The sequence below is a fragment of the Pseudomonas sp. PA-1-3F genome (assembly GCF_021609665.1).
GTDB classification, from domain to species: domain Bacteria; phylum Pseudomonadota; class Gammaproteobacteria; order Pseudomonadales; family Pseudomonadaceae; genus Aquipseudomonas; species Aquipseudomonas paracarnis.
Genome location: NZ_WJZD01000009.1, coordinates 1 through 57265, shown reverse-complemented (window position 1 = coordinate 57265; position 57265 = coordinate 1). Strand labels below are relative to the sequence as shown.

The following is a 57265-nucleotide window of genomic DNA, read 5'->3' as shown; positions in this document are numbered from 1 at the left end:
CAGCGAGATCGACGTAGGCTGGGCCACGCCAATGGCGTAGGAAACCTGGATTTCGCAGCGCTCGGCCAGGCCGGCAGCCACGATGTTCTTGGCCACATAACGACCGGCGTAAGCCGCAGAGCGGTCAACCTTGGAAGGGTCCTTGCCGGAGAATGCACCACCGCCGTGACGGGCCATGCCGCCGTAGCTGTCGACGATGATCTTGCGGCCGGTCAGGCCGCAGTCGCCCACGGGGCCACCGATGATGAACTGGCCGGTCGGGTTGATGTGGAACTGGGTGTCCTTGGTCAGCAGTTCGGCAGGCAACACATGCTTGACGATCAGCTCCATCACGCCTTCACGCAGGTCGGCGTAGGACACGTCCGGGTTGTGCTGGGTCGACAGTACGACGGCGTCGATGCCCACGACTTTGCCGCCTTCGTAGCGGCAGGTCACCTGGGACTTGGCGTCAGGGCGCAGCCATGGCAGTACGCCGGATTTACGCGCCTCGGCCTGGCGTTGTACCAGCTGGTGCGAGAAGGTGATCGGCGCGGGCATCAGTACGTCGGTTTCGTTGCTGGCGTAGCCGAACATCAGGCCCTGGTCGCCGGCGCCCTGGTCTTCAGGCTTGGCCCGGTCAACGCCCTGGTTGATGTCCGGGGACTGCTTGCCGATGATGTTCATCACACCGCAGGTTGCGCCGTCAAAGCCGACGTCGGAGCTGTTGTAGCCAATGTCGGTGATCACGTCACGCACGATCTGCTCCAGGTCGACCCAGGCAGTGGTGGTAACTTCGCCGGCGATGATCGCCACGCCCGTTTTCACCAGCGTCTCGCACGCCACACGGGCGAACTTGTCTTCAGCGATGATAGCGTCCAGCACCGCGTCAGAAATCTGGTCGGCGATTTTGTCCGGATGCCCTTCAGACACGGACTCGGAGGTGAAAAGGGAGTATTCGCTCATCTCGATGTTTTCCTGATATTTACCGATGGTGAGTGTCGCCAGCCGGTCGCTGAAAATGGCGGACCTGAATCTGGAAACCATTACGTAAACCTACATAGAGGCTTTCCCCGGGAACGAGTCCCGCAGCGGTGGCCCAACGGGCCAGATCGTCCTGTTCAAAACCCAGCCAGAGATCACCGCAGGCCTCCTTGGCCCAATTCTGGTTGTGGCTGCATAAATCCGTAACCAGCAGGCTACCGCCGGGGTGCAGCAACCCGGCCATTTGCTTGAGAGCTTCTGCCGGTGCGGCGAAATGGTGCAAGACCATGTTCAGCACCACGCAATCAGCTCGCAGGCCGGTGTCACTCAGGGCGTCGGCCAACTGTAGGCGCACATTGCCCAAGGCTTCGCGCTCACAGAGTTGGCGCGCCAGTTCAAGCATCGCCGGGCTGTTATCCAGCGCGGTGACCTGCTCGAAGCGACGCGCCAGTTCGGGCAGGAAACCGCCGTCGCCAGGGCCGACTTCCAAGGCCGTGGCCTCTTCACTGAAGCTCAGCTTGTCCAGCAGCGCCAGTACGCTTTCGCGGTACTGGGCCAAGCCGGCGATCAGATCCTGCTGGGCGCGAAACTTATCGGCCACCCGTGAGAAAAAATCCTGGCTGGCGGCGGCGCGTTGCCCGTGCACCTGGCCGATACGCGATTGCACATCGCCGGGCAGGCACAAGTTATCCACTTCTTCGAGCAGGGCAGCGTGCAATTTGCCGCCAAGCAGTTCGGTATGGGGCAGTGCACGCCGGTAGAAAATCGCATTGCCTTCGCGACGGGTGGCCACCAGGTCGGCCTGGGCCAGCACCTTCAAATGGTGGCTCATGCCGGACTGGCCGATGGCGAAGATCTGCGCCAGCTCCAGTACTCCGAAAGAATCGTTGGCCAGTGCGCGCAGTACGTTCAAGCGCAACGGATCGCCAGCGGCCTTGCACAAGGCAGCCAGTTCATCGCCGTCGTCAGGACGCAGGGAGGAGGGCACGGGTAGGTTCATAAGGCCAGCAGTCTAGTGACGGGTGTAGATCCTCGCAAGGCCAATATCAAAAAGTTTTGATATTGAACGATAAGTGGCGGTTATAAGCCGTCGCTATAACCTTTAGACGAACCGGTTAAAGGTTTCTGCAAGGGATTGATGCCCAAAGCACAGGAAAAACGCCCTCAAGTGACTATCTGTCATTGCCCGCAGGCGGTGGCTGAGGGAAAATGCCGGTCCTTTTTTCCGTTTCTTTTCAGCAAACTCCAGGAGATCAGCGATGCCCAGCCGTCGTGAGCGTGCCAACGCCATTCGTGCCCTCAGCATGGATGCCGTGCAAAAAGCCAACAGCGGCCATCCCGGTGCCCCGATGGGCATGGCGGATATCGCCGAGGTACTTTGGCGTGACTACCTGAAACACAACCCGAGCAACCCGTCGTTCGCCGACCGTGACCGCTTCGTGCTGTCCAACGGCCACGGCTCGATGCTGATTTATTCGCTGCTGCACCTGACCGGCTACGATGTCACCATCGACGACCTCAAGAGCTTCCGTCAGCTGCACAGCCGCACCCCGGGCCACCCGGAATTCGGCTACACCCCGGGCGTCGAGACCACCACCGGTCCCCTGGGCCAAGGCCTGGCCAATGCGGTTGGTTTCGCCCTGGCGGAAAAAGTCCTGGGCGCGCAGTTCAACCGCCCTGGCCACGACATCGTTGACCACCACACCTACGTATTCCTGGGTGATGGCTGCATGATGGAAGGCATCTCCCACGAAGTCGCTTCCCTGGCCGGTACCCTGGGCCTGGGCAAGCTGATTGCGTTCTACGATGACAACGGCATCTCCATCGACGGTGAAGTCGAAGGCTGGTTCACCGACGACACGCCAAAGCGTTTCGAAGCCTACAACTGGCAGGTGATCCGCAACGTCGACGGCCACGATCCGGAAGAAATCAAGATCGCCATCGACACCGCTCGCAAGAGCGCGCAGCCAACCCTGATCTGCTGCAAGACCACCATCGGTTTCGGCTCGCCGAACAAGCAAGGTAAAGAAGATTGCCACGGCGCCCCGCTGGGTGACGCGGAAATCGCCCTGACCCGCGAAGCACTGAAGTGGAACCACGGCCCGTTCGAAATCCCGGCAGACATCTACGCCGAATGGGATGCCAAGGAAAAAGGCCTGGCGGCTGAATCCGAGTGGGACCAGCGTTTCGCTGCGTACTCCGCCGAATTCCCTGAATTGGCCAACGAGCTGGTACGCCGCCTGGCCGGTGACCTGCCTGCCGACTTCTCGGAAAAGGCCTCGGCCTACATCGCTGAAGTCGCGGCCAAGGGCGAGACTATCGCCAGCCGTAAAGCCAGCCAGAACACCCTGAACGCTTTTGGCCCGTTGCTGCCTGAGTTCCTCGGCGGTTCTGCTGACCTGGCCGGTTCCAACCTGACCCTGTGGAAGGGGTGCAAAGGTGTCTCGGCCGAAGACGCCAGCGGCAACTACATGTACTACGGCGTGCGCGAGTTCGGCATGAGCGCCATCATGAACGGCGTGTCCCTGCACGGCGGCCTGGTGCCTTACGGCGCGACCTTCCTGATGTTCATGGAATACGCACGTAACGCCGTACGTATGGCGGCGCTGATGAAGAAGCGCGTGATCCACGTCTACACCCACGACTCCATCGGCCTGGGCGAAGACGGCCCGACGCACCAGCCGGTCGAGCAGCTGACCAGCCTGCGCACTACGCCGAACCTGGATTGCTGGCGCCCAGCCGACGCCGTGGAATCCGCCGTGGCCTGGAAGCACGCCATCGAGCGCAAGGATGGCCCTTCGGCGCTGATCTTCTCGCGTCAGAACCTGCAGCACCAGGTGCGTACCGACGCGCAGATCGCCGACATCAGCCGTGGCGGTTATGTGCTCAAGGACTGCATCGGCGAGCCGGAGCTGATCCTGATCTCCACCGGTTCCGAAGTGGGCCTGACCGTTCAGGCGTATGACAAGCTGACCGAGCAAGGCCGCAACGTTCGCGTTGTGTCCATGCCGTGCACCAGCGTGTTCGAAGCCCAGGACGCCGGCTACAAGCAATCGGTGTTGCCGTTGCAGGTCAGTGCGCGTATTGCCATCGAAGCAGCTCACGCCGACTACTGGTACAAGTATGTGGGCCTGGAAGGCCGCGTGATCGGCATGACCACCTACGGTGAGTCGGCGCCGGCGCCAGCGTTGTTCGAAGAGTTCGGTTTCACCCTGGAAAACATCCTGGGTCAGGCTGAAGAGTTGCTGGAAGACTAAAGCGCTAACGCGGTGGCCTACTGGTCACCGCCTCTACTGTAGGAGCGAGCTTGCTCGCGAAGATCGTTAACGATAACGCAGCGTTTCTGGTTTAACGCGGCGCTCTCAGGTTCTTCGCGAGCAAGCTCGCTCCTACAGTGGTTTGTGTCGCCCACAATGCGAGAACCCCATGCCCCAACCGCGTCCCTACAAAGTTGCACTCAACGGCTACGGCCGCATTGGTCGTTGCGTCTTGCGTGCTCTGTTCGAGCGAGGGGCGGCGGCCGGGTTTGAAATTGTCGCGATCAATGATTTGGCCGACATGGCCAGCATCGAATACCTGACACGCTTTGACTCCACCCACGGCCGCTTCCCTGGCGAAGTGCGGGTTGAAGGCGATTGTCTGCATATCAATGGCAACTGCGTGCAAGTGTTGCGCAGTGCCACCCCCGAAGGCATCGACTGGAAAGCACTGGGCGTCGACCTGGTGCTGGAATGCTCCGGTGTCTATCACACCCGTGCCGATGGCCAGCGTTTTCTCGACGCTGGCGCCCCGCGTGTGCTGTTTTCCCAGCCGATGGCCAGCGAGGCGGATGTCGACGCGACCATCGTCTACGGCATCAACCAGGATTGCCTGACCGGCGATGAGCTGCTGGTGTCCAACGCGTCGTGTACCACCAACTGCAGCGTGCCGTTGTTGCGCCTGCTGGACCAGGCGATCGGCCTGGATTACGTGTCGATCACCACGATTCACTCGGCGATGAACGACCAGCCGGTCATCGACGCCTATCACCACGAAGACCTGCGCCGCACGCGTTCGGCGTTTCAGTCAGTGATTCCGGTGTCCACCGGCCTGGCGCGCGGCATCGAGCGACTGCTGCCGGAACTTGCCGGGCGAATCCAGGCCAAAGCCGTACGGGTGCCGACGGTGAATGTGTCTTGCCTGGATATCACCATGCAAACCGTCAGTGACACTGACGCGGCCGAGGTCAACCGGATCCTACGCGACGCCGCCACCAGCGGCCCGCTCAAAGGTCTGTTGGCCTACACCGAGTTGCCCCACGCCAGTTGCGATTTCAACCATGACCCGCATTCGGCGATTGTCGATGCCAGCCAGACCCGCGTTTCCGGCCCCAGGCTGGTGAACATCCTGGCCTGGTTCGACAACGAATGGGGCTTTGCCAACCGCATGCTGGATGTTGCCGAACACTATCTGCACATCGCTTCTAAACAACCTCAACAGTAATTCAGGAACTGCGACCCATGACCGTGTTGAAGATGACCGACCTCGATCTGCAAGGTAAGCGCGTACTGATCCGCGAAGACCTCAACGTCCCCGTCAAGGACGGTGTTGTCACCAGCGATGCGCGAATCCTTGCCTCGCTGCCGACCATCAAGCTGGCCCTGGAAAAAGGCGCGGCCGTGATGGTCTGCTCCCACCTGGGTCGCCCGACCGAAGGTGAGTTCTCCGCCGAAAACAGCCTCAAGCCGGTCGCCGAGTACCTGAGCAAGGCCCTGGGCCGTGACGTGCCATTGGTCGCAGACTACCTGGGCGGCGTGGACGTGAAAGCCGGCGATATCGTGTTGTTCGAAAACGTGCGCTTCAACAAGGGCGAGAAAAAGAACAGCGACGAACTGGCCCAGCAATACGCCGCCCTGTGCGACGTGTTTGTGATGGACGCGTTCGGCACCGCCCACCGCGCCGAAGGTTCGACCCACGGCGTGGCCAAGTTCGCCAAGGTCGCCGCGGCGGGCCCGTTGCTGGCTGCCGAGCTGGATGCGCTGGGCAAGGCCCTGGGCGCTCCGGCCCAACCGATGGCGGCCATTGTTGCCGGCTCCAAGGTATCCACCAAGCTGGACGTGCTCAACAGCCTGAGCCAGATCTGCAACCAACTGATCGTCGGCGGCGGCATTGCCAATACCTTCCTGGCCGCTGCCGGCCACCCGGTGGGCAAGTCCCTGTACGAGCCAGACCTGCTCGACACCGCCCGCGCCATCGCTGCCAAGGTCAGCGTGCCGTTGCCGGTGGACGTGGTGGTTGCCAAGGAATTCGCGGAAAGCGCCGCCGCCACCGTCAAGCTTATCGCTGACGTGGCCGACGACGACATGATCCTGGACATCGGCCCGCAAACGGCAGCCAACTTCGCCGAGCTGCTCAAGGCATCCCAGACTATCCTGTGGAATGGCCCGGTGGGCGTATTCGAGTTCGACCAATTTGGCAACGGCACCAAAGTGCTGGCTAAAGCGATCGCTGAAAGCTCGGCGTTCTCCATCGCTGGCGGTGGCGATACCCTGGCGGCTATCGATAAATACGGTGTGGCTGATCAGATCTCCTACATTTCTACCGGTGGCGGCGCTTTCCTCGAGTTCGTCGAGGGCAAGGTGTTGCCAGCCGTGGAAGTGCTGGAAACCCGAGCCAAAGGTTAAGGCTCGCGTGATCAGGAAAAGGAGCGTTCCCATGATCAAGTCGTTGGCACTGGTGATCGCAGCGGGCCTGTTGGCCGGCTGCGGCAGCACACCCAGCGCGGCGCCGGAAGCGGATAACGCCAAGGCACCGTTGAGAAAAAGCTGTTACCAGGCTGACTGGCAAGCCGAGACCATGCCGGTGATCAACAAGCGCATCGGCAACGAACGGCTGGAGAAATACGACTCCGCGCCCAACGGTCAGGAACAGGGTTGCCCATGACGGGTCTGATCCACTAACCGATAGCAACGGCGACCCCAGGTCGCCCTGCGAGGATTGGCAATGAAAGGCGTTTTCGCCCTGGCAGCCCTGGCCCTGTTGGCCGGCTGCAGCAGCATGAACCTGTTCGACAAGGCAGAGCCAGCCGACAAATGGACCACCTGGACCTGCGACAGCAAGGCCGAGGTCAACTGGCGCTTTGCCAACCAGGCCCGCTCCGAAGTGGATGTACGCCTCGGCGGTTCGGACCAGGTTTACCGTCTCAAGCAAGAGGTAGCCGCTTCGGGCGTGCTGTACAGCGACGGCCAGTTGGCGTTTCACACCAAAGGTGAGGAAGGCCTGGTTTACTGGGTAGCGACGGATGATTTGATTGGGCGCGGCTGCAAAGCCAACTGAACCCAACAGCAATAACGATTCAGCAGCACAAGGCTCAACCCCTTGATCTGCAATAACTTGAATAGCAGCCGCCGCTACGGCAGGCTTGCACGATTAACGACCCTCGACCGGGAGAGACAACACAATGGCACTTATCAGCATGCGTCAAATGCTGGACCACGCAGCCGAGTTCGGCTACGGCGTCCCAGCCTTTAACGTCAACAACCTTGAGCAGATGCGCGCCATCATGGAAGCCGCTGACAAGACCGACTCCCCAGTGATCGTCCAGGCTTCGGCCGGTGCGCGCAAATACGCTGGCGCCCCGTTCCTGCGTCACCTGATCCTCGCCGCCATCGAAGAATTCCCGCACATCCCGGTGTGCATGCACCAGGACCACGGCACCAGCCCTGACGTGTGCCAGCGCTCGATCCAACTGGGCTTCAGCTCGGTGATGATGGACGGCTCTCTCGGCGAAGACGGCAAGACTCCAACCGACTACGAGTACAACGTACGCGTCACCCAACAAACCGTGGCCATGGCGCACGCCTGCGGCGTTTCGGTTGAAGGCGAGCTGGGCTGCCTGGGTTCGCTTGAAACTGGCATGGCCGGCGAAGAAGACGGCATCGGCGCCGAAGGCGTGCTGGACCATAGCCAGATGCTGACCGACCCGGAAGAAGCCGCCGATTTCGTCAAGAAGACCCAGGTCGACGCCCTGGCCATCGCCATCGGCACCAGCCACGGCGCCTACAAGTTCACCAAGCCACCTACTGGCGACGTGCTGGCCATCGACCGCATCAAGGAAATCCACAAGCGCATCCCCAACACCCACCTGGTGATGCACGGTTCTTCCTCGGTACCGCAAGAGTGGCTGGCGATCATCAACCAGTACGGCGGCGACATCAAAGAAACCTACGGCGTACCGGTTGAAGAAATTGTCGAAGGCATCAAGTACGGCGTGCGCAAGGTCAACATCGACACCGACCTGCGCCTGGCATCCACCGGTGCGATGCGTCGCCTGATGGCGACCAACCCGAGCGAGTTCGACCCACGTAAATTCTTCGGCGCCACTGTGACGGCGATGCGTGATGTGTGTATTGCGCGTTATGAAGCCTTTGGTACTGCGGGTAATGCTTCGAAGATCAAGCCGATCTCGTTGGAAGCGATGTACCAGCGGTATTTGAAAGGTGAGTTGAACGCTAAGGTGAACTAAGCCTCAAGTGTTAATAAAAGCCCGCAGCGATGCGGGCTTTTTTATGGACACCATTTAATCAACTTGCAGATGAAGCGCCGAAACCACGGCGTTCTTTGGCTTGTCGCAACGGTGCTGTAGCACCCACACCGGACCTTGAGCCGACGCACGGTCAATGTGGGAGCTGGGCTTGCCCGCGATGGCAGTGTGTCAGGCGCCGAGGATATTGGCTGATACGCCGCCATCGCGGGCAAGCCCGGCTCCCACAGGGTGCAACGGTGTGTTTAAGACGTTGGGTTTATCGGGGAAAAATCCTGTGTCTCACGGGACGATTCACTCGTGATCAATATCCAATTTCGCAAACGTCACCCGCGCACCCTCATTGGTGTCGCCCGTATTGTCCTGCACATACACCCCCGCCTTGAAGTACAGCGGCTTGTCACCCCATGCCGCGCCAATCCGTTCATTCCACTCACTGTCAGCGGCATACACGCTCAGCAGCCCGGCTTTGTTGAGGTTGATCACGTAGGTGAAGCTCTTCTGCAGTGGCACATTGGAGGCGACGATGATCACCTGGCTTTCGGCCTCGTCCGGGCGCATGCGCACTTTGGCGACGATGTTGCCGGTCTGGGTTTTCTCCTTGAATTGGTACTCCAGCTTGATCAGCGGTTTCTGGCTGTCGTAGGCATGGATCTGGCCGATCACGATCTTGCCGGAGGAGGGCACCTGGTTGACGGTGAGGGTGGCGCGCAGGAAGTTGTCGGCCTCGGGGTAGGTCCAGTTACGCAGGCGGCCGTCGGCGTAGGTTTCGCGCAGTTCGCTGCGTGGGTAGATGGCGTTTTCGGTGCGCGAGCCCGTCACAGGTGTCCAGAACTGCACGTCGCTGCCTTCGGCCTGGAAGTATTGATCGTTGAAGCCGCTCAGCAGCCTCGGCGTTTCAATGGTCGTGGGTGGGGAGCCGACCGGAATGCTCAGGTTCCAGGTGGAAAGGTCGATCATGGTGTTGGCCTTTTTACAGAGGGTGTAGGCATTGGCCCAAAGGGCCTTCCAGGTTCTTTATAGGCCGTGCTGGTGAGATTGTTAAACAATTGCTGGCAATTTATTGGCGTCAGCTAAATGTCAAAAAGCCATGTCGCCCGTGAACCGCGGGCTACAGGGCCTTACCGTTAGTCGGCTTCCTGGCCTTTGGCACAATGAGGGCACCCACGTCACTTCTGCTTTTTTGGCCGCGCGGCTAGAGTGAGCCCTCAGTGTTTATCCGGCCTTGGTAGCAAAAGTGACCGGTGCAGCTCCCTAAGGAAGAGACGTAGCATGGATGGCGCTCCACAACACGACGATGCAATTTCGGTTCTGTTGGTGGTCGATGACTACCCGGAAAACCTCGTCAGCATGCGTGCGCTGTTGCAGCGTGACGACTGGCGGGTGATAACCGCCGCGTCTGGCCTGGAAGCCTTGGAGTTACTGCTGGCCCACGAGGTCGACCTGGTGCTGCTGGACGTGCGCATGCCGGGCATGGACGGTTTCGAGGTGGCGCGCCTGATGCGTGGCAGCCAGCGTACGCGCATGACGCCGATTATCTTTCTGACGGCCACCGCCCATTCGCCCGACGCGGTGCTGGAAGGCTACGCCAGTGGGGCGATCGACTACCTGTTCAAGCCCTTTGACCCGCACATCCTCAAGCCCAAGGTGCAGGCGTTGCTCGAGCACCAGCGCAATCGCCGTGCCTTGCAGCGCCTGAGCCATGACCTGGAATTGGCCCGAGCTTTTAATGCCTCGGTGCTGGATAACGCCGCCGAGGGCATTCTGGTGGTGAGCGAAAACAGTGTGATCGAGTACGCCAACCCGGCCATTTCCCGGCTGTTGAATGCAACGATGGCTGAGTTGCAGGGCGAAAGTTTCCTCAGTTTCCTGCAAAAGCCCCATGTGCCAGCCTGGTTGGGCTTTCCCATGTACGAGGCGTATCGCCGGGGCGAGACGTGGCGCCAACACGATGCCATTTTGCGCACCGGTCGGGGCCAGCAAGTGCCGGTAGCGTTGTCCTGCGCGCCTTTGCCTGCGGAGCAGAAGGCAATGGTGGTGACGGTGCTAGACATGTCTGAAGTGCGTCACCTGCATCAGCAACTGGAATTCCAGGCCGTGACCGACCCGCTGACCGGGCTGCTGAACCGGCGCGGTTTCCATCAGGCGATGGAGAATACGTTGCTGCGCAGCGAACGTAGCGAGCAGGCGCTGGTATTGCTGTACCTGGACCTGGATGGCTTCAAGCGGGTCAACGATACGTTGGGCCATGACGCCGGGGATCGCGTGCTGCGGTGGGTTTCGGAGCAGATGCAAGCATGCCTGCGTTCCTACGACATTCTCGGGCGCATGGGTGGGGATGAATTCACCGCGTTGCTGGAGCTGGAGTTTCCCGAGCAGGCCGCGAAGATCGCGGAAAAGCTCATCGAGCGGGTATCGGTGTGCCAGCAGGTCGATGGTCTGGAGGTGATGCTTGGGGTCAGTATTGGCATCGCGACGTTCCCGGATTGCGGCTCGGACTTGAGCGGCCTGCTACGGGCCGCGGACATTGCCATGTACGAAGCCAAGCGCGCCGGCCGTCAGCAGTATCGTTACTACGACCAGGAAATGAACGGCCGCGCCCGCTCGCGGTTGATGCTGGAAGACAGTGTACGTACCGCCATCGCCAACAAGGATTTCACCTTGGTGTACCAGCCTCAGGTCTCTCTGGAAGACGGGCGTTTGCGCGGCGTCGAAGCGCTGTTGCGCTGGCAGCATCCCAGCGTCGGCGATGTGCCGCCGGGCCTGTTCTTGCCACTGCTGGAAGAGGCGCGGTTGATCAACCAGTTGAGTGCCTGGATCTACCAGCAAGTCGCCGCCCAGCGCCAGGCCTGGCAAGCCACCTTCGACCCCGAACTGGTGTTGAGCGTGAGCCTGAGCAGCAGCCAGTTCAACATGCCCAACCTGGCCAACCAACTGCAGCAGATGCTGGAGCGACATGGGTTACAGGCGCGACAACTGGAGGTGGAAATCGGCGAAGACTGCTTGATGAGCAATCTCGCCGAGTCCACCAAGCAACTCCAGTTACTGCGCCGGATAGGGGTGCGGATTGCCCTGGACGATTTTGGCTGCGGCCAGTGCTCCCTGGCCCATTTGCGCGACTTGGCGTTCGACACCCTCAAGCTTGACCCTCAACTGGTGGCGCGCCTGCCTGGCTCGGTGCGGGATGGGGCGATGGCGCGCAGCATCATCCAACTGTGTGAGCATTTTGGTGTGCTGGTGATCGCCGAAGGCGTGGAGACCCTTGAGCAAACCCAGTGGCTCAAGGCCAATGGCTGCGCCCATATCCAGGGGCCGTGGGCTGCGCTGCCGTTGATGGCCGAGGACGTTGCCGGCTGGTCGTACCCTCGCGCGCTTTGAATTCGCTACACTGGCGCCCGTCCCAATTGCGTTGCAGAGCCCATGACCGCGTTGAAATACCTCCAGGCCTATCCCGCTGCGCTTCAGGAGCAAGTGCGCCAACTGATCGCCAAGGACCAGTTAGGGGCTTACCTGGACCAGCGTTACCCCGAACGCCATGCGGTGCAGAGCGACAAGGCCCTGTACGCCTATGCCCTGGCCTTGAAGCAGGAGCACCTGCGTAACGCGCCGTCTATCGACAAAGTGCTGTTCGACAACCGCCTGGACCTGACCCATCGTGCCTTGGGTTTGCACACCACGATTTCCCGGGTGCAGGGCGGTAATCTCAAATCCAAGAAAGAAATCCGCATCGCTTCGCTGTTCAAGGAGGCGGCCCCGGAGTTTCTGCGCATGATCGTGGTGCACGAGCTGGCGCACTTCAAGGAATCGGACCACAACAAGGCGTTCTATAAACTCTGCCAATACATGATGCCGGGCTACCATCAGGTGGAATTCGACCTGCGTGTGTACCTCACCTGGCGCGATTTGCAGGGCAAGCCCTAACCCCAAGGCGACTGACCATGGATGTGAGCAAGACCAAAAGCAGCTTCTACCGCCGCCTGTACGTGGCGTACTTGATCGACAGCCAACTGGCCAGCAGCGTCCCGGCGCTGACCGAGGCCACCGGCATGCCTCGGCGTACCGCCCAGGACACCATTGCGGCGTTGGCCGACCTGGATATTGTGTGTGAGTTCGAGCAGGAGGACGGTGCGCGTCACCATGCCGGGCGCTATCGGATTCGGGACTGGGGGGCGATTGATCGGGGGTGGATCGAGGCTAATCTGGCGTCGATCAAGCAGGTGTTGGGCTATCCCTGAAGGTCGGCTTTGGCAGGACTGACGCTATCGCGGGCAAGCCCGGCTCCCACAGTCCAATGTGGGAGCTGGCTTGCCTGCGATGGCGCCCTCAGACGCGCCGCATACCAATATGTGGAATATCATCTTCCAGGTATTCCTCACCCGCCACCACAAACCCATATCGTCCGTAATACCCCTGCAAATGCGCCTGGGCCGAGAGAAAAATCGGCGTTTGCGGCCAGATATCCTCAATGCGCTCAAGCGCCTCCTCCATCATGTGATGCCCCAGCCCGGTGCCCCGTGCCGCTGGCGAAACGATGACGCGACCAATCACCACATCGCCGCCCTGGGACTCCGGGTCCAGCAGGCGCAGGTAAGCCAATAGCTCATTATCTTGCCAGGCCATCAGGTGATGGGTGTCACCCGCCAGGTCCTGCCCGTCGATGTCCTGATACGCGCATTTCTGCTCGACGACGAATACCTCGCTGCGCAAGCGCAGGACGGCATACAGCTGGTCCTTGCCCAAGTCGTCGTGATGTTTGCAAATCCAATCAACCGTCATGATGTGTGCTCTTGTAAAGACGTGCCTGGATAGTAAGCGCGGCGGGCGCTGCTGTCTAAAATTGGCAAATGTGTGAATGGCGTCAATTTGCCATCATTGAGTGCGTGCGCTGCTGGTTGCTTTGTGTAATCTGCAATGCAGGCTCATTGATGAGCTACTGTTATCAGGCCACCGCCTGCCCGCCAAGGACTTTGAGCATGCCGAGATTGACTCGTGCCGTTGCTTTGATCGCAGTGCTGCTGCTGGCCCAGCCGGTGCTGGCACAACGTCTGCGTCTGGTGGCGGATGGCTGGCCGCCCTTCACCGATGCCACCTTGATCAATGGCGGTTTGGCCACGGATATCGTCAGCACGGCCCTGGCCCGTGCGGGGTACGCCAGTGACTTTGAGCAGGTGCCCTGGGCCCGTGCGCTCAAGGGCGTGGGCGATGGGCGCTACGATGTGCTGATCAACGCCTGGTACGACGAGGCCCGCACGCAGTTTGGCCAGTTTTCTGCTGAGTACCTGCTTAATCGTGTGCGCTTTCTCAAGCGCAGCGACGATGACATTGTTTATCACAGCCTGGCCCGACTGCACGATGAGACCATCGCCGTGGTACGCGGTTACGCTTACTCGGCGGCGTTCGATCAAGACTCCCAGCTACAGAAAGTACCCGTGCACAACTTCGCCATGGCGGTGCGCATGCTCGCTGCGCGGCGTGTGCGGTTGACGCTGGAGGACGAATACGTAGCGCGTTATTACCTGGCTCGGGAGTCGCCGCGGGTGCGCAATGCGGTGGCGTTTGTGGGCAAGCCGTTGAGCGAGAACAGCCTGCACATTCTGGTCAGTTTGAAGAACCCCGAGCACGCGCAGATTGTCGCCAGCTTTGATCGGGAGATTGCCAGGATGAAGGCTGATGGCAGTTATGCGCGCTTGATGAAGGCGCATGGGATGTAGCGTGCTTGCGGGCCTCATCGCGGGCAAGCCGGGCTCCCACATTTTGCCCGCATTCTTATGTTGGAACTCGGTCAAATGTGGGAACTGGCTTGCCTGCGATAGCGGTCTAAGCCGCACCGGTATCCTTGATCAGATGCGCCGCCAACGTACGCAACGGCCCTAACTGCCGGCAGATCAACGCCAACTGCGTCTGCACCAACCGCTGCGCCTCATCGATCTCATCGGGCATTTGCTCCAGCTCGGCTGCCAACCCCTCCTCGGCATCACTCTGGATCGCAATCGACTGTTTGTTGGCCAGGCCCGTAGCAATCTCATCGATACTCGCCGCCAGGCTGTTGCCCGCGCCTTCGATCAAGTGCTCGCGCACGTCGGCCGGTAACTGAGTATCGCGGTGCGCACCCAACCCCGACAAATAGCTGAGCAAGGTGTGAGACAGCACCAGGAACCGAAAACCCACGTCGGCTTCCTTACGAAAATGCCCCGGCTCCATCAGCATATTGGCCAGGGTGGTGGACAACGCGGCGTCGGCGTTGTGCGCGTTGCGGCGGGCCAGGCGGTAAGCCAGGTCGTCGCTCTTGCCGGCGGCGTATTGCTGCATGATCTGGCGCAGGTAGATGCTGTTGCAGGTCAGGGTGTTGGCCAGCACTTTGTTCAAGCGCCGGCCTTGCCAGTCCGGCAGGAACAGGAATACCGCCAGGCCAGCGATCAGGCTGCCGAGCAAGGTATCGAACAGGCGTGGCAGGAACAGCCCGTAGCCATCACCCACCTGGTTGAAGCAGAACAGCACCATCAGCGTGATCGCCGCCGTCGCCAGGGTGTAGCGGGTGGTGCGGTTGATAAAGAACACCAGGCCCGCGGCGATAGCGAACATCGACTGCACCACCGGGTTGGGGAACAGATCGAACAGCGCCCAGGCCACGGTGAGGCCGATGGCGGTGCCGATAATCCGCTGGCCGAGCTTGCGCCGGGTAGCGCCGTAGCTCGGTTGGCAGACGAACAGGGTGGTGAGGATGATCCAGTAACCCTGGGACGCGTGGATAGCGTGCAGGGTGGCGTAGCCGACGGTCAACGCCAGGGACAGGCGCAGGGCATGGCGAAACAGCAGCGAGGTGGGTGTGAGTTGGGTGCGCAGGCGCGTCCACATTTCCTTGAGGTTGCGCGGGGCGCGGTCCAACAGGTTACTGTCGGTGGCGTCCGCCAGGGCATCGGGATTGCTGGCGTCGCCCAGCAGGCGGTCGAGTGTGGACAGGTTGGCCGCCAAGGCGCGCAATGAACGCAGCAGGCCGCGCCAGGCCGGGTTGCTCTGGATGCGCAGATGCTCCAGGGACGCGTTGAGGTCGCCCAGGGCCTGGGCAAAACTGTCGTCATAGATGAACGGTTGGCGCAGTTGGATCGACTCGGCCAGGGTCTGGCAGGCCTTGCCTTGCTGGCGCAGCAAGCGCTGGCAGCGAAACAGCACATCGCTATGGAAGAAGGCTTCAGTGAGGGCGTTGTAGGGGTAGTGGGAGGAACTGGCGCGCTCGTGGATGTCCTGGGCCAGGAAGTACAGTTTCAGGTAGCGGCTGACCTTCGAGCCCGGTCGCCCATTGCCGACGCGGTGCAGGATGATTTCCTTCGCGGCATTCAGCGCAGCCACTACCCGGCCATTTTGCTGGGCCAATTCCAGGCGCCGCGCTTCCACGTCCAGCTGCCGGATCGGTTCGAACAACGATGACTTGAGCTTGAGGTAGCGCCCCAGCTCGCGGAACAATCGCGCCAGGCTCTGCTGTACCGGCTGGTTGGAAAACAGCGCCTGCCACAGTACGGACAACACACCGTACCAGGCGGCACCGGCCACCAGCAGCAGCGGCTCATGCCAGAAATCCGTGACGGCGCCACCGCGCTGGTCCACGCCGATCATGGTGTATACCGACAGAATCAAGGTGGCCGAAGCAATCGCGCCATAGCGTTCGCCCAGTGCGCCGAGCATGGTCAGGCCGAAACTGGCCAGGGCCAGGGCGATGGCAAATATCCAGGGGTAAGGGAACAGCAGCTCCACCGACAGCGCGGCAATGCTGAAACACACCAGTGTCACCGCCAGCGCGTTGAGGCGGCCTTGCCAGCTGTCATCGGTCTCGGCCAGGGCGCTGGCGATAATCCCCAGGAAGAGCGGGATCAGCAGCGTCATTTCATCCTGGTACCAACACAACGCCATGCTGCCGGTGAGGGCGATGAACACCCGTACGCTGTAGCTGAATTTATCCAGCGCCCACAGGCGCCGCATGGACTGCTTGAACGAGGTCGATGACATGAAGTCTGGAGTCTTCCGGGACGTTGTCGCTAAATTGAGCCAGTAATGACGCCACGGCAAGCGTAGCGATCACATCGGACAGCAAAATTTTCAGTATCACTGCAAAACCAATGTGGGAGCGGGCATGCCTGCGATAACGATGTGGGATTCACTGCCGCTATCGCAGGCAAGCCAGCTCCCACAGGGGATTGCATCTCAAGGTGCACGTCAGGCGTATTGCGCGGCCGCGTAGCCCGAGGCCCACGCCCACTGGAAGTTGAACCCGCCCAGGTGGCCGGTCACGTCCAGCACTTCGCCGATAAAGTACAGGCCGGGGCTTTTCAGCGATTCCATGGTCTTGGAGGACACTTCCCGCGTATCCACCCCGCCCAATGTTACCTCGGCGGTGCGATAACCCTCGGTGCCGGCCGGTACCAGTTGCCAGCTCCCCAGCTTTTGCGCGATATCGGCAATTTCAGCGTGGGTGTACTGCTTCATAGGCTTGGATTCGAACCAGCTTTGGGCCAGCAGGTTGGCCATCTTCTTGGTGAAGATCTCACCCAACAGGGTTTTCAATTCGCTGTTGGGGTGTTCGGCCTGTTGCTGTTGCAGCCAGGCATGGGCGTCGTGGTCGGGCAGCAGGTTGATTTCTACCGTGTCGCCGGAGTGCCAATACGAGGAAATCTGCAAAATCGCCGGCCCGCTCAGGCCGCGATGGGTGAACAGGATATTCTCGCGAAAGCTCTGGCCGTTGCAGCTCACCAGGCAGTCGACCGAGGTGCCGGACAACTCGCCGCACAACTCCTTGAGCTGGTCGGTGATGGTGAACGGCACCAGCCCGGCGCGGGTCGGCAGCAGTTCATGGCCGAATTGCCTGGCCACTTGGTAGCCGAAACCGGTGGCGCCCAGCGTCGGGATCGACAAACCGCCCGTGGCGATCACCAGGGATTCACAGCGCAGCTCACCCAAGGTGGTTTGCAGTTGATAGCCGCTTTCGAGCTTGGCGATTGCCTCGATGGAAGTGTCCAGGTGCAGGCTCACGCCGGTCTGGATGCACTCGTCGAGCAGCATGCCGAGGATGTCGCTGGACTTGTTGTCGCAGAACAGCTGGCCGAGTTTCTTCTCGTGGTACGGCACGCCGTGCTTGGCCACCAGCCCGATGAAATCCCACTGGGTATAGCGGGCCAGGGCGGATTTGCAGAAGTGCGCGTTGTGCGAGAGGAAGTTGGCCGGCTCGGTGTACATGTTGGTGAAGTTGCAGCGGCCGCCACCGGACATCAGGATTTTCTTGCCGGCCTTGTTGGCGTGGTCGATCAACATCACCTTGCGCCCACGCCCGGCGGCGGTCAGCGCGCACATCAACCCTGCGGCGCCGGCGCCAATGATCACAACTTCGGTCGAGCGCACAGCCATGTCCTCACAAAACTATTGATTTGAAATGCAATCAACACTGTGGGAGCTGGCTTGCCTGCGATGGCGGTAGTGGATTCACCGTCGCTATCGCAGGCAAGCCAGCTCCCACAGTTATTCGGTCCTTGCAGTCACTATGTTGTTACAGGATCCGCACGCGCAGCGAACGACCTTTGATCTTGCCGTCATTCAAACGCTGCAACGCTTGCTTGGCGATGCCGCGTTCCACGGCCACGAAAGCCTGGAAGTCAAAGATCGCGATCTTGCCGACCTGGGCACCCGGAATGCCGGCTTCACCGGTCAATGCACCGAGGATGTCGCCTGGGCGAACCTTGTCTTTACGCCCGGCGGCGATGCACAGGGTGCTCATCTGCGGCAGCAACGGGCCACCGCTTTGCGGTTTGAGGTTGTCCAGTTGGTCCCAGTTCAGCGGCGACTTCTGCAGTTGCTCGATGGCCTGGGCGCGGTGGGCTTCGGACGGCGCCACCAGGCTGATGGCGATACCAGTCTCACCGGCACGGCCGGTACGGCCTACACGGTGGATGTGAATTTCCGAGTCGCGGGCCAGTTCGACGTTGATCACCATGTCCAGGGCGTCGATGTCCAGGCCACGGGCGGCGACGTCGGTGGCCACCAGCACCGAGGTGCTGCGGTTGGCGAACATCGCCAGTACCTGGTCACGGTCGCGCTGTTCCAGGTCACCATGCAGGCCAACAGCGGAAATGCCCTTGGACGTCAGGTGGTCGACGGTTTCCTGCACTTGCTGCTTGGTGAAGCAGAACGCCACGCACGAAGCAGGGCGGAAGTGCGCCAGCACCTTGGTCACGGCGTCCATGCGTTCTTCCGGGGAGATCTCGTAGAAGCGCTGTTCGATCTGATCGTCGGAGTGGAACGCTTCGGCTTTCACTTGCTGAGGCGCACGCATGAACTTGGAGGCCAGTTGCTTGATGCTCACCGGGTAAGTGGCCGAGAACAGCAGGGTCTGGCGGCGCGGTGGGGTCTTGCTGATGATGTCTTCGATGGCGTCGTAGAAGCCCATGTCGAGCATGCGGTCGGCTTCGTCGAGGATCAGGGTGTTCAAGCCGTCCAGCACCAGCGAACCTTTACGCAGGTGCTGCTGGATGCGGCCCGGGGTGCCGACGATGACGTGGGCGCCGTGCTCCAGGGAAGCAATCTGTGGGCCGAGGGACACGCCGCCGCACAGGGTCAGTACCTTGATGTTGTCTTCGGCACGGGCCAGGCGACGGATTTCCTTGGCGACCTGGTCGGCCAGTTCGCGGGTCGGGCACATCACCAGCGCCTGGCACCCGAAGTAGCGCGGGTTGATCGGGTTCAGCAGGCCGATGCCGAATGCGGCAGTCTTGCCGCTGCCGGTCTTGGCCTGGGCAATCAGGTCCAGCCCTTTGAGGATCACCGGCAAGCTTTGCGCCTGGATCTGCGTCATCTCGACGTAACCCAGCGAGTCGAGGTTAGCCAGCATGGCGGCGGACAGGGGCAAAGTATTAAAAGCGGTGGCGATGGTAGTCACGGGACTGGCTCTGCAAAACAAAATGTCGCGCAGTGTACCAGCCTCGTGGGATTTTCCCCGCAAGTTCTCGACGAGACGCCCGTTAGTGCTCGATATCGTGCTCGCGGCTGACCACCCGTTTGCCGTCCTTGGGCGACAGTTGCAGGAAGATCGCCGCCGCCAGCATCGCCATGAGGCCCACGGTGAGGAAGGTCAGTTGGAAGGCGCCCAGCACGGTATTGACCCCGTCATTGCCGGCTTCGGCGGTAAAGCCGCCGAGCAATGCACCGGCACAGGCCACGCCCAGGCTCAGGGACAATTGCGCCACTACCGACAGCAAGCTGTTGCCGCTGCTGGCCTGGGCGTCGTCGAGGTCGATCAGGGTGACGGTGTTCATGGCGGTAAATTGCAGGGAGTTGATGGCCCCCAGTACCGCCAGCATGGCCAACAGCAGCGGGTAGGGCGTTTGTTCGCTGACCAGGCCCATGCTCGCCAGCATCAGGCCCAGGGCCAGGGTGTTGCCGGTCAGGACGATGCGGTAGCCGAGGCGCTCGATAAGCGGACGTGCGATGGACTTGGCGAACATCGCCGCCGCCGCCAGTGGCAACATGCTCATGCCGGCTTCCGACGGCGAATAGCCCAGCGCCACCTGCAGCAGCAGCGGTACCAGGAACGGCAATGCGCCGCTGCCCAGGCGCGCAAACAGATTGCCCAGGATCCCCACGGCAAAGGTGCGCGTCTTGAACAGCACCGGCGAGAACAGCGGGTTATCGATATGCCCGGCGCGCAGCCAGTACGCCGCCAGGCAGGCGAACCCGCCGAACAGCAGCAATATCACGCGCAGATGCGGCAGGTGCAGTTCGCCCAGGCCTTCCATGGCGATGGTGATCAGCACCATCGCCGCGCCGAACAGCAGAAAGCCCAGGCCGTCGAAGCGCGTGCGCTCGCTGCCGCGCAGGTCGGGGATGAATTTCCACACGGCGTAGCAGCCGATCATGCCCACCGGCAGGTTGATCAGGAAGATCCAGTGCCAGGTCAGGTATTGCACCATCCAGCCGCCCATTGTCGGGCCAAGCAAGGGGCCAAGCAGGCCGGGAATGGTGATGAAGCCCATGATCCGCACCAACTCGGAGCGCGGATAAGCCCGCAGTACCACCAGCCGTCCGACCGGCAGCATCAGCGCACCGCCCAGGCCCTGGATCACCCGTGCGCCCACCAGCATGCTCAAGCTACTGGACAGCGCACACAGCAGCGACCCGATGCTGAACAGCATGATCGCACCAAAGAAAATCTTCTTGGTGCCAAAGCGGTCAGCGATCCAGCCCGACGCCGGAATCAGCAAGGCAACGGTGAGCATGTAGGCGATCACCACGCCTTGCATGCGCAGCGGGTTTTCCGCGAGGTCCTGCGCCATGGCCGGTAGCGCGGTGTTGAGAATCGTCCCGTCCAGCGACTGCATGAAGAAGGCAATCGCTACCACCCAGGGGAGCCAGCGGGCGGTCTTCGCATCGAGAGGGGCACGATTCGGCATGGGATCCCTTTTAATTAGCAGGCTATGTGTTGGCGATTATGCGCCATCCGTCGCCGCTTTTCCCACTGGCGGTTCGTCTATATCTGACAATGTCACATGCTCGCCCACCAGGAAATCCAGCAACGCCCGATGCACTGCCAGCGCGGCTTCGCGGGACTCCAGGTCCAGCAGATGGCCGGTGTGTTCGGCCACCGCAAAGCTGCTGCGGCCTACGTAGTGTTTGAACAGCTGGGCTTCGTCGGCCGGCGTGTATTCGTCCAGCGCGCCGTTGAGAAAGTGCACCGGTGTTTCAATCTGCCGCAGCGCCGGCAAGTAGTTGCCATCGCCCAAGCCCAGCACCTGATGGATATGAAAGCGCGCCTGGCGGTATTCGGTGGTGGCCATGGTCGACAGGTGTCGATGGTTATTGCGCTTGAGGCGCGGCGACAGGTATTTGCCAACCGTTTCGTTGAGCAGATGGCCGACCGCCGACTTGTCATCGGCCTCGATCAGCACACGCACGCGCTCGACATATTCCAGCATCGCCTGGTTGAGGTTGGGCGCCAGGGCCATCACCACCGAGCTTTCGATGGAGGGCGGGTTGTGCGCCAGGGTCAACAGCGTGGAGATGCCGCCCCATGAGGCCGACACCAGATGGTTGACCGCAAAGCGTGCTACCAAGGCACGCAGGATTTGCACCTCGTCGTCCTTGGTGACCAGGTCGAGTTCGGTGTTGTGCTCGCGTGACAAGCCAGAGAATGGCAAGTCGAACAGCAGCACATTGAAGTGCTCGGCCAGGCATTTGCTGGTGCGGGCAAAGGAGCGCGTGGTGGACAACGCGCCATTGACCATCAGTACGGTTTTTCTATGCGGGTCGTTACCCAGTTGCTCTACGTGAACGTTGTAGTGCTTGTACAGTTTTTCTATGACGAAACTTCCATGGTTCATGTCAACGCTCCAGCTTGCCTTTCCCGGGCAAGGTTATGCTCTCGTGGGCAGGGGTGGCGAGAAGCCATTAACCGTTATAACGAGGAATAAGCAGAGCGACAACATGCCGAACGGCCAAAGTAGGCGGGATAGAAGTTTCGTCGCAGCGCAGGTTATTGAACTGTAGGAGCGAGCTTGCTCGCGAAAAACGACAACGATAACGCAGCGCTGACAGCCAGCCCGCGGTGTCTGTACGTTCTTCGCGAGCAAGCTCGCTCCTACAGTTTATAAAGTCAGCGTCAAACGGTTTACCAAAGCGCCTGGCAACAGGTTGGAAGCGGTGTTGCGCTGGTCATAGGTACTGGCCGACAACAGCAGCTCCCGATCAGCGGTCAGCGCTTCCAATTGCGAACCGAGCAACTGATAGACACTGTCATCAAAGCGCATGGTGCTGACCGGCGCCTTGATCTCGCCGTTTTCCACCCAGAAGGTCGCAAAGCGCGTCATGCCGGTCAGGCGCGCTGCCGGCAGGTCGGAGTAGTTCAGGTACCAGAGGTTGCTGATATACAGACCGGTGCCCAACTGCTTGAGAATATCGGCCTGGGCCAGGCTGCCGGCCGCCATTTGCAGGGCGCTGGGCGACTCGTCGCTGCTGGCGCCGTTGGTGCTCAAGCCGTATTCGGCGGCGCTGCGCGAGTTGACCAACTGGCCCTCGGCCTTGCCTGCGTTGATCAGGGTGACATCCTCACGCGGGTAGCCTTCAGTGGAAAACGCCTGGCTCAGGGAGCCGCTGATCTGCTCATCCACCGTCACCAGCGGGCTCAATGACTGATCACCCGTGTACAGGCGTTGCAACGAACTGCCTTTGCTCGCGATGGCCTGGGCCGAAAAACCACCCCAGGTGATGATGCTGATGATTTCTTCCAGCGCTGCCGGCGCAAGGTAGGCGCGGTATTGGCCGGGCGCCAGGGTGTGGAGCGGGCGACCGAGAAACGCCAGTTGCTCACGGGCCTGTTGGAAACGGGCGGCGAACTCGGCGCTGTTCCAGGTGTGCCCGGCGTAGCTGGCTTTTACCGCTTCGCCATTGGCGTGGAACAGGCTGAAGTCGAAATTGAAGCTGTTAGCCCGGTGCCAGCCGAACGCCCCCGATGAGCTGGCGAAACCACGGCTGATCGGGCCGGCGGCGTAGAAGCCAACCAGGTCCACGCCATCGGCGGCCTGGCTGATGTCGTCCAGCACTTGGGCCAGTTCCGGCAGCGGGCGCAGCTGTTCGTTATGGCTGTGCCAGGCGTCGGGGTTCAGCAGCAGGTACGGGTCAGGCGGCAACAGCGGCAAGGTCTCGCGCAGTTGTTGCAGGCCATTCGCCAGGCGCTGGCGATCCAACTGCGCCTCGCCGGAAAGGGTGATACCCAGGTCGGCGTGGCGCCCATCGTTGATCAGCTTGAGGTTCAGGCTGGCCTGCTGTACCTGGCCGGCCTGGCGTACCTGCGCGTGGTTGAAGCGCACGAACTCGGACGCCTCATCCGCGTAGCCGAGATGAAATTGTTCTTGATCGGTGACCGCCTGCTTGAGCCAATCCACCAAAGCCTTGAAGTGGTTCATCAGGCATCTCCCCCAAATACATCGACATTGCTGAATACACAGGCCGGCGACGCATGGCCGACACGGATCACCTGGTTGGGTTCGCCCTTGCCGCAGTTCGGCGTGCCCAAGACCTTGAAGGTGCTGGCGTCGCCTACCGCGCTGAGCTTGCGCCAGAACTGCGCGGAAATCGCCCGGTAGTTGGGGTTCTTCACCACGCCCTTGAGTTCGCCGTTTTCGATCAACTGGCCCCACTCGCAGCCGAACTGGAATTTGTTGCGCGCATCGTCGATGGACCACGAACGGTTGGTCGACATCAGGATGCCGCTCTCAATGCCGCCCACCAATTGCGCGAGGCTTTTATCCCCAGGCTCGATATTCAGGTTGGCCATGCGGTCGATGGGCGCACGGTTCCAGCTGCAGGCGCGGCTGTTGGCGACGCCTGGCAGGTTGGCGCGAAATTGCGATAAGGCCCCGCCCAAGGGCTTGAGCAGCAGGCCTTCGCGAATCAGAAATTGCTTGCTGGCAGGCGTGCCGTCGTCGTCATGAGCGTAGCTGGCAAGCTGTTCGGGGATGTCCGGGTCGAAGGTGACGTTGAGCAGCGGTGAGCCATATTGCAGGTGGCCGAAGTCGCTGGCTTTCACAAAACTGGTGCCGGCGTAATTGCGCTCGTCACCAAGGATGCGATCCAGCTCCAGCGGATGGCCGATCGACTCGTGGATCTGCAGGATCATTTGGTCGGGCATCAGCAGCAGGTCACGCGGGCCGTGGGGCGTATTCGGTGCGAGCAGCAATTGCAGGGCTTCGTCGGCCACCTTGCGGGCGGCGCCCACCAGGCCAAAACGCTGGATCACCCCGGCACTGCCTTGCTGGCCGAAGTTGGTACCGCCCAGGGTACGGGTCTGGCTGTCGTTGCCGTCGAAGGCGGTCACACTCAGGCCCGGAAAGACAAAGCGCTGGGCCTGACGCAATTGCGCGCCAGCGCTGTTGAGATAGATCTGTTCAACCCGCGTGGTCCCCAGGCTGACTTCCCAGCTCACCAGGCGCTCATCCTTGGGCACGGCGGCGGACTCATCGCCGAGCAATTGGTAGCAGTCGCTCAGGGATGGGAAGGGCTGGTCGAGGTCGGGCGACAGGTAGTCGGCGACGTCGCTGGACACTGGCTGCTGGTGCAGGTCGAGCAGGGCGTGGGGCTTGATCAACCGGGCTTGCTGTTCAGCGCGCTCAAGGGCGGCTTGCAGGCCGGCAAGGGAAATATCGTTGGTCGCTGCGTAGGCTTCCACGCCGTTGAGACGCACGGTAAGCATGGCGCCTTCGTCGTGGCCCAGGTGAGGCGGCTCGGCGACGTTCTTGCGTACTGACAGGTACTGACCGGATTCGCGCACGTAGCGCAGGGAGAAAAATTCGGCGGTGGTGCGCAGGGCACCGAAGTGTTTCTTGAGCGTGGCGTGGTGTTCGAACATGGGGCCTTCCTTGTGGGCGGCTCGGCGCGGGCAGGCGAACAGAGTAGGCCTGGGCGGGGAGCTGATCAAGGGAGGTTTTGTTGTGTGATCGTTCCCACGCTCTGCGTGGGAATGCCACCCTGGACGCTCTGCGTCCGCTCTTGAAGGGCGTGACGCAGAGCATCACAGGATGCGTTCCCACGCGGAGCGTGGGAACGATCAATCACTGGGGTGTTTCGGTTACTGCGCCAATGGCCCTACTTCACGCATAGGCTTGCCACGCACCGGCGCATCGCCTGCTACGTAGTAGTCAGCGGTGCTGCGCGGCAGTGGCTTGCGGCCACGGATCTTGTCGGCGATTTTCTCGGCGATCATGATCGTTGGCGCGTTCAGGTTGCCGGTGGTGATGATCGGCATGATCGAGGCATCGACCACACGCAAGCCCTGCATGCCATGCACGCGGCCTTCGCCATCGACTACGGCCATCTCGTCGGTGCCCATCTTGCACGAGCAGGACGGGTGGAACGCGGTCTCGGCGTGCTCGCGGATGAACTTGTCCAACTGTTCATCGGTTTGCACTTCAATGCCGGGGCTGATTTCGCGACCACGGTACGGGTCCAGTGCCGGCTGCTGCATGATTTCACGGGTCAGGCGGATGCCATCGCGGAACTCCTGCCAGTCCTGCTCGGTGGCCATGTAGTTGAAGAGGATGCTCGGGTAGTCCCGTGGGTTCTTCGACTTCAGCTGGATACGGCCACGGCTTGGCGAACGCATGGAGCCCATGTGCGCCTGGAAACCGTGCTCTTTCACACCGTTGCTGCCGTTGTAGTTAATCGCCACCGGCAGGAAGTGGTACTGGATGTTCGGCCACTCGAACTCTTCACGGGTACGGATAAAACCGCCCGCTTCGAACTGGTTGCTGGCGCCGATGCCGGTGCCGTTGAACAGCCATTCGGCACCAATTGCCGGCTGGTTGTACCAGAGCAGCGAGGGGTACAGCGACACTGGCTGGGTGCACGCGTATTGCAGGTACAGCTCAAGGTGGTCCTGCAGGTTTTCACCCACACCCGGCAGGTCGTGGACCACCGGGATGTCGAGGCTTTCCAGCAGTTTGGCCGGGCCGACACCGGAGCGTTGCAGCAGTTGCGGCGAAGCGATTGCGCCGCTGCACACCAGTACTTCTTTGCGCGCACGGGCTTCAACGCGCTCTTCGGCGGCGCCGATCAGGTAACGCACGCCCACTGCACGCTTGCCTTCGAACAGCACTTTGTCGGTGAGGGCATGGGTGACGATGGTCAGGGTCGAACGCTTTTTAGCTGTGTCCAGGTAACCGCGTGCGGTGCTGGCGCGACGGCCGTTCGGCGTGACGGTACGGTCCATCGGGCCGAAGCCTTCTTGCTGGTAGCCGTTCAAATCTTCGGTACGTGGGTAACCGGCCTGTACGCCCGCTTCAACCATGGCGTGGAACAGCGGGTTGTTGCCCGCTTTCGGCGTGGTCACGCTGACCGGGCCGTCACCACCGTGCCAATCGTTGGGGCCGATGTCGCGGGTTTCGGCTTTGCGGAAATACGGCAGGCAGTCCAGGTAGGTCCAGTCTTCCAGGCCCGGCAGCTTCGACCAGTTGTCGTAGTCCATGGCGTTGCCGCGGATGTAGCACATGCCGTTGATCAGGGAAGAACCACCCAGGCCCTTGCCGCGCCCGCATTCCATCCGGCGGCCGTCCATGTGTGGCTCTGGATCGGTTTCGTAGGCCCAGTTGTAGCGGCGGCCTTGCAGCGGGAAAGCCAGGGCGGCTGGCATCTGGGTGCGGAAGTCGAGGCGGTAGTCCGGGCCACCGGCCTCCAGCAGCAAAACAGTGACGCCTTCGTCTTCGGTCAGACGGGTCGCCAGGGTGTTACCGGCAGAGCCGGCACCCACAATGATGTAATCGTATTCTTGGGACATGAATGTACCCTCGTAAAAATGGGTTCAGGCTGCTTTTGTGGCGAGGGAGCTTGCTCCCGTTCGACTGCGCAGCAGTCGCAAAATCAGCGCTCGAGTTCTGTCTGAAAGAACTACTGGGTCTGGAATGGGGCTGCTTCGCAGCCCAGCGGGAGCAAGCTCCCTCGCCACAGAGGAGCATTCCAGGCCCATAAGGTGTTAGAACACCGAGGCGTAATCGCCCAACTCAACCTGTACCGATTTGATGCGCGTGAAGTTGTTCAGCGAGCTGATCCCGTTCTCACGGCCCACACCCGACTGCTTGTAGCCGCCAACCGGCATCTTCGCGTCGGACTCGCCCCAGGCGTTGATCCAGCAGATACCGGCTTCCAATTGGTGAATCACGCGGTGGGCGCGGTTCAGGTCCTTGGTCACCAGGCCAGCGGCCAGGCCGAAGTCGGTGTCGTTGGCGCGGCGGATCACTTCTTCTTCGGTTTCGTAGGTGAGGATGCTCATCACCGGGCCGAAGATTTCTTCACGCACGATCACCATGTCGTCGGTGCAGTCGGTGAACACGGTCGGGGCCACGAAGGCGCCTTTGGCGAAGTCGCCGTCGGTCAGGCGGTCGCCGCCGCACAGCAGGCGGGCGCCTTGCTCTTTGCCTTTGGCGATGTAGCCCAGCACGCTTTCCATGTGGGCGAAGCTGACCAGCGGGCCGAAGTTGGTGTTTTCGTCTTCCGGGTTGCCGATGCGAATACGCGCCACACGCTCGACGATCTTGGCTTCGAACGCGGCTTGCAGGTGCTTGGGCACGAACACGCGGGTGCCGTTGGTGCAGACCTGACCGGAGCTGTAGAAGTTGGCCATCATGGCGGTGTCGGCGGCGCGGTCGAGGTCGGCGTCGTCGAAAATGATCAGCGGGGACTTGCCGCCCAGCTCCATGGTCACGTCCTTGAGCGAGGAGCTCGACGCGCTGGCCATGACTTTCTTGCCGGTGTCGGTGCCGCCGGTGAAGGAGACTTTTTCGATGCGCGGGTGCTCGGTCAGCCAGGTGCCGACTTCACGGCCGCTGCCGGTCAGTACGTTGAACACGCCCGCTGGAACGCCAGCCTCGGTGTAGATCTCGGCCAGTTTCAGGGTGGTCAGCGAGGTGACTTCGCTTGGCTTGAAGATCATCGCGTTACCGGCAGCCAGGGCCGGTGCGGATTTCCACAGGGCGATCTGGATCGGGTAGTTCCACGCGCCGATACCGGCAACCACGCCCAGCGGCTCGCGGCGGGTGTAGACAAACGAGGTGTCGCGCAGTGGGATCTGCTCGCCTTCGATGGCAGGTACCAGGCCGGCGTAGTATTCCAGCACGTCAGCGCCGGTGACGATGTCGACGTACTTGGTTTCGGAGAAGGCTTTACCGGTGTCCAGGGTTTCCAGGGCGGCCAGTTCATCGTTGCGCTCGCGCAGGATGTCCACGGCACGGCGCAGGATGCGCGAACGCTCCATGGCGGTCATGGCGGCCCAGATTTTCTGGCCTTTTTCAGCGCTGACCACGGCACGTTCAACGTCGTCTTTGGTGGCGCGTTGCACTTGGGCGAGAACTTCACCGTTAGCCGGGTTGATGGCTTCGAAGGTGGCATCGCTGCCAGCGTCGCTGTAGCCGCCGTCAATGTAGAGTTTTTGCAGGTCGAAACGGGCCATAAAGTCCTCGCAAGTGCATAAGTGGTTGGCGTTACCCGCCGAACAGTGGGCCATGGGGGTGTGGCAACACTGAGCGGCGGACGTTCAGGGGTTGAGCATTTATAAGTGCTCTAACTCACCTGCTTGGCCAATTGGAAATCCATGTATTCGTAAGCGATCCGTTGCGCCTGCTCCGTGTCGAAAGCGTCTCCCGACAGGGCGCCGCGCAACCACAAACCGTCGATCAAAGCCGCCAGCCCGCGGGCTGCGCTGCGTGCCTCGGGTAACGGCATCGCACGGCGGAACTGGCAACACAGGTTGGAATACAGACGGTGATCGTTGATCCGCTGCAACCTGTGCAATGACGGGTGGTGCATGCTGGTGGCCCAGAAGGCCAGCCAGGTTTTCATTGCCGGGCCGTTGACCTGGCTGGCGTCGAAGTTGCCTTCGATGATCACCTGAAGGTGCGCCCGTGGGCTGTCATCCTTCAAGGCACGCCTGCGCTCTTGCACGTTCTCGATCAGCGCATTCATCAGGTAGCGCATCGTCGCTGCGATCAGGCCGTTCTTGTCCTGAAAGTAGTGGCTGATGATGCCGTTCGAGACGCCGGCCAGACGGGCGATCAGCGCAATGCTGGCATCTCCCATCCCGACCCGATCGATGGCCGTCAACGTGGCTTCGATCAACTGCTGGCGGCGTATGGGTTGCATACCGACCTTGGGCATGTAGCACCTCTCCTTAGGCCTGCCGATGGGCGATCCACGTCCGTCGGCTTGAGGGCCAGTCTATTTTGTTTTGATTGAACGTTCAATCAACAAAGAATAAGATCTGCGACAAATGGTCGCTGCCTACAGATGTTTCCTACCTGCGAGCTGCAACCTTCGACACCTGCAAAAACCCTTGAAACAGGCCACTTCAGAGCCTGATCACCGCTTAGGCGGGCTCAAGAATTTTGGGGTGTCTTTATAACACCCGTCCGTCGACTGCCGAAAAATCGATGTCCCGGGATAACCGTTGCCTTGTGTTTCTCTCTCGCACTGCCTGGAGCATCTGCGCCATGAGTTCTGCCTCTCTTATAAAGACCCCACCGGAAAAGGTCCGGGTCAACGGTTGGGTGTTCTACACCTCCACCGCGCTGATTTTATTGTTGACCGCCATTCTGATCGTCGCCCCGCAGGAGGCCGGGCGCATGCTCGGCGTAGCCCAGGCCTGGCTGTCGAAAAGCTTTGGCTGGTACTACATGGTGGTCATCGCTGCCTACCTGGTGTTTGTGGTCGGCCTGGCGTTTTCGTCCTATGGGAAACTTAAGCTGGGTGCGAAGGACGATACCCCAGACTTCAGCTACGGCGCCTGGGCCGGCATGTTGTTCTCGTCGGGTATCGGTATCTCGCTGTTGTATTTCGGTGCGTCCGAGCCGTTGGACCACTACTTCAGCCCGCCCGAAGGCGCTGCCGCCAGCAATGGCGCGGCACGCCAGGCGCTGCAGCTGACCTTCCTGCACTGGGGCCTGCACGGCTGGGCGATCTATGCGCTGGTCGGCCTGGCCGTGGCGTACTTTGCGTACCGTCACAACCAACCGCTGGCACTGCGTTCGGCGCTGTACCCGCTGGTGGGCGAGCGTTGGGTGAAGGGCGCGGCTGGCCATGCGGTAGACGGTTTCGGCATGTTCGTGACCCTGCTGGGCCTGGTGACCAACCTGGGGATCGGCTCGATGCAAGTGTCGTCGGGGCTGGAAAACCTGTTCGGCATGGAGCACAGCAATACCAATTTGCTGATCGTGATCATCGTGATGAGCACCGTGGCGACCATTGCCGCCGTGTCGGGTGTGGAAAACGGTATTCGCCGCCTGTCCAACCTCAACATCGTGCTGTTCAGCGGTTTGCTGATCTTCGTGCTGCTGTTCGGCCCCACCTTGCACCTGCTCAATGGCCTGGTGCAGAACACCGGTGATTACCTCAACGGTATCGTGCTGAAAACCTTCGACCTGTATGTGTACGAAGGCGACGGTGCCAAGACCGAACGCTGGATGGGCCTGTGGACCTTGTTCTACTGGGCCTGGTGGATTTCCTGGGCGCCATTTGTGGGCATGTTCATCGCGCGTATTTCCCGTGGTCGCACCGTGCGCGAACTGGTGGCTGGCGTATTGCTGATCCCGCTGGGCTTTACCCTGGCGTGGCTGTCGATCTTCGGCAACTCGGCCCTGGACCTGGTGTTGAACCATGGGGCGGTGGAGTTGGGCAAGACGGCGCTGGAGCAACCGTCCATGGCCATCTACCAGATGCTTGAGCATTACCCAGCGTCGAAAGTGGTGATCGGCGTGTCGATCTTCGTGGGCTTCGTGCTGTTCCTGACGCCTGCGGATTCCGGCGCGGTGATGATGGCCAACCTTTCCTGCAAAGGCGGCAATGTGGATGAAGATGCGCCGCACTGGTTGCGTATCTTCTGGTCGGCGGTGATCACCCTGGTGACCATCGGCCTGCTGTTTGCCGGCAACTTCGAAGCCATGCAAACCATGGTGGTGCTGGCGGGGCTGCCGTTCTCTGTGGTGCTGGTGTTCTTTATGTTCGGTTTGCACAAGGCCATGCGCCAGGACGTGGCCACCGAACAGGAGCAAGCGCAATTGGCTGAACGCGGGCGTCGTGGTTTCAGCGAGCGCTTGACGGCGCTGGACCTGCAACCGAGCCAGGCCACCGTGCAGCGCTTTATGGACAAGCACGTAACGCCGGCGTTGGAAGAAGCCGCGAGTGCGTTGCGTGATCAGGGCCTGGAAGTGCAGACCCTGCTGGGCAAGTCCAAGCGCTGCATCGGCGTGCGGATCGAGATGGACGAGGGCAACCCGTTTGTCTACGAAGTGAGCCTGGATGGCTACTCGGCGGCACCGGCTGACCTGCCTGAAGAAGAGCGCACCCGTTACTATCGTGCCGAGGTGTACCTGCACAACGGGCCGCAGGAGTATGACCTGATGGGCTTCACCCAGGAGCAGATCACCCGGGATGTGCTCGATCAGTTTGAAAGCCATCGGCAGCTCCTTGGCCGGGTCTATAGCTGATAGTTGAAGCCTGGTGGTGTCTTCCCTGACATGATCGTTCCCACGCTCTGCGTGGGAACACCGCCATGGACGCTCCGCGTCCCGCTCTTGAAGTCGTGACGCGGAGCGTCACAGGGTGCATTCCCACGCAGAGCGTGGGAACGATCCACAGGGTTCTAGCCCAGGTTCTTGCCCAGCAGGGCATGGTAGAGCTCACTGTCCCCCAGTATCCCCACCACCTTGTTGTTGTCATGCAGCACCAGCTTATTGCCTGTCTGGTAGCGAATCTGCAACGCATCGCGCATGCCGATGTTCGAGTCCACCAGCGTCGGTACGCGGCCCAATCCTTCCACGGCTTGCCCTGGCGCCCAGTTCTGCAGGTTCATCGTCACGCCATTCTGGCGTGCGCCCTGGATGGTGTTGCCTTCAGCCAGGTCCAGCCAAGAGTCGCCACCCGGATCAAGGCACACCGAACCATTCACACGCGTGCAGTTATCCAGGGTGCGCATCAGGCTGCGCCCGCACAGTACGTTCAACGGGTTGGTATGCGCGACAAAGGTGCGCACATAGTCGTCCGCCGGGTTCAGCACGATCTCTTCCGGCACGCTGTACTGGATGATCTTGCCGTCTTTCATGATCGCGATACGGCTGCCCAGTTTCAGCGCTTCATCCAGGTCGTGGCTGACGAACACGATGGTCTTGCTCAACTTGCGTTGCAGTTCCAGCAGTTCATCTTGCAAGCCTTGGCGGATCAGCGGGTCGAGGGCCGAGAAGGGTTCGTCCATCAGCAGGATATCGGCGTCCATCGCCAGGGCGCGGGCCAGGCCGACGCGCTGCTGCATACCGCCGGACAACTCGTCGGGCTTCTTGTTGCGCCATTGGCTCAGGCCCACCAGTTCGAGTTTCTCGTCCACCAGTGTGCGTCGTTCTTTCTCTGGGCGGCCCTGCATCTCCAGGCCGAAGCTGATGTTCTCGCGCACCGTCAGCCAAGGCATCAGGGCGAACTTCTGGAACACCATGGCGATGCGTTTGGTGCGCATCATTTTCAGCTCTGCGGGGGTGCAGGAGGCGATGTCGATCTGACGCCCTTCATGCTCCACAAACAGCTGGCCACGGCTGACGGTATTGAGGCCGTTGATGCAGCGCAGCAAGCTGGATTTGCCTGAGCCCGAGAGGCCCATCAGCACACAGATCTCGCCTTTCTCGATATCCAGGCTGGCGTTCTCGACGCCGACGATCTGCCCGGTCTTCTTCAGGATTTCGTTACGGCTCATGCCTTGGTCCAGCAGCTTGAGCGCTTCGCGTGGGTCTTTGGAAAAGATCACGTCGACTTTGTCGAATCGGATAATGCTCATGCATCACCCCCTACTTTAGCGTCGGGTTGTTTGCAGATACGGTCGAGCATGATGGCGAGCAACACAATGGCCAGGCCCGCTTCAAAGCCCAGGGCAATATCGGCGGTGTTGAGTGCGTTGACCACCGGCTTACCGAGGCCGTCGGCGCCTACCAGGGCCGCGATCACCACCATCGACAACGACAGCATGATGCATTGGGTAATGCCGGCGGCGATGCTCGGCATGGCGTGGGGCAGTTCAATGCGCGAGAGCAACTGGCGGCGCGAGCAGCCAAAGGCCTTGCCGGCGTCCATCAATTCTTGCGGGACGTCGCGGATACCCAGGTAGGTCAGGCGGATCGGCGCGGCAATCGCGAACACCACCGTGGAAATCAGCCCAGGCACCACACCCAGCCCGAAGAGGGTCAGGGTAGGGATGAGGTAGACGAAGGTCGGCACGGTCTGCATCAGATCGAGTACCGGCCGCATCATGGTGTAGAACATTGGTTTATGCGCGGCAACAATGCCCAGCGGCACACCGATGACCACGCAGACCAGGGTGGCGAACAGCACCTGCGCGAGGGTTTCCATGGTTTCCTGCCAGTACCCCAGGTTGAGGATCAGCAGGAAGGAGGCGATGACAAAAACAGTCAGTCCCCATTTACGTTGAATAAAGTGAGCCAGCAGCGCAATCAGACCGATCAATGCCAGTGGATTGAACCAGGTCAGCGCAAACGTCACGCCGTGGATCATCGTTTCCAGTGTCGATGCGATTGCGTCGAAGTAGTTGGCACCGTGTTGGGTCAACCAGTCGACGAAGGCAGCGATGTACTGGCCTAGTGGGATTTTCTGTTCAGTCAGCATGGTAGTGAATGTCCACATGCGAAGGGGAAAACATCCCAGGCCAGCGCACCGGCCTGGGGTCAGCGGGTGCTATTTGGCGAGGTAAGCTTTAACGGCATCGAGCCCTGGTTTGCCATCAACGGTGGTGACACCGGCGAGCCAGGTGTCGAGCACTTGCGGGTTCTTCTGCAGCCAGGCCTTGGCGGCAGCATCGGCCTTCATCTTGTCGTCCAGGACGTTACCCATCAGGGTGCTTTCCATGTCGAGTGTGAACACCAGGTTTTTCAGCAACTGACCAACGTTGCTGCATTCCTGGGTGTAGCCTTTGCGGGTGTTGGTGTAGATGGTGGCCTGGCCGTAGTTGGGGCCGAACGAGTCGTCACCACCGGTCAGGTACTTCATCTTGAAGCGAGTGTTCATCGGGTGCGGTTCCCAGCCGAGGAACACGATGGCCTGGTTGCGCTTGGAGGCGCGTTCGACCTGGGAGAGCATGCCGGCTTCGCTGGATTCGACCACCTTGAAACCGGCGGTTTTCAGGCCGAAGGCATCTTTGTCGATCAGCGTCTGGATGGTGCGGTTGCCATCGTTGCCCGGCTCGATGCCGTAGATCTTACCGCCCAGTTCATCCTTGAATTTGGCGATGTCGGCGAAGTCTTTCAGGCCCTTCTCATACAGCGCCTCTGGGACCGCCAGGGTGTACTTGGCGTTCTCCAGGTTGGCGCGCACGGTTTCCACGGTGCCGGCATCACGGTACTGCTTGATGTCGTTTTCCATGGTCGGCATCCAGTTGCCGAGGAAGATATCCATGTTCTTGCCGTCGGCCAGGGACTTGTAAGTCACAGGTACCGAAATCATCGTGGTGCGCGGCTTGTAGCCCAGGCCCTTGAGGATCTCGCTGGTGGTCGCGGTGGTGACGGTGATGTCGGTCCAGCCGACATCGGAGAAGTTGACGGTCTTGCACTGTTCCGGTTCTGCGGCGTGTGCCACGACTGGCAGACTCAGCATGGCGGCCAACAACAACGAGGGTGAACCTTTCATGTGGGTAGACTCCTGTGTCTTTTCTGGCGGCATTCGCCGCGCTTTATAAGTGTTGCGGTTGGAGCGTGCGACAACAGCTCTGGCGCGGTGCCTTGCAAACGAGTCGAGACTGATCATGTACCAGTGAAAATCTGACGCCTACAGGGGGCGTCGTATCCAGTACAGGGAGGGTCGCATCCAGTACCGATGACGTCGCTTACAGGTTTTTCCGAAGGTAAAACTGCTGTTTTTACCCTTCTGCACCGCAAAAAACGGCCAAAACTGGCGTTCGCACGCGAGCGCCGCTGGTGAGCATGAGTGCGTCGGTGTGAGACGCCGTGATGACGAATAAAAGCTTGATGATGCCGCCATCTGGGCGATCTGAGCGTAGCACCTCGTTCAAGCCCGGCCCGTGCTTATCGAGGAGTTCCACGTTAATGGCTATCAGCGTTTTCGACCTGTTCAAGATCGGCATCGGGCCTTCGAGTTCGCACACCGTGGGGCCCATGCGCGCCGCGGCGTTGTTCGTTCAAGGGTTGCGTGAGCGTGGGTGGCTGGAACAGGTGCAGCGTGTCGAAGTGCAACTGTACGGCTCGTTGTCGGCCACCGGCATCGGCCACGGCAGCGACACCGCCACCATCATGGGCCTGATGGGCGAGTGGCCAGACGCAATCGACCCCACGCAAATCGGCGCCCGTATCCACACCCTGCGCGAAACCGACACGCTGCTGCTGGACGGGCGTTTGCCGGTGCCCTTTGTGTGGGCGCGGGATATGCGCCTGCTCGATGAGAACCTGCCGTTCCATCCCAATGCCATGACCCTGGTGGTGTTTGGCGAAAACGGCGAGTTGCACCGCGACACCTATTACTCGGTGGGCGGCGGTTTTGTGGTGGATGAAGCCCAGGCCCAAAGCGGTGTGGCGGACATGGACCGCACCGAGCTGCCTTATGACTTTTCCAGTGCCGTGGAGCTGTTGCAGTTGTGCAAGACTCACAACCTGCGCGTTGCCGAACTGATGCTGGCGAATGAAAAAACCTGGCGCAGCGAAGAAAAAATCCGCAGCGGCCTGATGAAGCTCTGGCGCGCCATGCAAGATTGCGTGGAGCAGGGCCTCAAGCACGAAGGCATCCTGCCCGGCGGCTTGAACGTGCGCCGTCGCGCTGCCAAGTTGCACCGCAGCTTGCAGGAGCTGAACAAGCCCAATGTGATCGGCTCGACCTTGAGCGCCATGGAGTGGGTCAACCTGTTCGCCCTGGCGGTCAACGAAGAAAACGCCGCCGGTGGGCGCATGGTCACGGCGCCCACCAATGGCGCAGCGGGAATCATCCCGGCGGTGTTGCACTACTTTATGAAGTTCAGCGAAGAAGTCACCGAAGCCAACGTGGTCGACTACCTGCTGGGCGCGGCGGCGGTGGGCATCCTGTGTAAAAAGAACGCCTCGATCTCCGGTGCCGAAGTCGGTTGCCAGGGCGAGGTCGGTTCCGCGTGTGCCATGGCCGCAGCCGGGCTGGCGGAGATACTTGGTGCCACGCCGGAGCAACTGTGCAACGCTGCCGAAATCGGCCTGGAACATAACCTCGGCCTGACCTGCGACCCGGTGGGCGGCCTGGTGCAAGTGCCGTGTATCGAGCGCAATGCAATTGCGGCGGTGAAGGCGATCAACGCGGCGCAAATGGCGTTGCGGGGCGATGGCCAGCACTTCATCTCGTTGGACCGGGTGATCCGCACCATGCGTGATACCGGGGCCGATATGCATGACAAGTACAAAGAGACATCACGCGGTGGGTTGGCGGTGAGTGCGGTTGAATGTTGAGTCAGTGACATGATCGTTCCCGCGCTCCGCGTGGGAATGCCGCCCCGGACGCTCTGCCCATGGGTGACGCAGAGCGTCACAGGATGCATGCCCACGCAGAGCGTGGGAACGAGCTGAACAGAGGAGCATCATTGCTCACAAAGTGAACACCCCAGCCAAAATCGCCACCTTTTAGCGCGTCGCAAATAGATAAGTAGCTTCCGAACGAATTCCTACACGATCACACGCCTGATGTGCTTTGGGTGACAGACTCCTCCTACGCCCGCAAAGCGCCTTCCCACAAGTGCTACCGATCTGCTCACCCCCCTTGAACCCCGCCCGTTATGCGTCATATCCCGCACTTCACGCGTGGGCTCATATAGACGCATAAACAGGTCGTTTTCAGGAGTTCTTGAATAGCCATTCAATTTTAGGCATGGCATTTGCTCTATCAATTACAAAGCCTCTCCTTTTCAGGACGAGCGCAATAACAAGAGCCTCGCCTGAGGCCGCCACCCGCTTTGTGTGATGTGAGGAGATACCGCGATGACGTCGACCAACTCCGGGGCCCAACCCCAGAACCGTGCGCCTCAATCCATCGGCTTTTTGCTGCTGGACAATTTCACGCTGATTTCCCTGGCGTCAGCCGTGGAGCCACTGCGCATGGCCAACCAGCTGTCCGGCCGCGAGCTGTATCGCTGGACAACCCTGAGTGTCGACGGCAACCAGGTGTGGGCCAGCGATGGCCTGCAAATCACACCTGATGCCTCCATGCACAAAGCACCAGTGCTGGACACGGTCATCGTGTGCGGCGGCGTGGGTATTCAGCGCACCGTCACCCGTGAACATGTGTCGTGGCTGCAAAGCCAGGCACGCCAGTCTCGTCGCCTTGGCGCAGTGTGCACCGGCAGCTGGGCCCTGGCCTGCGCCGGCCTGCTCGACGGCTTTGATTGCAGCGTGCACTGGGAATGCCTGGCGTCGATGCAGGAAGCCTTCCCACGGGTGGCCATGAGCACGCGCCTGTTCACCCTCGATCGCAACCGCTTCACCAGCTCCGGTGGCACCGCGCCCCTGGACATGATGTTGCACCTGATCAGCCGCGATCACGGCCGTGAATTGTCGGCCGCCATCTCCGAGATGTTCGTGTACGAACGCATCCGCAACGAACAGGATCACCAGCGTGTGCCGCTCAAGCACATGCTTGGCACCAACCAGCCGAAGCTGCAGGAAATCGTCGCGCTGATGGAAGCCAACCTCGAAGAGCCAATCGACCTGGACGAACTGGCGGTGTATGTCGCCGTGTCGCGCCGGCAGTTGGAGCGGCTGTTCCAGAAATACCTGCACTGCTCGCCGTCGCGCTACTACCTCAAGCTGCGCCTGATCCGCGCACGGCAACTGCTCAAGCAGACGCCGATGTCGATTATCGAAGTCGCCTCGGTGTGCGGGTTTGTGTCTACGCCGCACTTTTCCAAGTGCTATCGCGAATATTTCGGCATTCCGCCACGGGATGAGCGCGTAGGCTCCAACACCACCCAGCAAGTAGCGATGATGCCGATTCCGCCGGCACTGGTGTTGTCACCGTTGTCGGGGCCGATGTCGGCGTTGAGCCAGGCGCGCAATGAGTCGACCTTTGCCAGTGTAAGGCTCTAGACCGAGCCGTCTGCATCGCAGGCAAGCCAGCTCCCACTTTGGAATGCGTTCCCCTGTGGGAGCTGGCTTGCCTGCGATGGCGGAGTTTCAGGCGCCAGAGTTCTGTTTGAACTGCATCAGCGCCGGCAGCAACTGCTTGTCGATCGCCTGCCTCACCGCCGGCAAAATCGTAGCGCTGCCGCTGTACATCTGTTCCACCATGCCCTTGAGCGCCTTGGCCCGCGCTTCGCTCAACCCGCGCACCGCACATTCGCAGGCCTGCTCGGCGGTAGCGCCGCTGGACACTTCAAAACCCAGGGAGCGCAGTTGGCTCAGCAGGTCATCCTGGTCAATCAAATCCGCGTGCATCATGACGGTCATCCTGGTGTAGGGAGCGGGAATGACTTGGATTCTGGTAGGCCCCAGGACTGGCGGCAAGGGCAGAATCCACCGATGGCTCGGATGGCTATGAACAGGTCGTTTTCGAGGTGCTTGACTCGGCCCGTAACGGGCACACTGAACCCAGGCACGCAGCTTGAAGGTTTGGTCACCCTCGAATGCACGGCTCACACAAAGCACTCTGCCCCGATCCCGTCACGGCTGGATCGGGGCTTTTTTTTGCGCGGGCAGCCCGATCACCCGGCCGAGCAGGGCTGGCCGGGGTAGATCGGTGTGTGCCTGGCTGAGAGCGATGAGTTTTTCCAGGGTCGCGCCGGCAAACGGCGCCGACTGCGGCCCGGCCAGATCGACATGCAGCAGCATCTGTTCGTTACCCGCCAACTCGCGCTCTTCGCCCACAAGGTGCAGGCTGTGATAAAGGTGCAGGCGCTTGGCGTCGTGGGCGATCAGTTGGGTATGCACCTCAACCTCGGCGCCGAGCTTTACCTCATGCAGATAGTTCAGGTGCAACTCCAGGGTGAACAGCGAGTGGCCGCTGGCTTCGCGGTTTTCGCTGTCCAGCCCCAGGGTGTCCATCAGCGCATCGGTGGCGTAGCTGAAGATCAGCAGATAGAACGCGTCACGCAGATGGCCGTTGTAGTCGACCCAGTCGGGCAGGATTTTAGTGGTGTAGGTGGTCAGTGCGGGCATGGCATGAATCCAATTCAGTGTGCGGTCAAATGTGCTGGCCGGCCTGCGATAGCAATGGTGAGGCCAACACCGCCATCGCAGGCAAGCCAGCTCCCACAGGGTTATTCGGCGAAGTTCATGCCGTGCTTGGCCTTGGTTGTTTTTACGGCTTCCAGCACCGCCAGCAGGCAGTCATCACGATAGCGCTCCAGCGCCGAGATGCTGTGGTTACCCAACTGCTCAGCGGTGCCATCGACCACATCATCAATCAGCTTTTCAGTCAAATCAGGCGCCGGTAGATAAGTCCACGGCAGCTGCAACGCCGGGCCGAACTGTGCCATGAAGTGGCGCATGCCGGCGTCGCCGCCCGCCAGTGTGTAAGTGAGGAAAGTGCCCATGAACGACCAGCGCAACCCGGCACCAAAACGAATGGCGTCGTCGATTTCGCCGGTGGTCGCCACCCCGTCATTGACTAGGTGCAGCGCCTCACGCCACAGCGCTTCCAGTAGGCGGTCGGCAATAAACCCCGGCACTTCCTTGCGCACATGCAAAGGGCGCATGCCGAGGGATTCATACACCTTGATCGCTGCCTGGATCGCCTCTGGCGCGGTGTTTTTGCCGCCCACCACTTCTACCAGTGGCAACAGGTAGACGGGGTTGAAGGGGTGGCCGACCACGCACCGTTCCGGGTGGGTAGAGCTTTCATAGAATTCGCTGGGCAACAGCCCTGAGGTGCTGGAGCCGATCAATGCGTTCGGCTTGGCCGCGGCGCTGATCTGGCTGTGCAATTGCAGCTTCAGTTCCAGGCGTTCCGGGGCGCTTTCCTGGATGAAGTCGGCGTCCTTTACGCAGTCTTCGATGGTAGTGACAAAGCGCAGGCGGTCCTGGGAGGCGCCTGGTGCCAAGCCCTGTTGTTCAAGGGCTGGCCAGGCGTTGGCGACGCGTTTGCGCAAGGCCGCCTCGGCACCGGGCGCGGGGTCCCAGGCCACCACATCCAGACCATGGGCAAGGGCACGGGACACCCAGCCGCTGCCGATGACACCGCTGCCCAACGCAGCAAAGGTTTTGATTTCGGTGATAAAGCGCATGGCATATTCCTAAAGTGTTCGATGAGCCTTTGTGGGAGCCGGGCTTGCCCGCGATGGCGGCATTGCAGGCTACAAAGATGTGGCAGATTCACTGGCCTCATCGCGGGCAAGCCCGGCTCCCCCAGGGTTGTGTGGTGTCTGTGTTAGCCGCGTTGGGTCAGGCCCATCTTGATGCGGCCTTCGGCTGGGGTCAGGACCCTTGCGCCTAACCGGCTGAGAATTTCACTGGCGCGTTCCACCAACTGCCCATTGGTGGCGAGCACGCCCTTGTCCAGCCACAGGTTGTCCTCCAGGCCCACCCGTACGTTGCCGCCCAGCAGCACCGCCTGCGCGGCCATTGGCATTTGCATGCGGCCAATGCCGAAGCCGGCCCACACCGCGTCGGCGGGCAGGTTATCGACCATGGCTTTCATGGTGGTGGTGTCGGCCGGTGCGCCCCAGGGAATGCCCAGGCACAGTTGGAACAGCGGGTTATCCAGCAGCCCTTCCTTGATCATCTGCTTGGCGAACCACAGGTGGCCGGTGTCGAAAATTTCCAGCTCGGCCTTTACGCCCAATTCCTGGATACGTTTGGCGCCGGCACGCAGTTGCGCCGGGGTGGACACGTAAATGGTGTCGCCATCGCCGAAGTTCAGCGTGCCGCAGTCCAGGGTGCAGATTTCCGGCAGCAGTTCTTCAACGTGGGCCAGGCGGGTCAGCGGGCCCACCAGGTCGGTATTGGGCCCGAACTCCATGGGATTCTCGCCGCCACCGATCTCCAGGTCGCCACCCATGCCGGCGGTGAGGTTGACGATGATGTCGATGTCGGCCTCGCGGATGCGCTCCATCACTTCGCGGTACAGCGCGACGTCGCGACTGAACTTGCCGGTCTCGGGGTCGCGTACGTGGCAATGCACGACCGTGGCGCCGGCCTTGGCGGCCTCCACGGCAGCGGCGGCGATTTGCTTGGGAGTGACCGGCACGTGGGGGCTTCTGGCGGTCGTGTCGCCAGCACCGGTGAGTGCGCAGGTGATGATGACGTCGTGGTTCATGGGGCGGTTCCTTACAGGCGGGTGATTTCAAGGCGCAGGGCGCCGTTCGCAACCTTCAGGGGTTGCGAAGCGGTGATCTGGATGGGTTATTTCGTGGTCAATTGCAGGTTGGCGGCAGCCGGTTTGCCGTCGAAGGTGGTCAAACCCTCCAGCCAGCGCGCCTGGTCTTGCGGGTGATCCTTGAGCCACTGCTTGGCGGATTCGATGGCATCCTTGTGGTCCAGCAGCGGTTGCATCATGCGGCTCTCGTCGGCGGCGGTGAACGTCAGGTTGGTCAGCAGCTTATGCACGTTGGGGCACTGCTCGGCGTAGGCCGGCGCGGTCACGGTCCACACGGTGGCCATGCCTTCGTTCGGGCCCAGGGCGCCTTCGCTGCCGGTGAGGTAAGTCATCGCCACATTGACGTTCATCGGGTGCGGTGCCCAACCAAAGAACACCACGGCTTCCTTGCGGCGCACGGCACGGTCTACGGCCGCCAACATGCCGGCTTCGCTGGACTCCACCAACTGGAACTTGCCCAGGCCGAACTGGTTTTTGGCGATCATCGCCTTGATCTGCGTATTGGCCCCCGAGCCCGGCTCGATGCCATAAATCTTGCCGCCCAGCTCTTTCTCGAACCTGGCGATGTCGGCAAAGGTTTTCAGGCCCTTGTCCGCCAGATAAGTCGGCACTGCGAGGGTGGCGCGGGCGTCTTCCAGGCTGGGTTTTTCGAGGACCTTGACTTGCTTGGCGTCGACGAACGGCGTGATGGTTTGGGTCATCAGCGGGTTCCAGTAACCCAGAAACAGGTCCAGGCGCTGGTCGCGGATGCCGGCAAAGATGATTTGCTGCGAGGCGCTGGTTTGTTTGGTCTTGTAGCCGAGGCCATCGAGCAGCACCTGGGCCATGGCGCTGGTGGCGATGACGTCGGTCCAGTTGACCACGCCCATGCGTACGTTCTGGCATGAAGCGGCATCCGCTGCCAGGGCGTTAGTGCTCAAAATGGCGCTGGCGCTGAGTGCAAGTACGCAGCGGCTGATCAGTCGGTTCATGGGTGGAGCCCTCGGCAGTCGTTATTGTGGGTGCCGGCGTCTTTGTGCGCCGTGGGATCACGTTACGCAGCTTGGCGCCCCGCAAAGCGCACGGCGGCGACCCACTCTTGCACTGCAGCGACCTGGGCTCTTGAATGGCCGGTTGAACTGGCGTATCACAGTGACCACGCTGCCCGTATGACGAGAGCGCCACCATGTCCCAGGATGTCTATTTCTTGCTGATGCCGGGTTTCTCGGCCCTCGGTTTTATCTCCGCGCTGGAACCGTTGCGCGTGGCCAATCGCTTTCGCGGCGAGCTGTACCGCTGGCACATCTTGAGTGCCGATGGCGGCGCGGTACTGGCGAGCAACGGCATGTCGGTCAACGTCGATGCCGCGCTGGAACCGTTGAAAAAAGGCGCGACCTTACTGGTGGTGGCCGGCTTCGAACCCCTGCAGTTCGCCACGCCCGCCCTGGAGCATTGGCTGCGCCGCCTCGACCATGAGGGTGTGACCCTCGGTGCCATCGACACCGGCGCCTGCGTGCTGGCCGAGGCGGGCCTGCTTGACGGCCACCGCCTGACCTTGCACTGGGAAGCCATCGACGCCTTCAAGGAGGCCTATCCGCACCTGAGCGTGACCCAGGAACTGTTCGAAATCGACCGGCGCCGCATCACCTGCGCCGGCGGCACCGCGTCCATCGATTTGATGCTCGATCTCATCGCTCAGGCTCACGGCCCGGAGCTGGCGATCCAGGTTTCCGAGCAATTCGTACTCGGCCGCATCCGCCCCCGCAAGGACCACCAGCGCATGCAGATCGCCACGCGCTACGGCATCAATAACAAGAAACTGGTGCACGTGATCGGCGAAATGGAACAGCACACCGAACCGCCCCTGAGCACCTTGGCCCTGGCCGAAACGATCAAGGTCACCCGACGCCAACTGGAGCGGCTGTTTCGCCTGCACCTGAACGATACGCCGAGCAATTTCTACCTGGGCCTGCGCCTGGAAAAAGCCCGCAAACTGCTGCGCCAGAGCGACATGAGCGTGCTGGAAGTGAGTATTGCGTGCGGGTTTGAGTCTCCGTCGTATTTCACCAGGAGCTATCGCGCAAGGTTTGCCAAATGCCCGCGGGAGGATCGGCGACGGGAGGTGGTTTGATCGTTTTTTAGTCAATTATAGTGGGGGCTATAATTTATAGTCGTTTCCATAATTGGGTATAAAACTCCTTTAATGGCGCCGCGATAACACCATCATCGCACCGCCCCTCCCACGTTGAGTTGTGGTGTAGCTTACTTTTTCAGCAGGGCCGAGCATGCCGCCTTGTAGGCTTCATGCTGGTACTTGTTCAGCGTCGCGGGCAGATCAAAGGTGTGCTTCTTGTTCTGTGCATTGATGGTCTGCGGCGACAGCAGCGTCACCTCCACCCCATCCAGCAACTGAAACACCCCTTCGATCTTGAACGTCGTCGGGCCACCGGCGAACTCGCCTTTTTTACTGCGTTTCTTGATCGCGATACGGGTAATGGTGTTCGCCTGTACGAACGCCTTCACCTGGGCGGCAAAGGCTTTGACGTTGGCTGCTTCGTCGTCGTCTTCAAGGGCGATTTTCTTGGTGGCCAGGGCGACGTGGGTCAGCGCCTGGTTGTTCAGGGAGGCGACGGCGATGATGGCTTCGCTGCCTTTGATTTCGATGCCGCAGATGGTCATGTAATGCTCCGCGTCCCAGAAAATGCTCGTGGGTAAGTTATTTATTGGGGCGCATGATACCGCCCAGCTCAAACAGCTTCTTTACGGTGTCGCTCATGGGCTGCATTTGAGATATCTCGATGTGCAATTTCAACAAGCTGGCTTTCTTGATTTCTTCGTCGAGTTCATTCTGGCGCTCGTTTGGCTCGTGGATTTTTTTGCGCCAGCCGCTCAGGCCAAATACGGTTAGAGATGATGCGACGAGGGCGTATATAACGAGTACGATCAATGACAACGTCTCTCGAGCATGTACGAAGTTGAAAGCCAGATCGAGCGTATCAGGATCAGCGGGTTTATAGCCGGCACTCATCTCTTTTTGGATATTCAATACGTTCTTTAAGAAGATCGGATCGTTATTTAGCTCCTTTGAAAGCTGCGGAATCCAGTCCTTCTCGTTGTCCTTTCCGTCCAGCGCGGTGATGCGTTTGCTGAACAATCTTTGATTATGTTGGCTTGAAAAGTTGTCGAGAGACGCATCGGTTTGTGCCTCGATTCGATAATCCAGGTAAGCCAATGCCAAGATGACAAACAGCGCACCGCCGAGCATCAGCAGGCCGCAAACAGCGGCAAATTTGTACAGGTTGTCGGTGGGAGGGGTAGGAAACCATTGCATTGTTCAGCACTCATCCTTGAGAGGGAAAGCATCATTAAATTTGAGGATCGCTGCTTGAGCAGTCGGTGACTTGCTTGGCCAATAGGGTGCGTAAATCACTCCTGCCCAATCGACTCCAAAAACTCCGACCGCTCATCACTCATGCGCGCCAGGCAGTCGTTGTGCGCAATCGCATAGGCCTTGGTGCCGGTCACTGCCGGGAAGGTGTCCACTGCACAATCGGCGTCGCGCAGTTTTTCCCACTTCTGCTGCGCATCCTTCAGACGGGCGGTAATGTCCGCCAGTTTGGTCTTGTCGCTGCCGTAGGTCGAACCCATGCGCTCCAGCAACCCCTGATAGTTATCTTTGAGCAATTGCTCGGCGGTGGTCTTGTTGTAGGTGGCGCATTCCAAGGTTTGCTGGTCGTTCTCGATACCGTCGCACGGCGTGCTGTCGGTGTCTTCGGCCGCGTGGGCGGTGGTTGCGATGAGTGCCAAAGCCAGGAAAATCGATTTCATTGCGCCGTCTCATATCACGTGATGCGCAATTCTGGCTCAAGCGTAAGACAAAGAACAGCCGACCGTGGGGCCTGTCTTCGCAGGCTTTGTCGCGGATTGACGCTTTCGGCAATTCCCCTGTCGTTTTTGCACCCGGCTCCGTCGGTCCCTGGGCATATGCTGGCCCCAAAGCGCCGGCAGACGATTCGGCGCATGAATCGCCAATAAGGGGACGCCTGATGAGCCCAGCCGAGTTGCACGCCGACAGCATCGTTATCGACGGTCTGATTATTGCCAAGTGGAACCGCGACCTGTTCGAAGACATGCGCAAAGGTGGCCTCACCGCCGCCAACTGCACGGTGTCGGTGTGGGAAGGCTTCCAGGCCACGATCAATAACATTGTCGCCAGCCAGACCCTGATCCGTGAGAACAGCGACCTGGTGATCCCGGTGAAAACCACCGCCGACATCCGTCGCGCCAAGGAGCAGGGCAAGACCGGCATCATCTTCGGCTTCCAGAATGCCCATGCCTTTGAGGACCAGCTCGGCTATGTCGAGATCTTCAAGCAGCTCGGCGTGGGGGTGGTGCAGATGTGCTACAACACCCAGAACCTGGTGGGCACCGGCTGCTACGAGCGTGATGGCGGCCTGTCGGGTTTCGGGCGTGAGATCGTCGCCGAGATGAACCGCGTCGGCATCATGTGCGACCTGTCCCACGTGGGCTCCAAGACCAGTGAAGAGGTCATCCTCGAATCGAAAAAGCCGGTGTGCTACTCCCACTGCCTGCCGTCCGGGCTTAAAGAGCACCCGCGCAACAAGTCCGATGAAGAGCTGAAGTTCATCGCCGACCATGGCGGTTTTGTCGGCGTGACCATGTTCGCGCCGTTCCTGGCCAAGGGCATCGACTCGACTATCGACGACTACGCCGAAGCCATCGAATACACCATGAACATCGTCGGCGAAGACGCCATCGGCATCGGCACCGACTTCACCCAGGGCCATGGCCAGGATTTCTTCGAAATGCTCACCCATGACAAGGGCTACGCCCGCCGCCTGACCAGCTTCGGCAAGATCATCAACCCGCTGGGCATCCGCACCGTGGGTGAGTTCCCCAACCTCACCGAGACCCTGCTCAAGCGCGGCCACAGCGAGCGCGTGGTGCGCAAGATCATGGGCGAGAACTGGGTCAACGTGCTCAAGGACGTCTGGGGCGAATAAGCCACTGCTCGCTTAATCCTTCACCCGCCGCCATCCGCGCGGCGGGCATCAAAACGAATTTTCTGGAGTTGAGTTTCCATGGCCAAGATCGCCCCGCAATTGCCAATTGAAGTCGACAGCGAAACCGGTGTCTGGACCTCCGACGCCCTGCCGATGCTGTACGTGCCACGCCATTTCTTCGTCAACAACCACATGGGTATCGAAGAAGTACTGGGGGCCGACGCCTACGCCGAGATCCTCTACAAGGCCGGCTACAAATCCGCCTGGCACTGGTGTGAAAAAGAAGCTGAATGCCACGGCCTGGAAGGCGTCGCGGTGTTCGAGCACTACATGAAGCGCCTGTCGCAACGCGGCTGGGGCCTGTTCAAGATCCAGGACATCGACCTCGATAAAGGCACCGCCAGCGTCAAGCTTGAGCATTCAGCTTTTGTGTATGTCTACGGCAAGGTCGGACGCAAAGTGGACTACATGTTCACCGGCTGGTTTGCCGGCGCCATGGACCAGATTCTTCAAGCGCGTGGCAGCAAGATCCGCACTGTCGCCGAACAAGTCTACGGAGGCTCCGAAGAGGGCCACGATGATGGTTTGTTCACCGTCAAACCGTTGTAAGCCGAGGACCGTGCCATGGCTTTCGAAGCAATGTTCCAGCCGATCCAGATCGGCAAACTGACCATCCGCAACCGGGTGCTCAGCACTGCGCATGCCGAGGTGTATGCCACCGACGGCGGCATGACCACCGACCGCTATGTGAAGTACTACGAAGAGAAAGCCAAGGGCGGTATTGGCCTGGCGATCTGCGGTGGTTCCTCCGTGGTGGCCATCGACAGCCCGCAGGAATGGTGGGCGTCGGTGAACCTGTCCACCGACCGCATCATCCCGCACTTCCAGAATCTGGCCGATGCCATGCACAAGCATGGCGCCAAGATCATGATCCAGATTACCCACATGGGCCGGCGCTCGCGTTGGGACGGCTTCAACTGGCCGACCCTGATGTCGCCGTCCGGCGTGCGTGAGCCGGTGCACCGTGCCACCTGCAAGACCATCGAGCCAGAAGAAATCTGGCGTGTGATCGGCAACTACGCCCAGGCTGCGCGTCGGGCCAAGGCCGGTGGCCTGGACGGGGTGGAATTGTCGGCCGTGCACCAGCACATGATCGACCAGTTCTGGAGCCCGCGGGTCAACAAGCGTACCGACGAGTGGGGCGGCAGCTTCGAGGGCCGCATGAAGTTCGGCCTGGAAGTGTTGAAGGCCGTGCGTGCCGAAGTGGGGGATGACTTCTGTGTGGGCATGCGCCTGTGCGGTGACGAATTCCACCCGGACGGCTTGTCCCACGAGGACATGAAGCAAATCGCCAAGTACTACGATGACACCGGCATGCTCGATTTCATCGGCGTGGTGGGCTCGGGTTGCGACACCCACAACACCCTGGCCAACGTCATCCCGAACATGAGCTACCCGCCGGAGCCGTTCCTGCACCTGGCGGCCGGCATCAAGGAAGTGGTCAAGGTTCCGGTGCTGCACGCGCAGAACATCAAGGACCCGAACCAGGCCACGCGCATTCTGGAAGGCGGCTATGTGGACATGGTCGGCATGACCCGTGCGCACATCGCCGACCCGCACCTGATCGCCAAGATCAAGATGGGCCAGATCGACCAGATCAAGCAGTGCGTGGGCGCCAACTACTGCATCGACCGCCAGTACCAGGGCCTGGATGTGCTGTGCATCCAGAACGCCGCGACCTCCCGTGAATACATGGGCGTGCCGCACATCATCGAGAAGTCCACCGGGCCCAAGCGCAAGGTGGTTGTGGTGGGGGCCGGCCCGGCCGGGATGGAAGCCGCGCGCGTGGCGGCTGAACGTGGCCACGACGTGACGCTGTTCGAGAAAAAGGAGTTTATCGGCGGGCAAATCACCACGGCATCGAAAGCGCCGCAACGTGACCAGATCGCCGGTATCACCCGTTGGTATCAACTGGAGCTGGCGCGTTTGAAAGTCGACCTGCGCCTGGGTGTTGCAGCCGATGCCGAGACCATCCTGGACGTGCGTCCGGACGTGGTGGTGCTGGCGGTGGGCGGGCACCCGTTCATCGAGCAGAACGAACACTGGGGCGCTGCCGAAGGCTTGGTAGTGAGCAGTTGGGACGTGCTCGACGGCAAGGTGCTGCCTGGCAAGAACGTGCTGGTGTACGACACCATCTGTGAATTCACCGGGATGTCGGTCGCCGACTTCCTGGCCGACAAAGGCAGCCAGGTGGAGATCGTCACCGACGACATCAAGCCAGGCGTGGCAATCGGCGGTACGTCGTTCCCCACGTACTACCGCAGCATGTACCCCAAGGAAGTGATCATGACCGGCGACATGATGCTGGAAAAGGTCTACCGCGAGGGCGACAAGCTGGTGGCCGTGCTGGAGAACGAATACACCGGCGCCAAAGAGGAGCGGGTGGTCGACCAGGTCGTGGTGGAGAACGGCGTGCGTCCGGACGAGGCCATTTACTACGGGCTCAAGGAAGGTTCGCGCAACAAGGGCCAGATCGACGTTGAAGCGCTGTTTGCGATCAAGCCGCAGCCATGCCTGAGCGAGGCGGGCGAGGGGTACTTGCTGTTCCGCATTGGTGACTGTGTGGCCCAGCGCAATACCCACGCCGCCATCTATGACGCCCTGCGCTTGTGCAAGGATTTCTGACGCACCTGATCGTTCCCACGCTCTGCGTGGGAATGCCGCCCTGGACGCTCCGCGTCTGCTTTTAAGGTCGTGACGCAGAGCGTCACAGGATGCATGCCCACGCAGAGCGTGGGAACGATCTTAGTGGGAGCTTCACCATGCTGAATACCCTTCTTCCCATCCTGCTTTTTGCCGCCCTGGGCCTCGCCGTCCTCGGCGCCTTGCGCCGGGTGAACATGTGGCGCCGTGGCCGCGCGTCCAAAGTCGACCTGCTGGGTGGCCTCTTGGCCATGCCCAAGCGTTACATGGTCGACCTGCACCACGTGGTCGCCCGTGACAAATACATCGCCAACACCCACGTAGCGACGGCGCTGGGTTTTGTGCTGTCGGCGCTGCTGGCGATTGTGGTGCACGGTTTCGGCCTGCAGAGCCGCATTCTTGGTTATGCCCTGCTGCTGGCGTCGACATTGATGTTTGTCGGCGCGATCTTCATGTACCTGCGCCGCCGCAATCCGCCTGCCCGCCTGTCCAAAGGCCCGTGGATGCGCCTGCCGAAAAGCCTGATGGCCTTCTCGGTGAGCTTCTTCCTGGTGACCTTGCCGGTGGCCGGGATTCTGCCCGTCGACTTCGGCGGCTGGCTGCTCGCGGCATTGCTGAGCGTGGGCGTGTTGTGGGGCGTGTCCGAAATGTTCTTCGGCATGACCTGGGGTGGGCCGATGAAACACGCGTTTGCCGGAGCCCTGCACCTGGCCTGGCACCGTCGCGCCGAACGCTTTGGCGGTGGCCGCTCCACCGGTTTGAAACCCTTGGACCTGAGCGATAAAACCGCGCCACTGGGCGTGGAAAAACCCAAGGACTTCACCTGGAACCAACTGCTCGGCTTCGACGCCTGCGTGCAGTGCGGCAAGTGCGAAGCGGCGTGCCCGGCGTTTGCCGCCGGCCAGCCACTGAACCCGAAAAAACTCATTCAGGACATGGTGGTCGGTTTGGCCGGTGGCACCGATGCCAAGTTCGCCGGCAGCCCGTACCCCGGCAAACCGGTGGGCGAACACGGCGGCAACCCGCACCAGCCGATCGTCAACGGCCTGGTGGACGCCGAGACCCTGTGGTCGTGCACCACCTGCCGCGCTTGCGTGGAAGAGTGCCCGATGATGATCGAGCATGTGGACGCTATCGTCGACATGCGCCGCCACCTCACCCTGGAAAAAGGCGCCACGCCGAACAAGGGCGCTGAAGTCCTGGAAAACCTGATCGCTACCGACAACCCCGGCGGGTTTGCCCCCGGTGGGCGCCTGAACTGGGCGGCAGACCTGAACCTGCCGTTGCTCAGCGACAAAGGCAGTTGCGATGTGCTGTTCTGGGTCGGCGATGGCGCCTTCGACATGCGTAACCAGCGTACCCTGCGCGCTTTCGTCAAAGTGCTCAAGGCCGCCAAGGTCGATTTCGCCGTGCTCGGCCTGGAAGAACGCGACAGCGGTGACGTGGCGCGGCGCCTCGGTGACGAAGCGACATTCCAGTTGCTGGCCACGCGCAATATCCAGACCCTGGCCAAGTACAGCTTCAAGCGCATCGTCACCTGCGATCCGCACAGCTTCCATGTGCTGAAAAACGAATACGGCGCCTTCAACGGCAACTACCGCGTGCAGCACCACAGCACCTTCATGGCCGAGCTGATCGGCGAGGGCGCGCTGAACCTGGGCCAGCACAAAGGCAACAGCGTGACCTACCACGACCCGTGCTACCTGGGCCGCTACAACGGCGAATACGAGGCGCCGCGCCAAGTGCTGCGGGCTTTGGGTATCGAGGTCAAGGAAATGCAACGCTCGGGCTTCCGTTCACGCTGCTGCGGTGGCGGTGGCGGTGCGCCGATCACTGACATCCCCGGCAAGCAACGTATCCCCGATATGCGCATGGACGACATACGCGAGACCGGTGCCGAACTGGTGGCCGTGGGTTGCCCGCAATGCACGGCGATGCTTGAAGGCGTGGTCGAACCGCGCCCGTTGATCAAGGACATCGCCGAACTGGTAGCCGACGCGTTGCTTGAAGACGCCGCGCCGGCCAAAGCCCCCGTCAAGCGTGAACCTGCGGAGGTGCACTAATGAGCGATATTATCCGCCGCGACCCCCGGGCCGAATGGATCGCCCGTAACCGCCTGCACCCGTTGCACGCGGCGATGCAGCCGGTGCAACACAGCTGGATGGGGCCCAACGGCATCATTCGCAAAAACGTGCATGGTGTCGGTTTTATCGGGCCCAACGGCATCAAGCGCATCGACCGCAGCGGTGCCCAGCAGGGCGGCGCGGCCAAGCGCACCGCGGCAGTGGAAGTGAAATTGCCGCTGCATCAAGTGCCGACCCCGGCGTTCTACATCAACGTGGTGCCGGACATGGTCGGTGGCCGCCTGAGCAGCCACGACCGCGACCTGCTTGGCTTGGCGCGCCAACTGGCCGGTAATGACGGCGCGGTGTTGGCAGTGGTGTTCGGTGAACATAAGGAAAGCGCCTTTGCCACGGCCGGCGTCGACCGGCTGCTGGTGCTGGAGGGGCATGAGTTCGAGGGTTATGCACCGGAGCAACGCGTGCAGGGCCTGCGCGCTGTGGATAACCAATTCAGCCCGCGCCACTGGTTGCTGCCAGACAGCCGCAGCGGTGGTGGTGAGCTGGGGCGGCGCTTTGCCGCCAGCCTCAAGGAGCGCCCGGCGACGCGGGTGTGGCAGATCAAGGGCGAGGAATGCATCGGCCGTGCCGGTGCCGGCCAGGAAGACCTGGCGCGGCCGTTGCCCCGTCTGATCCTCGCTGCCGCCGAATGTGCCGACCCGGTCAGCGAGACCCGCCACGAAGTCTTGCCCGTGGAGTTATCCACAAGCCTGGCGCGCAGTCTGCCGCGTATCGAAGACCTCGGCGCGGTGGCGGTCGATCCGGCAGCGATTCCGATGGCCGAGGCAGAGTTCATTTTCTCCGGTGGCAACGGCGTGAAGGATTGGGCGCTGTTCCACCAGACCGCCGCGGCCCTGGGCGCTACTGAAGGCGCCTCGCGGGTGGCAGTGGACGATGGCTTCATGGCGCGTGATCGCCAGGTCGGCGCCAGCGGCACCTGGGTGACTGCGCGGGTGTACGTGGCGGTGGGCATTTCCGGGGCGATCCAGCACCTGCAAGGCATCGGTGCCTGCGACAAGGTGGTGGCGATCAACCTCGACCCAGGGTGCGACATGATCAAGCGTGCCGACCTGTCGGTGATCGGCGAAAGCGCCGCGATACTGCACGCCTTGATCGCGGCGGTCGAGATCTACCGCAACGGCGCCAAGCGCGATGCAGCCTGAGGATATGACCATGACGAACACTGTATTCAGCCTGGTGTCCATCGGCGCTCACCCCACCTCCGGGCGTCCACGCCGTGCCGAGCAGGATGCGCGCGCGGTTGAGCTGGGGCTGCAACTGGCTGGGGATAAGTTGCAGGTGCTGCACGCCGGCAACATCGCCGAACCGACCCTGCGCAGCTACCTGGGCATGGGCCTGCCGCAACTGCAGGTACTGGAACAACCGGCCGGCTCGGATGCCTTGCCGGTGCTCTGTGAGTATCTGCGCGACGCCGGTGCTCAAGTGGTACTGACCGGGAGCCAGGCAGAAACCGGCGAAGGTTCGGGAATGCTGCCGTTCCTCTTGGCCGAGCAACTGGGCTGGCCGCTGATTGTGGGGCTGGCCCAGGTGGAGTCCATTGACGCCGGCGTAGCCCTGGTGCTGCAGGCGCTGCCTCGCGGCCAGCGGCGGCGCTTGAAGGTGCGCCTGCCGTTTCTCGCCACTGTGGATAACGCCGCGCCCAAGCCACGCCAGAGCGCCTACGGCCCGGCGCAACGGGGTGAACTGGCCGCCCATGACGTTGAGATTGAACACGACGAGTTATTCACAGGCGCACTGTTGCAACCGGCCAAGCCACGGCCAAAGCGCCTCAAGGTGATCAAGGCCAAGAGTGGTGCCGACCGTATGAAAGCCGCAACGGCCAAGGCCAGTGGCGGCGGTGGGCAGGTGCTCAAGGGCGTGAGCGCTGAAGAGGGCGCGCAAGCGATTCTCAAGCTTCTGGTAGAAGAGGGCGTCGTACGCTGAACCCTGACCACCACCAAACCTTGTGGGAGCTGGCTTGCCTGCGATAGCGGTGGGTCAGCAACCCATGCATCCGTTGACGTATTGCAATCGCGGGCAAGCCCGCTCCCGCACTTCCCTGCTTTATGTTGGGCTTACCCACAATGCCTGTTGATCCGCCTGTGGATAACCTGTTCGCGGGTGTCCACAAGCCCGGTGTATCAAGCTCTGCAGCCCTCTGTACGAAAAACAACCAACCTAACTTGCGGTTTTTACTCGGGTTTTTACCGGGTTGAGGCCTCGACTTGCCCCCAAAGTCTGTTGGCGCTTTTGTGGATAAGATGTTCGCTATCCGCTACAGGCCTTGTAAAGCGTGGTCTTCGAGGGATTGGTCAATAATTGATCAAATCTCGCTTAATCGCCGTTTAAACGGCTCGATATCCCCGATTCATGAGGGTTTCACGGGCTTTTCCACAACCCGGAAAAAGTTGCCCCCAAAGTCTGTTGGTGCATCTGTGGATAAGGTGTTCGCTTACCGCTGGAAGCCACGCTAATCAAGGCTATTGGAGGGTTGATCAATAAATGAGCAGCTCAAGATAAAACCTGCAAGTTTGAATAAGTCACGGATTTTCTTGATTTAATTTGCGAGCACGGCGCACTCGCCCACAATTGCTGTGGGTGGCTTTGTGGATAAGTTGTGGGGTAAAGGCTGGAGGGCAGGGCGCTAGGGGCTTGCGCGAGAACTGATGTAGGAGCGAGCTTGCTCGCGAAAAACGTCAACGATAACGCGTGTTCCCTGGATGAACGCGGTGCCTGTGAGTTTTTCGCGAGCAAGCTCGCTCCTACATTGTGATCTATGGGGGGCAGTTATTCGTGTGCGGCCACACCTTTTAGGTACGGCGCCGGAGCAGCACCCAGGTTGCTCAACATCCGCTCGCTGTACCAATCCACAAAATTCACCACGCCAAACTCATAGGTCTTGGAGTAAGGGCCTGGCTGGTAGGCGGTGGAGTTGATGCCGCGCTGGTTCTCTTCGGCCAGGCGGCGATCCTGGTCGTTGGTGGCATCCCACACCTGGCGCATGCGCTCCACGTCGTAGTCCACGCCTTCCACCGCGTCCTTGTGCACGATCCACTTGGTGGTGACCATGGTTTCCTGGGCGCTGATCGGCCACACGGTGAACACAATGATGTGGTCGCCCATGCAGTGGTTCCAGGAGTGCGGCAGGTGCAGGATGCGCATCGAGCCCAGGTCCGGGTTCTTGATGCGGCCCATGAGCTTGGCGCAGCCTTGTTTGCCATCTAGGGTCATCGACACAGTGCCCTTGAGCAGCGGCATGCGCACGATGCGGTTACGCAGGCCGAAGCTGGCGTGGGCGTAAGGGATTTTTTCGGCATCCCAAGCGGCAGCAGAAGCAGCCACGTGATCCTTGAACGCCTGGTCGGCGCGCGGGTCGGTAACGTCGTCCCATTCCAGCAGGGTTTTCAGCAGTTCCGGGTGCGAGGCGTTGCAGTGGTAGCACTCGCGGTTGTTTTCCAGCACCAGCTTCCAGTTGGCTTTTTCGAACAAGGTGGTCTGGATCGCCACCTTGGTGTTCTCCATGTCGTAGGGCTCCATGTAATGGCTGAGCGTCGACAGGAAGTCGTCAATGGCCGGTGGATTTTCGGCCAGGCTGATAAAGATGTAGCCGCCAGCAGTCTTCACGTTCACCGGCTTGAGGCCGTACTGCTTCATGTCGAAATCGGCGCCCATCTCGGTGCCGGCGAACAGCAGGCGGCCGTCCAGCTCGTAGGTCCACTGGTGGTAGTGGCACACCAATTTGGCGACCTTGCCCTTGTCGCTGGTGCACAAGCGCGAGCCACGGTGGCGGCAGACGTTGTGGAACGCATGCACCACGCCGTCGGCACCCCGGATCACGATGATTGGGTTCTTGCCCACTTGCAGGGTCAGGTAGTTGCCCTTGGTGGGGATTTCGCAGGTCATGCCGGCGATCAACCACTCTTTCTGGAAGATCTCCTGCATGTCGATATCAAACAACCGCTCATCAGAGTAGAACGGCTGCGGCAGCGAAAAAGTGCGCTCGCGCTCTTGCAGCATTTGCGCGGTGGCCTTGCGTGCGGGTTCCAGCGGATCGCCCAAGCTTAAGGTTGCGGTGACGTCCATCGTGTGTGTCCTCATGGCCATTCTGTGTGGCCGGCGAATAGTGGCTACGGTTGGTGCTGTGCAAGGCGTAAAGAACGCGTCTTTGTTGGGAGCGAGTGTGGGCCCGGCGTAACGTCGAACCTTATCCATGGGCGACATGGCCCAATCTGATCCCGACGCGCAAGCCCCTGTCTTTGGGGGCTGGTCGCCGTAAGTATGTGAATGTCGCAGATAGGTAAATGGGTGGTTCTCGCGTTACGCAGAATCGCCACCATAAGGCCGACGTCGGCGGTGGAGAACAACATGTCCAATAATTTCCTGAATCCGGTAACCACCCAGACCTGGGCCAATGGTCGGCACATCGTCCGCTGCGTCAAAGTCATCCAGGAAACCTGGGATGTGCGCACCTTCTGCTTCATGGCCGATCAGCCGATCCTGTTCTTTTTCAAGCCAGGGCAATTCGTCACTCTGGAGCTGGAAATCGAAGGCCAGCCGATCATGCGTTCGTACACGATTTCCAGCTCACCGTCGGTGCCTTACAGCTTTTCGGTGACCATCAAGCGTGTGCCGGGCGGCCGTGTCTCCAATTGGCTGCACGACACTTTGCACGAAGGCCAGGAGCTGGCGGTGCACGGCCCGGTCGGGCTGTTCAATGCCATCGACTTCCCGAGCCCGAAAGTGCTGTACCTCAGCGGCGGCGTTGGAATTACGCCGGTGATGTCCATGGCGCGCTGGTTCTATGACACCAACGCGAACGTCGACATGACCTTTATCCACAGCGCCCGCTCGCCCAAGGACATCATCTATCACCGCGAGCTGGAGCACATGGCGTCGCGGATCGACAACTTCAGCCTGCACCTGATTTGCGAAAAACACGGCCTGGGTGAGCCATGGGCCGGGTATCGCGGCTATCTGAACCACAAGATGCTGGAGCTGATGGTGCCGGACTTCCTGGAGCGCGAAGTGTTCTGCTGCGGCCCTACGCCGTACATGAATGCTGTGAAGCGCCTGCTGGAAGTCGCCGGTTTCGACATGACCCGTTATCACGAAGAGTCCTTTGGCGCGACACCGCCCGAAGCCCGTGCCGATGCGGTGGAGCAGGCCGAGCAAGCGGCGGATGCGCCGGAGATCGACCTGGCAGACCTGCATCAAGTGGAATTTATCGCGTCCGGCAAAAGCATTCGCGTGGCGCCGGGAGAAACGGTGCATGCCGCGGCGGCCAAGCTCGGCCTGCTGATCCCCAAGGCCTGCGGCATGGGCATCTGCGGTACGTGCAAGGTGATGAAACTGGGCGGCGAAGTGGAGATGGAGCACAACGGCGGGATTACCGAAGAGGACGAAGCCGAAGGCTATATCCTGTCGTGCTGCAGTGTGCCGAAGGGTGATGTACGCATCGAGTTCTGATCTGCTCGTTCCCACGCTCTGCGTGGTAACGCCTCCCAGGACGCTCCGCGTCCCGTCGCAACTGAAGGGTGACGCGGAGCGTCACGGGCTGCATTCCCACGCGGAGCGCGGGAACGATCTTTCCGGCAGCAGGCACATGCTCGTTCCCACGCTCTACGTGGTAACGCCTCCCAGGACGCTCCGCGTCCCGCCGCAGTTGAGGGGTGACGCGGAGCGTCACGGGCTGCATTCCCACGCGGAGCGCGGGAACGATCTTCCCGGCAGCAGGCACATGCTCGTTCCCACGCTCTGCGTGGTAACGCCTCCCAGGACGCTCCGCGTCCCGCCGCAGTTGAGGGGTGACGCGGAGCGTCACGGGCTGCATTCCCACGCGGAGCGCGGGAACGATCTTTCCGGCAGCAGGCACATGCTCGTTCCCACGCTCTGCGTGGTAACGCCTCCCAGGACGCTCCGCGTCCCGTCGCAGTTGAGGGGTGACGCGGAGCGTCACGGGCTGCATTCCCACGCGGAGCGCGGGAACGATCTTCCGGCAGCAGGCACATGCTCGTTCCCACGCTCTGCGTGGTAACGCCTCCCAGGACGCTCCGCGTCCCGCCGCAGTTGAGGGGTGACGCGGAGCGTCACGGGCTGCATTCCCACGCGGAGCGCGGGAA

At 61.0% G+C, this 57265-nt stretch carries 47 protein-coding genes (1 of these 47 cut by a window edge); 21 read left to right on the top strand and 26 right to left on the bottom strand.

The annotated features are described in order from the left end of the window. Together metK and GIV26_RS08210 are read right to left on the bottom strand one after the other, a co-directional pair. Positions 1-942 carry the 5' portion of a methionine adenosyltransferase gene (gene metK / locus GIV26_RS08215; protein ID WP_060548155.1) on the bottom strand. 249 nt of this gene lie to the left of the window's left edge, so only the first 942 of its 1191 coding nucleotides appear in the window; its start codon is at positions 940-942; the stop codon falls past the left edge of the window. A 19-nt stretch (positions 943-961) separates the two neighbouring features. Beyond that, positions 962-1960, bottom strand: a complete 999-nt coding sequence (locus GIV26_RS08210; RefSeq protein ID WP_236280032.1) for an ArsR/SmtB family transcription factor — start codon at positions 1958-1960, stop codon at positions 962-964. Positions 1961-2219: 259 nt separating this feature from the next. Here GIV26_RS08210 and tkt point away from each other — a divergent pair, with 259 nt between their 5' ends. The 6 genes from tkt to fba all read left to right on the top strand — a co-directional run bounded on the left by tkt (position 2220) and on the right by fba (position 8464). Further along, positions 2220-4217 (top strand): transketolase, encoded by a 1998-nt coding sequence (gene tkt / locus GIV26_RS08205; protein WP_034128906.1) that lies wholly within the window; start codon positions 2220-2222, stop codon positions 4215-4217. Between the two features lie 169 nt (positions 4218-4386). After that, a complete protein-coding gene (epd, locus tag GIV26_RS08200) occupies positions 4387-5442 on the top strand; it encodes an erythrose-4-phosphate dehydrogenase (protein WP_003194958.1) in 1056 nt (351 codons plus the stop codon). Between the two features lie 17 nt (positions 5443-5459). Beyond that, a complete protein-coding gene (locus GIV26_RS08195; protein WP_003194956.1) occupies positions 5460-6623 on the top strand; it encodes a phosphoglycerate kinase in 1164 nt (387 codons plus the stop codon). A 31-nt stretch (positions 6624-6654) separates the two neighbouring features. Further along, positions 6655-6882, top strand: a complete 228-nt coding sequence (locus GIV26_RS08190; protein ID WP_003194953.1) for a hypothetical protein — start codon at positions 6655-6657, stop codon at positions 6880-6882. Positions 6883-6942: 60 nt separating this feature from the next. Then, complete coding sequence (locus GIV26_RS08185) at positions 6943-7275, top strand: MliC family protein (RefSeq protein WP_054898180.1); 333 nt, start codon at positions 6943-6945, stop codon at positions 7273-7275. A 124-nt stretch (positions 7276-7399) separates the two neighbouring features. Then, positions 7400-8464, top strand: a complete 1065-nt coding sequence (gene fba, locus GIV26_RS08180; RefSeq protein WP_003177554.1) for a class II fructose-bisphosphate aldolase — start codon at positions 7400-7402, stop codon at positions 8462-8464. A 312-nt stretch (positions 8465-8776) separates the two neighbouring features. On the opposite strand, the gene GIV26_RS08175 is transcribed toward fba, so the two are convergent. Beyond that, entirely contained in the window at positions 8777-9442 is a 666-nt protein-coding gene (locus GIV26_RS08175) for a polysaccharide lyase family 7 protein (protein WP_003194947.1), read from the bottom strand. A gap of 312 nt (positions 9443-9754) precedes the next feature. Between GIV26_RS08175 and GIV26_RS08170 the strand changes: the two genes are divergently transcribed. The 3 genes from GIV26_RS08170 to GIV26_RS08160 are packed head-to-tail and all read left to right on the top strand — an operon-like array spanning position 9755 to position 12717. After that, positions 9755-11860, top strand: a complete 2106-nt coding sequence (locus GIV26_RS08170) for a putative bifunctional diguanylate cyclase/phosphodiesterase (protein WP_236280030.1) — start codon at positions 9755-9757, stop codon at positions 11858-11860. 42 nt (positions 11861-11902) lie between these two features. Next, on the top strand, positions 11903-12403 hold the full coding sequence (locus GIV26_RS08165) for a M48 metallopeptidase family protein (RefSeq protein ID WP_034128904.1): 501 nt from the start codon (positions 11903-11905) through the stop codon (positions 12401-12403). A gap of 17 nt (positions 12404-12420) precedes the next feature. Beyond that, positions 12421-12717, top strand: coding sequence for a winged helix-turn-helix domain-containing protein (locus GIV26_RS08160; protein ID WP_014720272.1), 297 nt, complete (start codon positions 12421-12423; stop codon positions 12715-12717). A gap of 88 nt (positions 12718-12805) precedes the next feature. On the opposite strand, the gene GIV26_RS08155 is transcribed toward GIV26_RS08160, so the two are convergent. Next, positions 12806-13258, bottom strand: coding sequence for a GNAT family N-acetyltransferase (locus GIV26_RS08155; RefSeq protein ID WP_034128903.1), 453 nt, complete (start codon positions 13256-13258; stop codon positions 12806-12808). Positions 13259-13455: 197 nt separating this feature from the next. Here GIV26_RS08155 and GIV26_RS08150 point away from each other — a divergent pair, with 197 nt between their 5' ends. After that, positions 13456-14193, top strand: a complete 738-nt coding sequence (locus tag GIV26_RS08150) for a substrate-binding periplasmic protein (protein ID WP_034128902.1) — start codon at positions 13456-13458, stop codon at positions 14191-14193. A 106-nt stretch (positions 14194-14299) separates the two neighbouring features. On the opposite strand, the gene yccS is transcribed toward GIV26_RS08150, so the two are convergent. The 10 genes from yccS to betI all read right to left on the bottom strand — a co-directional run bounded on the left by yccS (position 14300) and on the right by betI (position 29155). Next, positions 14300-16483, bottom strand: coding sequence for a YccS family putative transporter (gene yccS, locus GIV26_RS08145; protein WP_034128901.1), 2184 nt, complete (start codon positions 16481-16483; stop codon positions 14300-14302). 207 nt (positions 16484-16690) lie between these two features. Further along, positions 16691-17869 carry an NAD(P)/FAD-dependent oxidoreductase gene (locus GIV26_RS08140; RefSeq protein ID WP_034129071.1) on the bottom strand — a complete coding sequence of 393 codons (1179 nt, stop codon included), beginning with the start codon at positions 17867-17869 and terminating at the stop codon, positions 16691-16693. A 145-nt stretch (positions 17870-18014) separates the two neighbouring features. Further along, positions 18015-19352, bottom strand: a complete 1338-nt coding sequence (gene dbpA, locus GIV26_RS08135; RefSeq protein ID WP_229999345.1) for an ATP-dependent RNA helicase DbpA — start codon at positions 19350-19352, stop codon at positions 18015-18017. 130 nt (positions 19353-19482) lie between these two features. After that, positions 19483-20910 (bottom strand): multidrug transporter subunit MdtD, encoded by a 1428-nt coding sequence (gene mdtD / locus GIV26_RS08130; protein ID WP_034128900.1) that lies wholly within the window; start codon positions 20908-20910, stop codon positions 19483-19485. Positions 20911-20946: 36 nt separating this feature from the next. Continuing rightward, positions 20947-21837: an alpha/beta fold hydrolase gene (locus GIV26_RS08125; protein ID WP_034128899.1), complete on the bottom strand. Its 891-nt coding sequence runs from the start codon at positions 21835-21837 to the stop codon at positions 20947-20949. 264 nt (positions 21838-22101) lie between these two features. Continuing rightward, positions 22102-23418 (bottom strand): TldD/PmbA family protein, encoded by a 1317-nt coding sequence (locus tag GIV26_RS08120; protein ID WP_236280028.1) that lies wholly within the window; start codon positions 23416-23418, stop codon positions 22102-22104. After that, a complete protein-coding gene (locus tag GIV26_RS08115) occupies positions 23418-24860 on the bottom strand; it encodes a TldD/PmbA family protein (protein ID WP_054922362.1) in 1443 nt (480 codons plus the stop codon). The genes GIV26_RS08120 and GIV26_RS08115 overlap by 1 nt, the downstream gene beginning before the upstream one ends. A 219-nt stretch (positions 24861-25079) precedes the next feature. After that, the gene (gene betA / locus GIV26_RS08110; protein ID WP_054898187.1) at positions 25080-26783 is read right to left on the bottom strand and encodes a choline dehydrogenase; all 1704 of its coding nucleotides are present in this window, start codon (positions 26781-26783) and stop codon (positions 25080-25082) included. Between the two features lie 195 nt (positions 26784-26978). After that, on the bottom strand, positions 26979-28451 hold the full coding sequence (betB, locus tag GIV26_RS08105) for a betaine-aldehyde dehydrogenase (RefSeq protein ID WP_120247525.1): 1473 nt from the start codon (positions 28449-28451) through the stop codon (positions 26979-26981). A gap of 110 nt (positions 28452-28561) precedes the next feature. Beyond that, entirely contained in the window at positions 28562-29155 is a 594-nt protein-coding gene (gene betI / locus GIV26_RS08100) for a transcriptional regulator BetI (protein ID WP_054898188.1), read from the bottom strand. A gap of 389 nt (positions 29156-29544) precedes the next feature. On the opposite strand from betI, the gene GIV26_RS08095 reads away from it, so the two are divergent. After that, positions 29545-31479: a BCCT family transporter gene (locus GIV26_RS08095; protein WP_236280096.1), complete on the top strand. Its 1935-nt coding sequence runs from the start codon at positions 29545-29547 to the stop codon at positions 31477-31479. A gap of 155 nt (positions 31480-31634) precedes the next feature. Here the strand turns inward: GIV26_RS08095 and choV are convergent, their stop codons facing one another. From choV to GIV26_RS08080, 3 genes are all read right to left on the bottom strand, one after another. Beyond that, positions 31635-32813, bottom strand: coding sequence for a choline ABC transporter ATP-binding protein (gene choV / locus GIV26_RS08090; RefSeq protein WP_054922367.1), 1179 nt, complete (start codon positions 32811-32813; stop codon positions 31635-31637). Then, entirely contained in the window at positions 32810-33655 is an 846-nt protein-coding gene (gene choW, locus GIV26_RS08085) for a choline ABC transporter permease subunit (RefSeq protein ID WP_003194913.1), read from the bottom strand. The genes choV and choW overlap by 4 nt, the downstream gene beginning before the upstream one ends. A 69-nt stretch (positions 33656-33724) precedes the next feature. Continuing rightward, on the bottom strand, positions 33725-34672 hold the full coding sequence (locus GIV26_RS08080; protein WP_034128893.1) for a choline ABC transporter substrate-binding protein: 948 nt from the start codon (positions 34670-34672) through the stop codon (positions 33725-33727). A gap of 416 nt (positions 34673-35088) precedes the next feature. Here GIV26_RS08080 and GIV26_RS08075 point away from each other — a divergent pair, with 416 nt between their 5' ends. Together GIV26_RS08075 and GIV26_RS08070 are read left to right on the top strand one after the other, a co-directional pair. Next, on the top strand, positions 35089-36465 hold the full coding sequence (locus GIV26_RS08075; RefSeq protein ID WP_236280026.1) for an L-serine ammonia-lyase: 1377 nt from the start codon (positions 35089-35091) through the stop codon (positions 36463-36465). Between the two features lie 525 nt (positions 36466-36990). After that, entirely contained in the window at positions 36991-38094 is a 1104-nt protein-coding gene (locus GIV26_RS08070) for a GlxA family transcriptional regulator (protein ID WP_003194907.1), read from the top strand. Positions 38095-38181: 87 nt separating this feature from the next. Here GIV26_RS08070 and GIV26_RS08065 read toward each other — a convergent pair whose 3' ends face one another. From GIV26_RS08065 to GIV26_RS08045, 5 genes are all read right to left on the bottom strand, one after another. Continuing rightward, positions 38182-38445: a hypothetical protein gene (locus GIV26_RS08065; RefSeq protein ID WP_072435402.1), complete on the bottom strand. Its 264-nt coding sequence runs from the start codon at positions 38443-38445 to the stop codon at positions 38182-38184. 222 nt (positions 38446-38667) lie between these two features. Beyond that, the gene (locus tag GIV26_RS08060; RefSeq protein WP_236280024.1) at positions 38668-39162 is read right to left on the bottom strand and encodes a thioesterase family protein; all 495 of its coding nucleotides are present in this window, start codon (positions 39160-39162) and stop codon (positions 38668-38670) included. A 101-nt stretch (positions 39163-39263) separates the two neighbouring features. Further along, on the bottom strand, positions 39264-40229 hold the full coding sequence (locus GIV26_RS08055; RefSeq protein ID WP_236280022.1) for an L-carnitine dehydrogenase: 966 nt from the start codon (positions 40227-40229) through the stop codon (positions 39264-39266). Positions 40230-40372: 143 nt separating this feature from the next. Continuing rightward, positions 40373-41260: a 3-keto-5-aminohexanoate cleavage protein gene (locus GIV26_RS08050; RefSeq protein ID WP_034128888.1), complete on the bottom strand. Its 888-nt coding sequence runs from the start codon at positions 41258-41260 to the stop codon at positions 40373-40375. A gap of 86 nt (positions 41261-41346) precedes the next feature. Next, positions 41347-42291 (bottom strand): choline ABC transporter substrate-binding protein, encoded by a 945-nt coding sequence (locus GIV26_RS08045; protein ID WP_236280020.1) that lies wholly within the window; start codon positions 42289-42291, stop codon positions 41347-41349. A 194-nt stretch (positions 42292-42485) separates the two neighbouring features. On the opposite strand from GIV26_RS08045, the gene GIV26_RS08040 reads away from it, so the two are divergent. Continuing rightward, entirely contained in the window at positions 42486-43430 is a 945-nt protein-coding gene (locus GIV26_RS08040; RefSeq protein ID WP_197880522.1) for a GlxA family transcriptional regulator, read from the top strand. 131 nt (positions 43431-43561) lie between these two features. On the opposite strand, the gene GIV26_RS08035 is transcribed toward GIV26_RS08040, so the two are convergent. From GIV26_RS08035 to GIV26_RS08025, 3 genes are all read right to left on the bottom strand, one after another. After that, positions 43562-43978, bottom strand: coding sequence for a DUF3010 family protein (locus GIV26_RS08035; RefSeq protein ID WP_236280018.1), 417 nt, complete (start codon positions 43976-43978; stop codon positions 43562-43564). A 37-nt stretch (positions 43979-44015) separates the two neighbouring features. Beyond that, on the bottom strand, positions 44016-44630 hold the full coding sequence (locus GIV26_RS08030; RefSeq protein ID WP_198862366.1) for a hypothetical protein: 615 nt from the start codon (positions 44628-44630) through the stop codon (positions 44016-44018). A 95-nt stretch (positions 44631-44725) separates the two neighbouring features. Then, positions 44726-45127: a lysozyme inhibitor LprI family protein gene (locus tag GIV26_RS08025; protein WP_014720247.1), complete on the bottom strand. Its 402-nt coding sequence runs from the start codon at positions 45125-45127 to the stop codon at positions 44726-44728. 218 nt (positions 45128-45345) lie between these two features. On the opposite strand from GIV26_RS08025, the gene GIV26_RS08020 reads away from it, so the two are divergent. The 6 genes from GIV26_RS08020 to etfB all read left to right on the top strand — a co-directional run bounded on the left by GIV26_RS08020 (position 45346) and on the right by etfB (position 53090). Then, on the top strand, positions 45346-46323 hold the full coding sequence (locus tag GIV26_RS08020) for a dipeptidase (RefSeq protein ID WP_032879065.1): 978 nt from the start codon (positions 45346-45348) through the stop codon (positions 46321-46323). Between the two features lie 78 nt (positions 46324-46401). Further along, a complete protein-coding gene (locus tag GIV26_RS08015) occupies positions 46402-46932 on the top strand; it encodes a DUF5943 domain-containing protein (RefSeq protein ID WP_008033249.1) in 531 nt (176 codons plus the stop codon). A gap of 15 nt (positions 46933-46947) precedes the next feature. Then, on the top strand, positions 46948-49008 hold the full coding sequence (gene dgcA, locus GIV26_RS08010; RefSeq protein WP_003194876.1) for a dimethylglycine demethylation protein DgcA: 2061 nt from the start codon (positions 46948-46950) through the stop codon (positions 49006-49008). Between the two features lie 137 nt (positions 49009-49145). After that, the gene (gene dgcB / locus GIV26_RS08005; protein ID WP_054898201.1) at positions 49146-51089 is read left to right on the top strand and encodes a dimethylglycine demethylation protein DgcB; all 1944 of its coding nucleotides are present in this window, start codon (positions 49146-49148) and stop codon (positions 51087-51089) included. Further along, a complete protein-coding gene (gene etfA, locus GIV26_RS08000) occupies positions 51089-52309 on the top strand; it encodes an electron transfer flavoprotein subunit alpha (RefSeq protein WP_236280016.1) in 1221 nt (406 codons plus the stop codon). Before dgcB ends, etfA begins: the two co-directional genes overlap by 1 nt. Positions 52310-52319: 10 nt before the next feature. Next, positions 52320-53090 (top strand): electron transfer flavoprotein subunit beta, encoded by a 771-nt coding sequence (gene etfB / locus GIV26_RS07995; RefSeq protein WP_057976578.1) that lies wholly within the window; start codon positions 52320-52322, stop codon positions 53088-53090. A gap of 843 nt (positions 53091-53933) precedes the next feature. Here etfB and gbcA read toward each other — a convergent pair. After that, entirely contained in the window at positions 53934-55229 is a 1296-nt protein-coding gene (gbcA, locus tag GIV26_RS07990; protein WP_032894948.1) for a glycine-betaine demethylase subunit GbcA, read from the bottom strand. Between the two features lie 282 nt (positions 55230-55511). Between gbcA and gbcB the strand changes: the two genes are divergently transcribed. Then, the gene (gbcB, locus tag GIV26_RS07985; protein WP_014720237.1) at positions 55512-56612 is read left to right on the top strand and encodes a glycine-betaine demethylase subunit GbcB; all 1101 of its coding nucleotides are present in this window, start codon (positions 55512-55514) and stop codon (positions 56610-56612) included. The last annotated feature ends 653 nt before the right edge of the window (positions 56613-57265 follow it).

What these genes read in the sequence shown, in the direction of transcription:
- tkt (WP_034128906.1), top strand. Translation starts at nt 2,220, where the DNA reads ATGCCCAGCCGTCGTGAGCGTGCCAACGCCATTCGTGCCCTCAGCATG.
- GIV26_RS08065 (WP_072435402.1), bottom strand. Translation starts at nt 38,445, where the DNA reads ATGATGCACGCGGATTTGATTGACCAGGATGACCTGCTGAGCCAACTG.
- GIV26_RS08115 (WP_054922362.1), bottom strand. Translation starts at nt 24,860, where the DNA reads ATGTTCGAACACCACGCCACGCTCAAGAAACACTTCGGTGCCCTGCGC.
- GIV26_RS08035 (WP_236280018.1), bottom strand. Translation starts at nt 43,978, where the DNA reads ATGACCATCTGCGGCATCGAAATCAAAGGCAGCGAAGCCATCATCGCC.
- GIV26_RS08055 (WP_236280022.1), bottom strand. Translation starts at nt 40,229, where the DNA reads ATGCGCTTTATCACCGAAATCAAAACCTTTGCTGCGTTGGGCAGCGGT.
- GIV26_RS08195 (WP_003194956.1), top strand. Translation starts at nt 5,460, where the DNA reads ATGACCGTGTTGAAGATGACCGACCTCGATCTGCAAGGTAAGCGCGTA.
- gbcA (WP_032894948.1), bottom strand. Translation starts at nt 55,229, where the DNA reads ATGGACGTCACCGCAACCTTAAGCTTGGGCGATCCGCTGGAACCCGCA.
- GIV26_RS08155 (WP_034128903.1), bottom strand. Translation starts at nt 13,258, where the DNA reads ATGACGGTTGATTGGATTTGCAAACATCACGACGACTTGGGCAAGGAC.
- betI (WP_054898188.1), bottom strand. Translation starts at nt 29,155, where the DNA reads ATGCCCAAGGTCGGTATGCAACCCATACGCCGCCAGCAGTTGATCGAA.
- choV (WP_054922367.1), bottom strand. Translation starts at nt 32,813, where the DNA reads ATGAGCATTATCCGATTCGACAAAGTCGACGTGATCTTTTCCAAAGAC.
- GIV26_RS08125 (WP_034128899.1), bottom strand. Translation starts at nt 21,837, where the DNA reads ATGAACCATGGAAGTTTCGTCATAGAAAAACTGTACAAGCACTACAAC.
- GIV26_RS08165 (WP_034128904.1), top strand. Translation starts at nt 11,903, where the DNA reads ATGACCGCGTTGAAATACCTCCAGGCCTATCCCGCTGCGCTTCAGGAG.
- dgcB (WP_054898201.1), top strand. Translation starts at nt 49,146, where the DNA reads ATGCTGAATACCCTTCTTCCCATCCTGCTTTTTGCCGCCCTGGGCCTC.
- GIV26_RS08030 (WP_198862366.1), bottom strand. Translation starts at nt 44,630, where the DNA reads ATGCAATGGTTTCCTACCCCTCCCACCGACAACCTGTACAAATTTGCC.
- gbcB (WP_014720237.1), top strand. Translation starts at nt 55,512, where the DNA reads ATGTCCAATAATTTCCTGAATCCGGTAACCACCCAGACCTGGGCCAAT.
- GIV26_RS08080 (WP_034128893.1), bottom strand. Translation starts at nt 34,672, where the DNA reads ATGAAAGGTTCACCCTCGTTGTTGTTGGCCGCCATGCTGAGTCTGCCA.
- GIV26_RS08070 (WP_003194907.1), top strand. Translation starts at nt 36,991, where the DNA reads ATGACGTCGACCAACTCCGGGGCCCAACCCCAGAACCGTGCGCCTCAA.
- GIV26_RS08175 (WP_003194947.1), bottom strand. Translation starts at nt 9,442, where the DNA reads ATGATCGACCTTTCCACCTGGAACCTGAGCATTCCGGTCGGCTCCCCA.
- GIV26_RS08015 (WP_008033249.1), top strand. Translation starts at nt 46,402, where the DNA reads ATGGCCAAGATCGCCCCGCAATTGCCAATTGAAGTCGACAGCGAAACC.
- choW (WP_003194913.1), bottom strand. Translation starts at nt 33,655, where the DNA reads ATGCTGACTGAACAGAAAATCCCACTAGGCCAGTACATCGCTGCCTTC.
- GIV26_RS08120 (WP_236280028.1), bottom strand. Translation starts at nt 23,418, where the DNA reads ATGAACCACTTCAAGGCTTTGGTGGATTGGCTCAAGCAGGCGGTCACC.
- GIV26_RS08075 (WP_236280026.1), top strand. Translation starts at nt 35,089, where the DNA reads ATGGCTATCAGCGTTTTCGACCTGTTCAAGATCGGCATCGGGCCTTCG.
- GIV26_RS08210 (WP_236280032.1), bottom strand. Translation starts at nt 1,960, where the DNA reads ATGAACCTACCCGTGCCCTCCTCCCTGCGTCCTGACGACGGCGATGAA.
- GIV26_RS08050 (WP_034128888.1), bottom strand. Translation starts at nt 41,260, where the DNA reads ATGAACCACGACGTCATCATCACCTGCGCACTCACCGGTGCTGGCGAC.
- dgcA (WP_003194876.1), top strand. Translation starts at nt 46,948, where the DNA reads ATGGCTTTCGAAGCAATGTTCCAGCCGATCCAGATCGGCAAACTGACC.
- GIV26_RS08045 (WP_236280020.1), bottom strand. Translation starts at nt 42,291, where the DNA reads ATGAACCGACTGATCAGCCGCTGCGTACTTGCACTCAGCGCCAGCGCC.
- GIV26_RS08150 (WP_034128902.1), top strand. Translation starts at nt 13,456, where the DNA reads ATGCCGAGATTGACTCGTGCCGTTGCTTTGATCGCAGTGCTGCTGCTG.
- GIV26_RS08060 (WP_236280024.1), bottom strand. Translation starts at nt 39,162, where the DNA reads ATGCCCGCACTGACCACCTACACCACTAAAATCCTGCCCGACTGGGTC.
- betB (WP_120247525.1), bottom strand. Translation starts at nt 28,451, where the DNA reads ATGGCCCGTTTCGACCTGCAAAAACTCTACATTGACGGCGGCTACAGC.
- fba (WP_003177554.1), top strand. Translation starts at nt 7,400, where the DNA reads ATGGCACTTATCAGCATGCGTCAAATGCTGGACCACGCAGCCGAGTTC.
- GIV26_RS08160 (WP_014720272.1), top strand. Translation starts at nt 12,421, where the DNA reads ATGGATGTGAGCAAGACCAAAAGCAGCTTCTACCGCCGCCTGTACGTG.
- GIV26_RS08190 (WP_003194953.1), top strand. Translation starts at nt 6,655, where the DNA reads ATGATCAAGTCGTTGGCACTGGTGATCGCAGCGGGCCTGTTGGCCGGC.
- GIV26_RS08020 (WP_032879065.1), top strand. Translation starts at nt 45,346, where the DNA reads ATGAGCCCAGCCGAGTTGCACGCCGACAGCATCGTTATCGACGGTCTG.
- dbpA (WP_229999345.1), bottom strand. Translation starts at nt 19,352, where the DNA reads ATGCTGGCTAACCTCGACTCGCTGGGTTACGTCGAGATGACGCAGATC.
- GIV26_RS08185 (WP_054898180.1), top strand. Translation starts at nt 6,943, where the DNA reads ATGAAAGGCGTTTTCGCCCTGGCAGCCCTGGCCCTGTTGGCCGGCTGC.
- yccS (WP_034128901.1), bottom strand. Translation starts at nt 16,483, where the DNA reads ATGTCATCGACCTCGTTCAAGCAGTCCATGCGGCGCCTGTGGGCGCTG.
- betA (WP_054898187.1), bottom strand. Translation starts at nt 26,783, where the DNA reads ATGTCCCAAGAATACGATTACATCATTGTGGGTGCCGGCTCTGCCGGT.
- etfB (WP_057976578.1), top strand. Translation starts at nt 52,320, where the DNA reads ATGACGAACACTGTATTCAGCCTGGTGTCCATCGGCGCTCACCCCACC.
- mdtD (WP_034128900.1), bottom strand. Translation starts at nt 20,910, where the DNA reads ATGCCGAATCGTGCCCCTCTCGATGCGAAGACCGCCCGCTGGCTCCCC.
- GIV26_RS08170 (WP_236280030.1), top strand. Translation starts at nt 9,755, where the DNA reads ATGGATGGCGCTCCACAACACGACGATGCAATTTCGGTTCTGTTGGTG.
- epd (WP_003194958.1), top strand. Translation starts at nt 4,387, where the DNA reads ATGCCCCAACCGCGTCCCTACAAAGTTGCACTCAACGGCTACGGCCGC.
- GIV26_RS08040 (WP_197880522.1), top strand. Translation starts at nt 42,486, where the DNA reads ATGTCCCAGGATGTCTATTTCTTGCTGATGCCGGGTTTCTCGGCCCTC.
- GIV26_RS08025 (WP_014720247.1), bottom strand. Translation starts at nt 45,127, where the DNA reads ATGAAATCGATTTTCCTGGCTTTGGCACTCATCGCAACCACCGCCCAC.
- etfA (WP_236280016.1), top strand. Translation starts at nt 51,089, where the DNA reads ATGAGCGATATTATCCGCCGCGACCCCCGGGCCGAATGGATCGCCCGT.